We start from the raw sequence: 57419 nt of genomic DNA on the forward strand, positions 1-57419 counted from the left end.
CGGGGTGCGCGCCCTCCCTCATGGGAGAGCGCGCACCCCGCTTCTCGCGTGTGGGCCCCGAGCGGGGATCAGCCGAAGCGGACGAGCAGGCCGACGGCGATGATCGCGATCACCCAGAGGACCGCGACGACCACGGTGACCCGGTCGAGGTTGCGCTCGACGACGCTCGAGCCCGACAGGCTCGACTGGACACCGCCACCGAACAGCGAGGACAGGCCGCCGCCCTTGCCGCGGTGCAGCAGGATGAACAGCATCAGCAGCAGGCTGGTGATGATGAGGAAGATATCCAGGGCGAGCTTCATGTAGGGATCGTGCCTCACGTCAGGTCGGGCGGTCGGGTGCGACCGCTACAGACTACCCGGTCGGGCGTCCGCGGTTGATCCCGGCGTGCCGGGCCGGCGAGGGCCCGACCCGCCGGGGGCGGGAACGGATCAGGGCAGCGGGCCGCCGGCGGCGATCGCGCACAGCTGGGCGAACTCGTCGGGCTTGAGCGACGCCCCGCCCACCAGACCGCCGTCGACGTCGGACTGTTCGAGCAGCTCGCCGACGTTCGAGGCGTTGACGCTGCCGCCGTACAGCACGCGCATCGACTCGGCCGTCTCGGCGTCGGCGAGCTCGGCCAGCGCGGAGCGGATGGCCGCGCACACCTCCTGCGCGTCGGCGGCGGAGGCGGTCTTGCCGGTCCCGATCGCCCATACCGGCTCGTACGCGATGACCGTGGAGGCCAGCTGTGCGGTCGTCAGACCCTCCAGCGAACCCTTGAGCTGGTTCACGACGAAGTCCACGTGGTCACCGGCCTCGCGGACCTCGAGCTTCTCCCCCACGCAGACGATCGGGGTCAGGCCGTGACGGTGTCCGGCCGCGGCCTTGGCCGCCACGAGTTCGTCGGTCTCGGCGTGGTAGTCGCGGCGCTCGGAGTGGCCCACGACGACATAGGTGCAGCCGAGCTTCGCGAGCATGGAGGCCGAGATCTCGCCGGTGTAGGCGCCGGATTCGTGCACCGAGACGTCCTGGGCTCCGTAGGCGAAGCCCAGCTTGTCACCTTCGATGACGATCTGGACGCCTCGGATATTCGTGAACGGCGGGAGGAACGCGACGTCGACCTTCTCGAGGTACTTCTCCGGGAGGGAGAAGGCGACCTTTTGCACGAGTGCGATCGCCTCGAGGTGGTTGAGGTTCATCTTCCAGTTGCCGGCGATGAGCGGAGTGCGTGACATGTTCTCTCCTTGTAGTTCCTGGGTGTCCGGGTCAGTTGCCGCGCTCAAGGACGGTGACGCCGGGCAGTTCCTTACCCTCCAGGTACTCCAGCGAGGCGCCACCGCCGGTGGAGATGTGGGAGAAGTTCTCCTCGCCGAGCCCCAGGGTGCGCACGGCGGCCGCCGAGTCGCCGCCACCGACGACGGAAAACGCTCCGGCGGAGGTCGCGGTGATGATCGCCTCGGCGACGCCGCGGGTGCCCGCGGAGAAGGCCTCGAACTCGAACACGCCCATCGGCCCGTTCCAGAACACGGTCTTGGCCGAGGTGAGCTTCTCGGCGAAGGCGGCGACCGACTCGGGGCCGATGTCCAGGCCCATCGTGCCCTCGGGGATCGCGTCGGCGGGAACCGTGGTGTGGGGGGCGTCGGCGGCGAACCCGTCGGCGGCGACGACGTCCACGGGGAGCGTGATGACGTCGCCGTACCTGGCCAGCAGGTCCTTGCAGGTGTCGATCATCTCCTCCTGCAGCAGCGAGGAGCCCACACCGTGGCCCTGTGCGGCGAGGAAGGTGAAGCACATGCCGCCGCCGATGACGAGGGTGTCGACCTTCGGAGCCAGCGCCTCGATCACGGCGAGCTTGTCCGAGACCTTGGATCCACCGAGCACAACCGCGTAAGGACGCTTCGGGTCCCCGGTGAGGGCGGCGAGCACGTCGACCTCGCTCTGCACGAGGTCGCCGGCGTAGGCAGGCAGGAGCTTGGCGACGTCGTAGACGGAGGCCTGGGCGCGGTGGACAACGCCGAAGCCGTTGGAGACGAACGCGCCGTCCTCGCCCACCAGGCTCGCGAGTTCCGCGGCGAACGCGGCCCGCTCGGACTCGTCCTTGCTCGTCTCGCGGGGATCGAAGCGGACGTTCTCGACCAGCAGGACGTCGCCGTCGGTCAGGCCGTTGGCCCGCTCACGCGCGTCCGGCCCCACCACGTCACCGGCGAGCTGGACGTACCGCCCCAGCTCATCTCCCAGCTTCTCCGCCACGGGTGCGAGGGACAACTCGGGGTCGGCCTCGCCCTTGGGTCGGCCGAGATGGGCGGTGATCACGAGTGCCGCGCCCGCGTCGAGCAGCGCGTTGAGTGTGGGCAGCGAGGCGGTGATGCGACCGGCGTCGGTGATGGTCTTCCCGTCGAGCGGGACGTTGAGGTCGCAGCGGACGAGGATCTTGCGGCCCTCTACGCCGGCGTCGAGCAGGTCGGAGAGCGTGCTCACGGCCATGTGGTGGAACTCCTGTCGGAAGAACTGTGGGTGGGTCACCGGGTGGGTGGGCTGACCGTGCGGCGCCGGTCGATGTGCGCCGGGCCCGGCCGGGACGCTCGCGGCGTCCCCGGACCGGGCCCGGTGGTGGTACGGGGTCGTCAGGCCCGAAGGCTCTCAGAGCGACTTGCCGACCAGGCCGATGAGGTCGGCCAGGCGGTTGGAGTAGCCCCACTCGTTGTCGTACCAGGAGGCGATCTTGATCTGGCCGTCGATCGCCTTGGTCAGCGGCGCGTCGAAAATCGACGAGTGCGGATCGGTGACGATGTCAGAGGAGACGATCGGGTCCTCGGTGTACTTGAGGATGCCCTTCATCGGCCCCTCGGCGGCGGCCTTGACCGCGGCGTTGACCTCGTCGACCGAGGCCTTCTTCTCGAGCTCGACGGTGAGGTCGGTCAGGGAGCCGGTGGGCAGCGGGACGCGAACGGCGTAGCCGTCGAACTTGCCCTTGAGCTCGGGCAGCACGAGGGAGACGGCCTTGGCGGCACCGGTGGAGGTCGGGACCATGTTCAGCGCGGCGGCGCGGGCGCGACGCGGGTCCTTGTGGGGCGCGTCCTGCAGGTTCTGGTCCTGGGTGTACGCGTGGATCGTGGTCATGAGGCCCTTGACGATGCCGAACTCGTCGGACAGGACCTTGGCCACGGGCGCGAGGCAGTTGGTGGTGCAGGAGGCGTTCGAGATGATCGTCTGCGAGCCGTCGTACTTGTCGTCGTTGACACCCATCACGATGGTGATGTCCTCGTCCGACGCGGGGGCCGAGATGATGACCTTCTTGGCGCCGCCCTCGAGGTGGCCGCGGGCCTTCTCGGCCGAGGTGAAGATACCGGTGGACTCGACGACGACGTCGACGCCGTAGTCACCCCACGGAACGGAGGCGGGGCCCTCCTTGATGGCGAGCGCGCCGATCTTGGTCCCGCCGACCGTGATCGAGGTGTCGTCGTAGGTGACGTCCTTGCCGAGGCGACCGAGGATCGAGTCGTACTTGAGCAGGTGAGCGAGCATGTCGTTCGTGGTCAGGTCGTTGACGGCCACGATCTCGATGTCCGTCTTGCCCTCGGCCTTGAGAGCCTCCACCGCGCGGTAGAAGTTGCGGCCGATACGTCCGAATCCGTTGATGCCTACGCGCACGGTCACTTCGATGTCTCCTTATTGGTGGTGCGAGAACGCTGGACGTCACCAGAGCCGGGTGGGGCCCGGGGACGTGACCCAGACTACCCGCCGGTGCCCGGCCACGTGCAGGGTGTTCTGGGGGCCGATCAGGCGTCGTCGAGCATGTCCTCGGTGACCACGGACTCGGTGTCCGGGATCCCGAGCTCGGCGGCCTTGCGGTCCGCCATCGACAGCAGTCGCCGGATGCGTCCGGCGACCGCGTCCTTGGTCATGGGCGGGTCGGCGAGCTGTCCGAGTTCCTCCAACGAGGACTGGCGGTGTTGGACGCGGAGCTCGCCGGCCGCTAGAAGGTGGTCAGGGACGTCCTCGGCGAGGATTTCCAGCGCCCGCTGGACGCGGGCCGCGGCCGCGACGGCCGCGCGGGCGGACCGGCGGAGGTTGGCGTCGTCGAAGTTAGCCAACCGGTTGGCGGTGGCGCGGACCTCGCCACGCGAACGACGCTCCTCCCAGACGTCCCTGGTCGACGTGGCCCCGAGGCGGGCCAGTAGGACCCCGATCGCCTCCGCGTCGCGAATGACCACCCGGTCCCCTCCCCGCACTTCGCGGGCCTTGGCGGTGACGCCGAGTCGGCGCGCGGTACCCACGAGCGCCATCGCCGCCTCCGCTCCGGGGGCGGTCACCTCGAGGGCGGACGAGCGACCGGGCTTGGTGAGCGACCCGTGCGCGAGGAACGCCCCCCGCCACGCGGCCTCGGCCGCCGCGACGGACCCCCCGACCACGGCCGCGGGGAGCCCGCGGACGGCCCGACCGGCGTTGTCGATGAGCCCCAGCTGGCGGGCGAGGTCGGCGCCCCGGTCGATGACGCGGAGGACGAACTTGCGGGCCGGCCGGCCGCCCGAACCCCCGATCGGGTGGATCTCGCAGGTCACGGAGAAGAGGGCGTCGAGTTCGGCGGCGAGCCGATCGGCGATCTCGCCGGAGTCGACCTCCGCCTCGATGACGAGTCGGCCGGAGAGGACCTGGAGCGTTCCGGCGAACCTCAACAGCGCGGCGACCTCGGCCCTCCTGGTCTCGGTGTTCCCGACGGGGACCCTCACCAGTTCGGACTTGACCTGTGCGGTCAGCGACACGCCCTGCTCCTTCGTTCTCGGTCGTCACCCCGCGCCCCCTGGCAGCGAGGCGGCGAGTGCCGTCGCCAGCGAGGCGGGGTCGTGGACAGCCCTCATGGTCCCATCCGAGCCGGTCTCGGCTATCTCCGCGGTCACCACGCGGGCGCCCAGTCCTGCCGCCGCGCGCTCGAGGTGCTCGCGTTCGGTGGCGCTGAGCGGCATCCGCGGGTCCACGAGCAGGACGTCGACGTCTACCCGAGGCGCGTGCTGGCGCAGGACGTGCAGATGCTGCTCCGCGGAGAAGCCCGCCGTCTCCCCCGGCTGCGGGGCGAGGTTGAGAACGAGGGCCTTGGTGGCGGCGGTCCGCGTGAGGGCCGCCGCGATCTCCGGTACGAGGACGTTGGGGATGACGCTGGTGAACCACGAGCCGGGGCCGAGCACGACGAGGTCGGCCTGCTCGATCGCCTCGACCACCCCGTCCGCGGCGGGCGGGGCGTCGGGGATCAGCCGCACGCGTCGGACGCTGCCCGGCGTGGTCGCCACGGCCACCTGCCCGATGATGGTGCGCACGACCCTGGGGTCGGCCTCGAGACCGACGACCTCGGCCGCGATGTCGAGGGCCACCGGGGACATGGGCAGGACCCGTCCCGTGACGCCGAGGATCGAGCCGACCGCGTCGAGGGCCTCGATCGGGTCGCCGAGGAGTTCCCACAGTCCGGCGAAGACGAGGTTGCCGACGGCGTGCCCCGCCAGGGCCCCGGTACCGCCGTAGCGGTGCTGGAAGAGCCTCGTGAGGCGGGCGTGTTCGTCGTCCTCACCGGCGAGGGCGCACAGCGCCATGCGCAGGTCGCCGGGCGGGAGGATGCCGAGCTCGCGGCGCAGGCGGCCCGAGGAGCCCCCGTCGTCGGCGACGGTGACCACCGCGGTGACGTGGTCGGCGACGAGCCGACCGGCCTTCAGGGTCGCCGAGAGGCCGTGGCCGCCGCCGAGCGCGACGAGCGAGGGGATCCGCTTCGTGGGTTCCGTCATCGCCGGGTCACTCCCGTCCGAGGTCGCGGTGGCGGACGTGAACGTCGACCGCGTCCAGGCCGGTCAACCGGCCCGCGAGGGACTCGGAGATGGCCACGCTGCGGTGCTTGCCGCCGGTGCACCCCACGGCGATGGTCATGTACCGCTTGCCCTCGCGTCGGTAGCCGGTCATCGCGAGCCGGATCATCGTCACGGCGGCGCGCAGGTACTCCTCGATCGACTCGTCCGCCAGGACGTAGTCCTGCACCGGCTTGTCGCGCCCCGTGTGCGGTTGGAGTTCGGGGATCCAGTGCGGGTTGGGCAGGAAGCGCATGTCGAGGAGCATGTCGACGTCCACCGGGACCCCGTACTTGAAGCCGAACGACTCGACGGTGAGGTGGAAGTCGAACCCCAGGTCGCCGAACGGCGTCTCCAGACGGTGGCGCAGGTCGTGAACGCTGAGCGCGGTCGTGTCCACGACGACGTCTGCGCGTCCGCGCAGACCCTCGAGGGTCCTGCGTTCCCGGGTGATGCCGTCGATGAGCCCGCCGCCGGACTGCAGGGGGTGCGAGCGGCGCACATTGTTGAACCGGTTCACCAGCGCCTCGTCCGAGGCGTCCAGGAACAGGATGCGGGACCTCTGTCGGCCGGCGAACAGCTCGAGCAGCTCACCCAGGTGCTCGTCGAAGCCCAGGCTGCGCGTGTCGGCGACGATCGCGAGACGGCGGGGTTCGTCGGCCGAGTCGTCGAAGCGGCCGAGGAACTCCCCCACGAAGGACAGCGGAAGGTTGTCCACGACGTACCACCCGAACTCCTCGAGGACTTTCGAGGCGGTCCCCTTTCCGGCTCCCGACATACCGCTGATTAGGAGGAGCTCACGCCCCCGGTCCCTGTCGCCGTCGTCGTCCATCGTGTCACCTCGCGTCGTTCGTCGCGGCCGACTCCGGCCGCCCCGCCGAGTCTTCCACGTCGGTGCCGTCCGTGTCCCCGGGCTCGGAGTCGGCATCGGCCGACCCACCGCTTCCGAGCGTCGCGAGGATCGACGCCGCGACGCCGGGCCCGATGCCGGGGACCGTGCACAGGTCCTCGACGGAGGCCGCGCGCAGCGCGGAGACGGTGGGGAACTTCTCGACCAGCGCCGCGCGGCGGGCGGGGCCGAGCCCGGGCACGTCGTCGAGCACGGAGGCGGTCATCCGCTTGGAGCGCGCGCCCCGGTGCGCGCGGATGGCGAACCGGTGGGCCTCGTCGCGCAGGCGCTGGAGGAGGAACAGGCCCTCGCCGTGACGCGGGAAGATCACCGGGTACTCCTCGCCCGGCAGCCAGATCTCCTCGAGTCGCTTGGCGATGCCGATGACCGGGACGTCGGTCACGCCGAGCTCGGACAGCACCTCGGCGGCCGCCTCGACCTGCGGGCGCCCGCCGTCGACGACGAACAGCTGCGGCGGGTAGGCGAACCGGCGGGCGGGCGGGGCCGCCTCGGGGTCGCCCGGCTCGTCGTCGACCGGTCCGTCCGTCTCGTCCGGGGTGAGCGCCGGGTCCTCGTGATGACGACGGAAGCGTCGGCGGGTGACCTCGGCGATGCTGGCCACGTCGTCCGAGTGGCCGTCCCCCGCGGCGTCGCGGATGCGGTACAGGCGGTAGTCGCTCTTACGGGGGATGCCGTCCTCGAACACCACGAGGGACGCCATGACGTCCGTGCCCTGGGTGTGCGAGATGTCCACGCACTCGATGCGCAGGGGCGCGGAGTCCAGCTCGAGGTTCTCCTGGATCTCCTGCAGGGCGGCGGAGCGCGCGGTGAGGTCGCCGCTGCGGCGCAGCTTGTGCTGGGTCAGGGCCTCGACGGCGTTGCGGTGGACCGTCTCGGCCAGGGCACGCTTGTCCCCGCGTTGGGGAACCCGCAGGGAGACCCGGGAGCCGCGCAGGCCCGAGAGCCAGTCGGCGAGCTCGTCGGAGTCCTCGGGCAGGGCCGGTACCAGCACCTCGCGGGGCACGGCGGAGGCGATGTCGCCGGACTCGGCGGCCTCGGCCAGGTCGGCCTCCCCGCCGTAGAACTGCGCGAGGTAGTCCGAGACCACGCCGGGGATCGCCCGGGCCGCGTCGAACTCGCCGTCCTCGTCGATCCCGTGCGCGTGCTCGACCACCCAGCCGCGCTGGCCGCGGATACGTCCGCCGCGGACGTGGAAGACCTGGACCGACACCTGGAGTTCGTCGACCTCGACGCCCACGATGTCGGCGTCGGTACCGTCGCCCAGGACCACGGCCTGCTTCTCCATGGCCCGGCGCATCGCCCCGAGGTCGTCACGCAGCCGCGCGGCGCGCTCGAAGTCCAGGTCGGCGGAGGCCTCCATCATCTGCTTCTCGATGCGCCGCATGATGGCGTCGGTCCGCCCGGCGAGGAAGTCGATGAGTTCATTGACGATCAGCCGGTGCTCGTCCGGGGTGACCCGGCCGATGCACGGGGCCGCGCACTTGTCGATGTAGCCGAGCAGGCAGGGCCGCCCGAGCTGGGCCTGACGTTTGTACACGCCGGCCGAGCACGAGCGCACGGGGAACACCCGCTGCAGGGTGTCGAGGGTGTCGCGGATGGCCCACGCGTGGGAGTAGGGGCCGAAGTAGCGGGTGCCGGGCCGGCGGGGGCCGCGGTAGACGAACGCGCGCGGCACCTCCTCGCCGACGGTGACGGCGAGCATCGGGTAGGTCTTGTCGTCGCGGTAGCGGACGTTGAACCGCGGGTCGTACTTCTTGATCCACGTGTACTCGAGCTGCAGCGCCTCGACCTCGGTCGAGACGACGGTCCACTGCACGCCGGCGGCGGAGGTGACCATCTGCCGGGTGCGCGGGTGCAGCAGTGACAGATCGGCGAAGTACGAGCTGAGCCGACTGCGGAGGTTCTTGGCCTTGCCCACGTAGATGACGCGTCCGTGCTCGTCACGGAAGCGGTACACCCCCGGCTCGGTGGGTATCGAGCCGGGGGCCGGGCGGTAGGAACGCGGGTCGGCCACGGCGCGTCAGCGGTCGGCGACGGTCTCGGGGTCGGCGGCCGAGGGCTTGTGGGCGCGGATGACGTCGCGCAGTCGCGACATGGCCTCGACGCCGTCCCGGCCGTCGAAGGACTGGATCGCCCAGATCCCCGCGTGTTCATAGGCCGGCAGTTCCAGCCGGGGCCAGTAGCTCGAGCGGGGGAAGGTCACGCCCACGATGTCCTCCCAGCTCCACCCCCGGGTCCGGAGGGGGCCGCGCAGTTCGACGCCCTGCTCGCCGGCGCGGACGCGGATGCGCAGGAGGGTGAGCAGGACGCCGGCGAAGATGAGGCCGGTGACGACGAAGGCCAGCTGGTCGGCGACGCCGATCGTCACGCCGGTGTCCCCGCGGACGAGGATGACGGCCCACACGACGTGGATGATGACGATGAGCACCGCCAGCGCGATCACCGTGGTGCGCATCCGGCGCGGGGTGTGCTCGAACTCCCAGGTGCCGTTCATCGGATGGTCCTCAGTTCGCGCAGGGCGATGGCGGCGCCGAGCGCGGCGGCCACCGCCTCCCCGCCCTTGTCCTCCGCTGCGCCCTCGTGGCCGTCGCGGTCGCGGGCCTGGTCCTCGTCCTCGGTGGTGAGGACGCCGTGGGCGACGGGCGTGGCCTCGTCGAGGGCGATCCGGGTGAGGCCGTCGGTCACCGAGCGGCAGACGTAGTCGAAGTGGGGCGTGGCGCCCCGGATGACGACGCCGAGCGCGACCACGGCGTCGTGGGTGCGCGCGAGCTCCTGCGCCACGACGGGCAGTTCCACGGCCCCGGTGACGCGGGCGAGGGTGACGGCCGCTCTGGAGGCCTCGGCGACGGCCAGTGCCCGGTCCACGAGCTGGGTGCAGATCTCCTGGTGCCATGTCGAGGCCACCACGCCGAGCCGCAGCCCGCGGGCGTCGGGGACGACCGGTTCAGGCCTTCCGCTGCCGCTCATCGCTGATCCTCTCCGTTCACGTCGGCGCCCGCCGGGCCGGCCGGCCCTTCGTCGAGCCCCTCGAGCAGGTGGCCCATACGGTCCCGTTTCGTGCGCAGGTACCTCAGGTTCTCGGGGGTCACCGCGGTGGGCATGGGCACCCTGGCCACCACCTCCACCCCACCGGCGCGCAGGGCGTCGGCCTTGGCGGGGTTGTTGGTCATGAGCCGGACCCGGGTGACCCCGAGGTCGCGCAGCATCTGCGCGGCGAGACTGAAGTCACGGGCGTCGGCGGGCAGGCCCAGGTCGAGGTTGGCGTCGACGGTGTCGCGGCCCGAGTCCTGGAGCTGGTAGGCGCGGAGCTTCTGGACGAGGCCGATCCCCCGGCCCTCGTGGCCCCGCATGTAGAGGACGATCCCGCGTCCCTCCTCGCATACGGCGGCGACCGCGGCGTCGAGCTGCGGGCCGCAGTCGCACCGCAGGGAGTGGAAGACGTCACCGGTGAGGCACTCGGAGTGGATCCGGACCGAGACCGGCTCGTCGCCGGAGACGTCGCCGGCGACCATGGCCACGTGCTCGACGCCCTGGAGGGTGTCGCGGTAGCCGTGGGCGGTGAGGGTGCCGGCGGGGGTGGGCACGCGGGCCGCGGCCTCGTGGACCACCTGCACCTCGTGTGCACGCCGCCAGGCCTGCAGTGCCTCGATGGTCACCATCGCCAGGCCGTGCTCGTCGGCGAACCGCCGCAGCTCGGGGGTGCGGGCCATGGTCGTGGGATCGTCCTCGGAGACGATCTCGCAGATCACGCCGGCGGGACGCAGGCCGGCCAGTCGGGCGAGGTCGACCGCGGCCTCGGTGTGACCGGGCCGCGTGAGGACGCCGCCGGGCCGGGCGCGCAGGGGCACCACGTGGCCGGGGCGGGTGAAGTCCCCGGGCACGGTGTCGTCGGCGGCGAGCAGCCGCGCGGTGCGGGCGCGGTCGGCGGCGGAGATACCGGTGGACACGCCGGTGCGGGCGTCCACGGTCACGGTGTAGGCGGTGTCGTGGCGGTCCTCGTTGATGGCCCGCATCGGCGGCAGGTCCAGGCGGAGGCAGTCCTCGGGCTCGAGTGCGACGCACACGTACCCGGAGGAATACCGGACGAGGAAGCCCATGAGTTCGGGGGTGGCGAGCTCGGCGGCGAAGATCAGGTCGCCCTCGTTCTCGCGGTCCTCGCTGTCCACCACCACCACGGCCCGTCCCGCCGCGATGTCGGCGATGGCTCGCTCGATGCCGTCGAAGGTGGTCACTGGTGCGGGGTCTCCTCGTGTCTGACGAGCCCGGGCGGCGGCCGCGGGTCCGGGCTCAAGTATGGCGCATCCGGTCAGCGGGACCCGCCACCGCGTCCGTCCAGCAGCCGCTCGACGTACTTCGCCAGCACGTCCACCTCGAGGTTGACCGCGTCCCCGTGGGCCAGGCCACCGAGGATCGTGGCCTCGAGGGTGGTGGGGATGAGCGACACCTCGAACCAGGCGTCGGCCTCGCCGGGCGCGCTCACCGCCGAGACGGTGAGCGAGGTGCCGGAGACGGTGATGGAGCCCTTCTCCACGACGTAGCGGGCGAGGTCGCCGGGCAGGGAGATCCGTAGGACGTGCCAGTGCTCGTGCTCGACGCGGCTGACGACGCGGCCGGTGCCGTCGACGTGCCCCTGGACGATATGGCCGCCGAAGCGGGCGTCGGCGCGCATGGCGCGCTCCAGGTTGACGGGGTCACCGGGCGCGAGGGCGGCGAGCGCGGTGCGGTCGAGCGTCTCGGCCATGACGTCCACGTCGAAGTGGGCGCCGGGCTCCCACTCGGTGACGGTGAGGCAGACCCCGTTGACGGCGATCGAGTCGCCGTGGCCCGCGTCGGAGGTGGCCAGCGGGCCGCGGATCCGCAGCCGCGCGGAGTCTCCCCGCCGGTCGATCGATTCGAGGGTGCCGAGCTCCTCAACGATTCCGGTGAACATCAGCGGGGTCCTCTCGTCGGTGGGGTCGCGGGCGCCTGCGTGTCGGGCGCCGCGGGCGTGGGTCGGGTGGTCGGCGCCGTCATGCGCAGGTGGACGTCGGCGCCGAGGACGGTGATCTCGCGAACGGTGAAGCCGTGCGCGTCGGCGAGCGTGGCGACGCCGGCCCCCTCGACGGCCGAGCGTCCGCAGCCGAGGACGAGCGGGGCGATGTAGGCGTCGACCTCGTCGACCAGCCCGGCGGCGAGGAACGCCCCGGCCAGGCGAGGGCCGCCCTCGACGAGGACGTGACACACGTCGCCGAGCATCGCGAGCGCCTCCGCGGGGTCGCGGGTGGCGAGGTGACGGAACCGGCCGTCGTCCCCCCGGACGGCCGCGCCGGTCGGCACGGCGGACAGGCCCATCACCGCCCGGAGGGGCTGGCGTGGGGCGGGGCGTCCGTCCTCGAGGCGGGCGGTCAGGGCGGGGTCGTCGGCGGTGAGGGTCCCGGTGCCGACGACGAGGGCGTCGATCTCCTGCCGCCTCGCGTGTGCGTGGTGTCGCGAGACGGGCCCGGTGATCCACCTGCTCGACCCGTCTGCCGCGGCCACCCTGCCGTCCAGGCTGGCCGCGTACTTCCAGGTGACGAACGGTCGGCCGTGGGCCTGTCGGTGGAGCCACGCCCGGAGCGGGCCGTCCCCGGCGGCGCGGACCTCGTCGTCGTCGCCCCTGGACACGTCGACCCCCGCCCGCCGCAAGGTGTCGGCACCGCCGGCCGCCACGGGGTTCGGGTCGGACACGGCATACACCACGCGCGCGACGCCCGCGGCCAGGGCCCGCGCGGTGCAGGGGCCCGTGCGGCCGTGGTGATCGCACGGCTCCAGTGTCACGACGAGCGTGCCGCCCCGGGCCGGGTCGCCGGCCTCGTCCAGGGCGACCACCTCGGCGTGCCGGCCGCCCGGCGCCTCGGTGGCGCCGCGACCGACGACCGCACCGGCGGCGTCGAGCACCACCGCGCCGACCGGCGGGTTGGGCGTGCTCACCCCGAGCGCCGCCCGCGAGAGAGCGATCGCCTCGGCGAGGGCGGCCCGCTCCCGGCGGCGCGACGCCGACGCCTCCGGGGTCGACCCGGGGGGGACGGTCTCGTCGGGCACGGTCACGCCCGCGCGGCGAGCGCCCGGTCGCGCAGGGTCCCGATCATCGCGTCGGGGTCCGGCGCGCCGTAGACGGCCGAGCCGGCCACGAACACGTCACAGCCGGCGGCCGCGCACTCCCCGATCGTGTCGGCGTCGATCCCGCCGTCGATCTGGATGCGGACGTCCAGACCGCGGCGGTCGATCTCGGCACGCAGGGCGCGGACCTTGTCGAGCGACTCGGGCATGAACTTCTGACCGCCGAAGCCCGGCTCGACGCTCATCACGAGGACCAGGTCCACGTGGTCGAGCACCTCGAAGCACATCTCGGCGGGCGTGCCCGGCTTGATCGAGATCCCGGCACGGCTGCCCTTGACGTGCAGCAGGTCCGCCACCGCCACCGGGTCGTCGGCCGCCTCGAGGTGGAAGGTCACGTTCGCGGCGCCCGCGTCGACGTAGTCCCCGACCCAGCGCAGCGGGTTCTCGATCATGAGGTGGCAGTCCATGGGCTTGTCGGTCACCCGGCCGACCGCAGCGGCGACCGGCGCGCCGAACGACAGGTTGGGCACGAAGTGGCCGTCCATGACGTCCACGTGGATCCAGTCGGCGGACGGGATCCGCTCGATCTCGCGGTCGAGTCGGGCGAAGTCGGCGGACAGGATCGACGGCGCGATGAGCGGCTGGTACGACATGCCGCCCAGTCTAGGCGGGCCGCGTCAGCGGGTCCGCCGCAGCGCCGCCATGAACATCGCGTCGGTGCCGTGCCGGTGCGGCCACAGCTGCACCCACGGCCCCGCCCCCGACCCGTCGGGCGGGCCGCCGACCGCGCCGCCGATGTCCGCGAGGATCTCTCGCACGTCGAGCGTCTCCACGTCGTCCCGACGCGCGGCCTCGCGGACCACCGACACGGTCTCCGACAGATGCGGCGAGCACGTCGCGTACAGCACCACACCCCCCGGTCGGACCAGTCGCATCGCCGAGTCCAGCAGCTCGCGCTGCAGAGAGACCAGCGCGGGGATGTCCGCGGCCGTCTTGCGCCACCGCGCCTCGGGGCGCCGCCGCAACGCGCCCAGGCCCGAGCACGGCGCGTCGAGGAGGACGCGGTCGAAGCCGGGTTCGAGGCCGGGATCGCGGCCGTCGGCCGTGTGCACCGTCACCGGAAGGTCCCGGGTGGCCTCACGGACCAGGTCGGCGCGATGCGGCGACACCTCGACGCCGGTGAGGGTCCCGCCCTCGATCTCCGCGAGCGCGCCCAACATGACCGCCTTGCCGCCGGGGCCGGCGGCGAGATCGAGCCAGCGTCCGCCGTCCGGGCCGTCCAGCGGCGCGCGGGCGGCGGCCAGCGCGACCAGCTGGCTGCCCTCGTCCTGGACCGCGGCCAGCCCCTCCCGCACGGCGTCGAGCGTGCCCGGGTCCCCCGAGTCGAGGTGCACCGCGTACGGCGACAGCTCGCCCTCGCGGCCCCCCGTGACCAACGCGAGCTCCTCGGCGGAGATCGCGCCCGGCCGGGCGGCCAGGTGGACCCTGGGCCGCGCGTCGTCCGCGGCGAGCAGCTCGGGCAGCTCCCCGGCGGCCGCACCGAGCGAGTCGGCGAACGCCCGGGCGATCCACTCCGGGTGGGCGGTGCCGATGGCCATTCTCGCCACCGGGTCGGTCACGCCGTCGCGTAGCGCCTCGACCCACGCGTCCGCGTCGCGCGCCGAGATCTTGCGCAGGACGGCGTTGACGAACGCACCGGCGCGGCCGAGCCCCGCGGTGCGGGCCGCCTCCACGCTGGTGTCGACGGCCGCGTGCGCGCCGATGCGCGTGAACAGCAGCTGGTAGGCGCCCAGGCGGATCAGATCGAGCACCGGCGGGTCGATCTCCTCGACGGGGCGCGACGAGGCGAGGGTGATGATGCGGTCGAGGAGCCCCTGCGCGCGGAGCGTGCCGTAGGTCAGCTCGGTCGCCAGGGCGGCGTCGCGGGTGTCGAGCTTCGCCCGGCGCAGCTCGGCCGGCAGCGTGAGGTTGGCGTAGGCCGCGCGCTCGCGGACCGCCGCCATGACCGTCAGGGCCACGGACCTCGCGTCGGGCCGTCGCTGCGCTCGCTGCTGGTCGCCCGACCGCTGCCGGCCACCTTGCTGCTGCCGGTCACCAGACCGCTGCCGGGCTCCCGAACGCGGTCCCCCTGACCGTTGCTGGCCGCCCGACCGTGGGCGACCTGCGCCCGTGTCCCGGGGGCGACCTCCGCCGTCTCCGCGCTTCGGAGCGTCACCGCGGCGCCCGCTGCCGCCGCTTCCGGCGCCACGGCCCCGTTCGCTGCCGCCGTTTCCGGCGCCGCGACCCCGTCCGCCGTCGGCGCTCACTCGAAGGCCGCCTCGGCGTCGAGGCGCGCACCGCGGACCCAGTTGAGTGCGTCCATCATCCTCTTGCCCGGGGGTTGGATGGTCTCGAGCACCATGGGAGCGGAGGCCGTGCCCACGTGCACGGCCTTCTTGTCCCACGCGATACGGCCGGGCTCGAGGTCGGGGGCGGTCTCCTCGGCCGGGCGGGCCGAGCCGATCTTCACCCGCTCGCCGCCGAGTGTCGTCCACGCACCGGGCGCCGGGGTGACCGACCGGATGTGTCGATCGACCGCCAGGGCGGGGTCGGACCACCGCACCCGCGCGTCGTCGACGGTGAGCTTCCCCGCGTGGGAGACGCCATCGGTCGGTTGCGGTACCGGGCGCAACTCCCCCGCCTCGAGGCCGTCGAGCGTCGCGACCAGCAGACCGGCCCCGGACTCGGACAGTCGCCCGAGCAGGTCGCCGGCGGTGTCGCGTGGCCGGATCGTCTCGGTCATCGTTCCCAGCACGGGGCCGGTGTCCATCCCCTCGTCGAGCCGGAACGTCGTGGCGCCGGTGACCTCGTCACCGGCCGCGATGGCGGCGTTGACGGGGGCGGCCCCCCGCCACGCGGGCAGGAGGGAGAAGTGCAGGTTGATCCAACCGTGCGCCGGGATGTCCAGAACGGGCCGTGGGACGAGGTGTCCGTAGGCGACCACGGGGACGGCGTCGGGCGCCAGTTCACGCAGCCGCTCGGCGAACCCGGAATCGCGGGCGTTGGGCGGGGTGAGGACCTCGATTCCCGCCGCGTCGGCGGCGGCCGCGACGGGACTGCGGGACAGCCCGCGGCCACGTCCGGTGCGCGCGTCGGGTCGGGAGACCACGGCCACCACCTCGTGGCGGTCGCTGTCGAGGAGAGCCCGCAGGGACGGGACGGCGACGTCGGGGGTGCCGGCGAAGACGAGGCGCATCGGTCACCTCACCGCCATGGCGTCGGAGAGCTGGTCGTAGACGACCCCGGCGCTGACGGCGGCGCTGCCGAACCACGCTGACGAGCGGATCTCGGCCATCGCGGCGCGGCGACGTTCCGGGGTGAGCCGCTGGAGGAACAGCACCCCGTCGAGGTGGTCGATCTCATGCTGGACAGCGCGGGCGAGGATGCCCTCCGCCTCGAAGCTGACCGGGTCACCCTTCATGTCGAACCCGCGTGCGCGGACCCGGGCGAACCGCTCCGTGGGCATCGACACCCCCGGGATGGACAGACAGCCCTCGTTGACCTCGGTGGTCTCGTTCCCGATGGCTTCCCATTCCGGGTTGACCAGGTGGCCCCGACGTCCTCCACAGGTGTAGACGAACACGCGGGTGGACAGGCCGATCTGCGGGGCCGCGAGACCGGCGCCCTCCTCGTGCGCGACCGTGTCCATGAGGTCCGTCACCGTCCGCGCCAGCCGGTCGTCGAAGGAGGTGACGGGATCAGCGGCGGTCCTCAGGACGGGATCGCCGAAGAGCCGGACGGGGTGGACGGGCATGCGTATCGGGTCTCCTCGGGGCGACGGTGATGAACAGCCATTCTAGGCGCTGCGTCAGTCATCCGATGTTCACGGGATCCAGGCGGACGCGCAGCGGATGGGTGGATCGTCTGCCCGCCCGCCGGACGATGAGGGCGCGCAGCTCCGCGGCGACGTCGTTCAGCATCGCCGGGGGGACCCGCAGGAGGACCCGCTCGGGATCCTCCACCTCGTCATGGCCGGGCAGCTCCTCGCCAGGGGGGAGGTCCACCGGGCCGAGCACCTCGACGCTGTCGGCGAACCGGAAGTCCTCGAGGAACTCCGCCAGCGCCGCCGCGGGGCCGTCGACCGCCATCATGTGGACCGCCGGGGGGAACCCGACCTCGGCGCGGTCGGCGAGCTCGCGCTCCGCCCAGCCCTGTGGGTCCCACCGGACCAACGCCTGGGCGACCGCGGACCCGGAGTCCGCCGACAGGAACACCCTGCCACCCTCGTCGGCCGGGCGGACGAGCCCGGCGGCGCCGATCCACAGCCGGAGCGCGTTCTGCACAGCCCTCAGGTCGGGCCGGCCGAGCAGCGCCCACGAGTCCAACAGCAGCGCGGCGCCGTAACCGCCGTCGGCGACGGGCTCCGCGCCGGGGGTGGACACGATGATCGCGGGACTCGCGGGCACGGAGTCGAGGATCTCCCCTCCCCCGCTCGTGCGGATCCGCACCCCGGGGAACATCCGGCCCAACTCCTCGGCGGTGCGCCCCGCGCCCACGACCCCGGCGCGCAACGCACGCGATCCGCAGGCCACGCACCGGAACCCCGGCTCGGGCGCCCCGCACCACCCGCACGCCAGCTCGACCGGCCCGTAGACCTCGTCCATGCGGCCGGCGCGCAGGGGGCCGTTGCAGCGACGACACCGGGCGGGCGTCCGGCAGGAACCGCACAGCAGAGTGGGGATGTACCCCTTCCGGGGAACCTGGACCAGGACCGGCGCGTCGACGTCGATCGACTCGCGGGCCATCGTCAACGCGACGGCCGGCAGGCGCGTGCGGCCGCCCGCGACGTCGCGTGCCTGGAGCGGGTCGGCGTCCGTCACGGCCACCACGCGCGGGGCCAGCTCGCGGACCAGGCCGGCGCGGGGCCGGATCTCGTGTGCCCAGCCGGTCCTCACGTACTCCGCGACTTCCGGCGTCCGGTCCACCGACGTCAGCAGGAGCGGGGTGCCCTCCAGCGCGGAACGCTGGGCGGCGACATCACGCGTGTGCGGATACGGAGCGCGGGGTTCGACGAAGGAGTCGTCACCGTCGTCGTGCAGCACGATGAGGCCCGGTTCGGGGAGCGGGGCGAAGACGGAGCTGCGTGTGCCCACGACGATCCGTGCATGCCCGCGGACCGCGCGCAGCCAGCGTCGGTACCTGGCGGAGGGGCCCACTCCCGCGGACAGGTCGGCGACGAGGTCCCGGCCGGCCGCTCCGCCCCCGACCACCTCGCGGCACGCCCCGGCGAGGCGGTCGACGTCACGTTGGTCCGGGACGATGAGCAGCACCTGCAGACCCCGTCGTCGGACGGAGTCGGCGAGTGCGGCCAACGACCGCGCCCAGTCCCGGCCGGGCGGCACCGTCCACACCCCCCGGGCCGGCACACCGCCGGTGACCGCCTCGAGGAACCTGGCGACCATCGGGTGGTCCTCCCAGCCCGCCGGTAGTTCGACCGGGCCGATCGACACCCCCTCGGGCGCGCCGGGCTCGGGCACGGACTTCTCCGCCGCCGCGTGCCGGGGCGGGATGGCCAGTCGGAGCACGTCGGACCGCGTGCCCACCCACCGGCGCGCGACGAGGTCCACCAGGCGCAACAGCGCCGGGGTGAGGACGGGTTCCGGGGAGACCACGCGTTCGAGCCAGGCGAGCTCGCCCTGGTGGTCGGTGTGGGCCGCGCGTTCGACGAGGAAACCGTCGACAAGTCGGCCGGCGAAACGCACCCGCACGCGTACGCCGGGGCGAGCCTCGGCCGACATCGACTCGGGCACCCGGTAGTCGAACTCGCGGTCGAGGTGGGGTACCCCGAGCAACGGCAGAACCCGGGCCACGGGGCGCTCGGCCGCCGCGACCCGGGTCGCCGGGCGCGTTGTCGTCACGTCGGAAATCCTCGCACCCCGCTACGACACCCAGGTGCGACGGCTCTACAGTCCGGCGGCCGTCCTGAGGTCCTCGACGCGGTCGGTGCGCTCCCAGGGCAGGTCGACGTCGGTGCGTCCGAAGTGGCCGTAGGCCGCGGTGGGGGCGTAGATGGGCCGCTTGAGGTCCAGGTCGCGGATGATGGCGCCCGGGCGCAGGTCGAACACCTCGGTCACGGCCTGCTGCAGACGGTCGATCTCGACCTTCTCGGTGCCGAAGGCCTCGACGAACAGGCCGACGGGGGCGGCCTTGCCGATGGCGTAGGCGACCTGGACCTCGACGCGCTCGGCCAGCCCGGCGGCGACGATGTTCTTGGCGACCCAGCGCATTGCGTACGCGGCGGAGCGGTCGACCTTGGACGGGTCCTTGCCCGAGAAGGCGCCGCCGCCGTGACGGGCCATGCCGCCATAGGTGTCGACGATGATCTTGCGTCCGGTCAGACCGGCGTCGCCCATCGGGCCACCGAGCACGAACCGGCCCGTGGGGTTGACCAACAGGCGGAAGTCGGAGGTGTCGATGTCACCGGCCGCATCGGCCAGGACCGGGTCGATCACGTGGGCGGTGAGGTCGTCACGCAGCGTGGTCTCGAGGTCGATGCCGTCGGCGTGCTGGGTGGAGATGACGATGGTGTCCAGACGCACCGCGCGGTCGCCGTCGTACTCGATGGTGACCTGGGTCTTGCCGTCCGGGCGCAGGTAGTCCAGGGTGCTGTCTTTGCGCACCTCGGTCAGCCGCCGGGACAGGCGGTGCGCCAGCGCGATCGGCAGCGGCATGAGCTCGGGGGTGTCCGAGCAGGCGTAGCCGAACATCAGGCCCTGGTCGCCGGCGCCCTGGCGGGCGATGGCGTCCTCGACCGACTCGGTGGAGGTGCGTGCCTCGTGGGAGGTGTCGACTCCCTGGGCGATCTCCGGGGACTGCTGGCCGATAGAGATGGACACGCCGCAGGAGACCCCGTCGAAGCCCTTGTCGGAGGAGTCGTAGCCGATCTCGACGATCTTGTCGCGGATGAGCTGCGGGATCTCCACGTAACCAGTGGTCTTGACCTCGCCGGCCACGTGGACCTGGCCGGTGGTGACCATTGTCTCCACGGCCACGCGGGCCGCCGGGTCCTGTTCCAGCATCGCGTCCAGGATCGAATCTGAGATGGCGTCACAGATCTTGTCCGGATGCCCCTCGGTCACGGACTCGCTGGTGAACAGCCGACGTGCCTGCGTCACAGTGCTTCTCTCTTCCATGGTGGGATCGCGTGTGATCGGTGCCGATCGCGTGAGAACGACACTAGTCGGTGCGGTCTGTGTCACTCCGGCGGGTCCGGCGGAGGCTGACCGCTGCGACCGCGTCGAGCAGCCGGTCGGCCAGGAGGTCCTTGCTCGCCCGGTCCAGCGTGGTCTCGGCGCCGTCGACGTCGAGGATCCAGCCCCCGTTGTCGTCCCGGCCGAAGGTGGTGTCCCGCCCGACCTCGTTGACGACGAGGAGGTCGCATCCCTTCCTCGCGAGCTTCGCCCGGCCGTGCTCGAGGACCGATCCGGAGGAGTCGCCGGTCTCGGCCGCGAAACCGACCAGGACGCAGCTGGCGGGGACGTCGCCGGCGGAGCGGGCCGCGACGAGGTCGGCCAGGATGTCCGGGTTGCGCTGCAGCCTGATCTCGGCCGGCTCGGAATCGCTGCCCTTCTTGAGTTTGGACTCGGAGACGTCCGCCGGCCGGAAGTCGGCGACGGCCGCGGCCTTGACGACGACATCGGCGTGGGCGGCGGCGCGCAGGGTCTCCTCCCGCAACTGCAGTGCGGACTCGATGTGCACGGCCTCGACGGCCGCGGGCACCGGGAGGTCCGAGGACGTCACCAACGTGACCCGGGCGCCACGGGCCGCGGCCACCGCGGCGATCGCGTGTCCCTGCTTGCCGGAGCTCCGGTTGCCGAGGAACCGGACCGGGTCGATCTCCTCGCGGGTACCGCCGGAGGTCACCACGACGCGCCGACCCGCCAGATCCCACGGCAGGGTCCCGCCGTCGAGGAAAAGCCAGGCCAGCCGGGCGATGTCCGACGGCTCGGGTAGGCGCCCGGCGCCGGTGTCGGCGCCGGTGAGGCGTCCGGAGGCCGGTGGCATGACGTGCACCCCGTCCCCGCGGAGGGTGTCGACGTTCCGCCGGGTGGCGGGGTGCTCCCACATCTCGGTGTGCATGGCCGGGGCGAGCAGGACCGGGCAGCGTGCGGTGAGCAGCGTGGAGGTGAGGAGGTCGTCCGCCCGGCCGCTCGCCGCGCGGGCGAGCAGGTCGGCGGTGGCGGGGGCGACGACGACGAGGTCCGCCCGCTGCCCGAGGGCGACGTGGCGGACGGACGGCACGTCCGAGAACACCCCGGTCGACACCGGATTTCCGGACAAAGCCTCGAAGGTGGCGGACCCGACGAAGCGCAGGGCCGCCTCGGTGGGGACGACGTCGACGTGGCATCCGGACTCGGTGAGGAGCCGGATCAGGCCGCAGGCCTTGTACGCGGCGATCCCGCCGCCCACGCCGACGACGACACGCTTGCCGCGCATGTCGTCCCCGGTGGGGCTCACTCTCCCTCGGCGCAGTCGAGCAGATCGGAGTGCAGCTCGCGCAGCGCGATGGTCAGCGGCTTCTCGTGCAGCCCCGGGTCGACCAGCGGACCGACGTACTCGAGGATGCCCTCCTCGATCTGGTTGTAGTACGAGTTGATCTGCCGCGCGCGCTTGGCGGCGAAGATTACGAGCGCGTACTTGGAGGACGCCCGCTCGAGCAGCTCGTCGATCGGGGGGTTGGTGATACCGATCGGGGTGTCGTACAGCGGGGTGGCCGCTGCGGCTTCGGTGGTGGCCACTATGGGATCTCCTCTGGGTACTGCGGGCGGTGTCTCGTGACACCCGGGTGACGCTGGGACCGGCGCTAGTCGCGGCCGACCAGCAATGATACCAACTCGTCGACGGCGGCCTCGAGTTCGTCGTTGACGATGACCACGTCGAACTCGTCGCGGGCCTCCATCTCGACCTTCGCGGTCTCGAGTCGACGGGCGACCACGTCGTGGGGTTCGGTACCCCTACCACGCAGGCGGACCTCGAGTTCTTCCCATGACGGAGGTGCCAGGAAGACGGTCGTGCCCTCGGGTAGGGACTCGCGGATCTGACGGACCCCGGCCAGATCGACCTCGATGAGGACCGGCCGACCCTCGTCCAGGGCGCGGCGGACCGGCTCGGCGGGGGTACCGGAGAGCTGGAGGCCCCGGTGGATCTCGGCCCACTCCAGCATGCGGCCCCCCGCGACCGCGTCGCGGAACTCCTCCGTGGTGACGAAGTGATAGTCGCGACCGTCGACCTCGCCGGGGCGGGGATCGCGGGTGGTCATGGAGACGCTGAAGTAGAGATCGGACAGGCGCTCGCGCAGGCGGGCGACGACGGTTGACTTGCCGACAGCGGAGGGGCCGGCCAAGACGATCAGCCGGCCCCTCTTCGCCGTCGCCTCCGGGGCGGCCCCGGACGACGGTGTGTTCATTCGCCGATCAGTCGACCGTGAAGTCGAACCGCTCGAGCAGTGCGCGACGCTGGCGGTCACCGAGACCACGCAGACGGCGCGTCGGCGCGATCTCCAGCTCGGTCATGATCTCCTGAGCCTTGACCTTGCCCACCTTCGGCAGGGCCTCGAGCAGCGCCGAGACCTTCATCTTGCCGAGGATCTCGTCGCTCTCGGCGTCCTTGAGCACCTGCTTGAGGTCGGTGCCGCCGCGCTTCAGGCGCTCCTTGAGCTCAGCCCGGGCGCGACGGGCGGCAGCCGCCTTCTCCAGAGCAGCAGCGCGCTGCTCATCGGTCAACTGGGGAAGGGCCACAATTCCTCCGTCTCGTTCGTGTGTGTCTCATGACTCACGCGGGTGTCCACCGTAGGACACCCCCGCCTGGTGTGCGGTGACCGTCCCCGGCGCGTCCGCGGGCTGCGGAACGCCTCCGGGAGCGGGCGCTCCCTCGTGCTCACCGTACCCGGGCGGTTCCGACTTCCCCGAGGGGATGTCGACTGTTCCGGGCCTGATGACCTCAGCAACAGTACGCGGCCGAGGGACCCCGTACCAGCGCGGGGCCCCGTAGCGGTACCCCGTCTGAACTGCGCATTGGCGTGGTGAGGTTGTACAGAAGACTAGCGGCGCGCCTCGGCCACCGCGAGTCGAACCACCCGAATGCCGCCGATCCGGTTCCCGCCGGGCACACCGGTGACGTGTCCCCATGTGACGTCGGTGAACCGGAGGGGACGGCGGTGACTCAGGAGTCGCCACCGAACCTGTACTGTGCCGCCAGATCGCGCACGACGGTCCGCATCGCGTCGACGTCCGGGCCCGCCCGGAGGACGTGCCGCGAGACGTTGACCAGGGTGTGCGGCAGCGCGGGCCCGGCGATCCTCCTGACGTCCTCGAGCGTGCCGCCCTGCTCCCCCACGCCCGGCATGAGGACGGGCCCGTGCAGCGCGTCCAGCCGCGGCGGATCGGCGACCGTGGCCCCCACGACCACACCGAAGGGGCCGGGTGCCCCCGGGGTGGCCGTGCCGTTGCGGCGGCCCACCTCGTCGACCACCGCCTGCGCGACCGATCCCGCGGACCCGAGCGAGCGCTGCAACGGACCCGCTTCGGGGTTGGAGGTGCGGGCGAGGACGAACAGCCCTCGCCCGGTGTCCGAGGCCGCCTCGAACGCGGCGTCCAGTGATCCGACGCCGAGGTACGGCGAGACGGTGAGCGCATCACACGCGAGCGGAGAGGAATCGCGCAGCCACGCCCGGGCGTACCCGGCCATGGTCGAGCCGATGTCGCCGCGCTTGGCATCCGCGACGGACAGCGCGCCGGCCTCGCCGATCCGGTCGAGGACCTGCTCGAGGACGCCGATGCCGGCCGAGCCGTGTTCCTCGAAGAACGCGACCTGGGGTTTGACCGCCGGGACGAGGTCCGCGAACGCCTCGAGCGACCGGCGTGCGAACTCGGCGAGCCCGTCGGCGTCCGCCCCGAGTCCCCACGCCTCGAGCAGTGCGGGGTGTGGATCGATCCCCACGCACAGGTTGCCGCGGGCGGAGACCGCCGAGCGTAACCGCTCGCCGAAGGGGGCCCGGGGGGCGGAGACGGTCATCAGGAGGCGAACCCCGAGTGCAGGTCCTGCAGCGGGCTGACGGTGACGTCGCCGCGGCGTGTCGCCTCGATGCCGTGGACGGCGGCCGTGGCGCCCTGGACGGTCGTGACGCACGGGACGCGACGCGAGATGGCGGCGGAGCGGATCTCGTGTCCGTCCGCCCGGGTCCCGCCCGTCGAGGAGGCGATGTTGAGGATGAGATCCACCTCGTCGGCGTTGATGCGGTCGACGATCGTCCGGACCGCGTTGCCCTCGGCGTCCACGGGACCCGAGCCCGACTCGGAGAGCTTCGCCACGGTCTCGCACGCGATCCCGTACCGCCGCAGCATCAGAGCGGTCCCCTCGGTGGCCAGAACGGTGAACCCGAGCGCGGCGAGGCGCTGCGCGGGGAACACCATCGAGCGCTTGTCCCGGTTCGCGACCGAGACGAACACGGTGCCCGACGTGGGGAGCACCCCCTCGGCGGCGAGCTGACCCTTGGCGAAGGCGACGGCGAAGTCGGGGCCGATGCCCATGACCTCGCCGGTCGACTTCATCTCCGGGCTCAGCAGGGAGTCGACGGTGTCGCCTTCCGGGGTGCGGAAGCGGTTGAACGGGAGGACCGCCTCCTTGACCGCGACGGGCGCGTCCGCGGGCAGGGAGCCGCCGTCCCGGTCCGAGGGCAGGAGTCCCTCCTCGCGCAGCGCTGCGATGGACTCGCCCATCATGATCCGGGCGCAGGCCTTGGCCAGGTGGACGCCGGTCGCCTTGGACACGAACGGCACGGTGCGGCTGGCGCGCGGGTTGGCCTCGAGGACGTAGAGGACGTCGTCCTTGATGGCGTACTGGACGTTCATCAGGCCCTTGACGCCGATGCCGAAGGCGAGTGCCTCGCTCGAACGGCGGACACGGTCGATGTCGTCCTGGCCGAGGGTGATCGGCGGGAGTGCGCAGGCGGAGTCGCCGGAGTGGATGCCGGCCTCCTCGATGTGCTCCATCACGCCACCGAGGTAGACCTCGGTGCCGTCACACAGGATGTCGACGTCGATCTCGACGGCGTCGTCGAGGAAGCGGTCCACCAGGACCGGACGGTCCGGGCTGATCTCGGTCGCCCGGTCGATGTAGGAGCGAAGTGAGGCCTCGTCGTAGACGATCTCCATACCCCGGCCGCCCAGCACGTAGGACGGGCGCACGAGAACGGGGTAGCCGATGTCCGCGGCGATGGTCGTGGCCTCCTCCGCGTTGATCGCGGTGCCGAACGCGGGGGCGGGCAGGCCGGCGCGGACCAGCACCTCGCCGAACTCGCGGCGGTCCTCGGCCAGGTCGATGGCGGACGGGCTGGTGCCGACGATCGGCACCCCGGCCTCCTCGAGCTGGGCGGCCAGGCCGAGCGGGGTCTGCCCGCCGAGCTGGACGAGGACGCCCGCGACCGTTCCCGACTCGGACTCGGCGTGGTAGACCTCCATGACGTCCTCGAACGTGAGCGGCTCGAAGTAGAGGCGGTCCGCCGTGTCGTAGTCGGTCGAGACGGTCTCCGGGTTGCAGTTGACCATGACGGTCTCGTAGCCGGCCTCGGACAGGGTCAGGGCGGCGTGCACGCACGAGTAGTCGAACTCGATGCCCTGGCCGATCCGGTTGGGACCGGAGCCCAGGATGATGACCTTCTCCCGCTCCGTCTGCGGCGTGACCTCCGACTCGGCGGCGGGGTCGAGCTCGTAGGTGGAGTAGTGGTACGGGGTCTTGGCCTCGAACTCGGCCGCGCAGGTGTCGACGGTCTTGTAGACGGGGCGCACCCCCAGGCGGTGCCGAAGGCGCTGCACGCCCTCGGCCCCGGCGAACTCGGGGCGCAGCGCCGCGATCTGGGCGTCGGACAGCCCGTTGTGCTTGGCGCGACGCAGCAGGGGCTCGTCGACGACCGGGGCGTCGATGATCTCCTGACGCAGCTCGACCAGCGCGGCGACCTCGTCGACGAACCACGGGTCGATGCCCGAGGCCTCGTGCACCTGCTCGACCGTGGCGCCCAGGCGCAGCGCGAGCTCGACGTCGTACATGCGTCCCTCGGTCGGGCGACGCAGATCGTCGAGGACCGCCGTGACGTCGGTCGAACGCCCCGGGGCGATGACCTCGTCGGGCAGGGTCCAGAAGCCGGCGGCCTTGGTCTCGAGCGAGCGCATGACCTTGCCGAGCGCCTCGCGGTAGTTGCGGCCGAGGCTCATGGCCTCGCCCACCGACTTCATCGTGGTGGTGAGGGTGTCGTCGGCACCCGGGAACTTCTCGAACGCGAAACGCGGGGCCTTGACGACGACGTAGTCGAGGGTCGGCTCGAAGCACGCCGGGGTCTCCCCCGTGATGTCGTTGGTGATCTCGTCGAGCGAGTAGCCGATCGCGAGGCGGGCCGCGATCTTGGCGATCGGGAAGCCGGTGGCCTTGGAGGCCAGCGCCGACGAGCGTGACACGCGGGGGTTCATCTCGATCACGACGATGCGGCCGTCGACCGGGTTGACGGCGAACTGGATGTTGCAGCCGCCGGTGTCGACGCCGACCTCGCGGATGATGGCGATGCCGAGGTCGCGCATGTTCTGGAACTCGCGGTCGGTCAGCGTCATCGACGGCGCGACCGTCACGGAGTCGCCGGTGTGCACGCCGAGGGCGTCCACGTTCTCGATCGAGCACACGACGACGACGTTGTCCTTGTTGTCGCGCATGAGCTCGAGCTCGAACTCCTTCCACCCGAGGATGGACTCCTCGATGAGGACGTTCGCGGTGGGCGAGGCCGACAGTCCGCCACCGGCGATCCGCTCGAGGTCCTCGGTGGTGAAGGCGAGGCCGGAACCGAGGCCGCCCATGGTGAACGACGGGCGGACGACGACGGGCAGGCCGAGCTCGGCGACCGTCGCGTGGACCTCCTCCATCGTGTGGCACACGGCGCTGCGCGCGGACTCGCCGCCCACACTGGCGACGATGTCCTTGAAGGTCTGCCGGTCCTCGCCGCGGTTGATCGCGGGGATGTCGGCGCCGATGAGCTCCACACCGTGCTTGGTGAGGATCCCCTGGGCGTCGAGCTGCATGGCGGCGTTGAGCGCGGTCTGCCCGCCCAGCGTCGCGAGGACCGCGTCGACGGGATGGCCCTGCTCGGCCTCGCGGACGAAGATCTTGTCGATGTACTCGGGAGTGATCGGTTCGACGTAGGTCGCGTCGGCGAACTCGGGGTCGGTCATGATCGTGGCCGGATTGGAGTTGACCAGCGTGACGCGCAGCCCCTCCGACTTGAGCACACGGCACGCCTGGGTCCCGGAGTAGTCGAACTCACTGGCCTGGCCGATGACGATCGGGCCGGAGCCGATGACGAGGACGTGGTTGATGTCTGTGCGCCGGGGCATCAGTTCGAGCCCTTTCTGGAGTCTGCGGAGCCGGTGTCGGAGGAGGCGAGCAGGCTGACGAAGCGGTCGAACAGGTCCGCCGCGTCGCGGGGGCCCGCGGCCGCCTCGGGGTGGTACTGGACGGAGAACGCGCTGCCGTCGGTGAGGGCGACGCCCTCGACGGTGCCGTCGTTGGCGCACACGTGGGTGACCGTCGCGGTCCCCCACGGGGTCTCCCAGGTGTCGTTCTCGGGGGCGCGGAGGGCGAACCCGTGGTTCTGCGAGGTGATGGCCACGGAGCCGGTGGCCTTCTCGATCACCGGGATGTTGGTGCCGCGGTGACCGAACCGCATCTTGTACGTGTCCAGACCCAGGGCGCGCCCGAGGATCTGGTTGCCGAAGCAGATGCCGAAGAACGGGATGCCCTGGCCGAGGACCTCCTTGGTGAGGTGCACGGCGGAGTCGGCGGTCGCCGGGTCGCCGGGCCCGTTGGACAGGAAGACGCCGTCGACGTCGAGGTCGAGGACGTCCTGGAGGGTCGAGCCGGCGGGGATCACGTGGACCCGGACGCCCCGCGCCGCGAGCATCCGCGGCGTGTTGGACTTGATGCCCAGGTCGAGGGCGGCGACCGAGAATCGGGCCTCGCCCTCCGGCTCGACCACGTACGGCGCGGAGGTGGTGACCTCCTCGGACAGCGACGCGCCGGCCATGGACTCCTGGGCGCGGACCGCGGCGAGCATGGTCTCGTCGTCGGAGAGATCCGCGCCGGAGAAGATGCCGGCCTTCATCGCACCTCGCTCGCGGATGTGGCGGACGACCGCGCGGGTGTCGATCCCCGCGATGCCGACGACGCCCTGGGCGACCATCTCCTCTTCGAGCGTGCGCGTGGAGCGATGGTTGGAGGCGCGGCGCGACAGGTCGCGGATGACCAGGCCCGCGACCCAGATGCGGCCGCCGCCGACCTCGCCGTCGAGCAGCGACTCGCCGTCCTCGTCGTTCCAGCCGGTGTTGCCGATCTGGGGCGCGGTGGTCACGACGATCTGTCGACAGTAGGACGGATCGGTGAGGGTCTCCTGGTACCCGGACATACCGGTGGTGAACACCGCCTCACCGAGCGTGGTGCCGGTGGCGCCGAAGGCCTGCCCCCGGTGGATACGCCCGTCCTCGAGGACGAGTGCGACGGGCTCGCCGACCCCCTGTCGCGCGGGCGTGGTGCTGTGCGATGTCACTGCTTCTCCTCGGTGGTGGAGTCGGTATCGGGGGTGGGGGCGGCGTCACCGCGCAGTGCCTCCCAGCGGGGGTAGCCGTCCTTGTCGTCGGCCCGGAAGCCCGAGTCGACGAGGGTGCGGCCGTCCGCGCCGGTGACCTGCCAGCGGGCGACGAGGATGCCGCCGCCGGGCACGGTCTTGTTGGCCAGTGCCGAGGCGCGGCGCACGTCGACGAGGTCGTGGCGCGGGATCCAGATGGTGGCGTCGGCGAGGTCGAGTCGCAGGCCGTCGGCGTGGGCGGTGAGGGTGCCGGCCGAGCGGTGCCCGAGCGGCGGGCGGGCGATCCTGGCCTGCCAGTCGCCCGCGATGGTGCTGCCGATGTACACGCCGGACAGCGGACCCAACACGATCTCGCCCGGGTCGGCGGGCGGTGCCGGCAGGTCGTCGAACAGACCCGCCTGGGATCGGCTCCGGTTCCGCCAGCCGACCGTCATCAGGCCGATCAGTCCGAGCAGCACGGCGATGACGACGATGACGGTCCAGGTGTCCTGGGTCATGCGAGTACCTCTCCGTCGCGGGTGGTCAGTCGGCCCCGGTACACGGTGCCGACGACCCTCGCCGCGAACGTCATTCCCTCGTAGGGGGTGTTGGCGGACAGACTTGCGAGCTCCTCGCCGACGACGGTCCACGGGGAGTCGGGGTCGACGACGGCGAGGTTGGCCGGCTCCCCCACCGCGATCGGCCGCCCCTGGTCCGACAGGCCGGCGATCTCGGCGGGCCGGGTGCTCATGACGCGGGCGAGGTCCCGCCAGGTCATGTCCCCGGTCTCGACCAGCAGTGCGGCGACGATGGGCAGGGCGGTCTCGAGGCCGAGCATGCCGGGACGGGCGGCGGCGAACTCGCAGCACTTCTCCTGGGCCGCGTGCGGGGCGTGGTCGGTGGCGACGCAGTCGATCACCCCGGAGATCAGGGCCTCGCGCAGTGCCGCTGCGTCGTGCGCCTCGCGCAGCGGCGGGTTGACGCGGTACACGCCGTCGTACGACTCGAGTCGCGAGTCGTCCAACAGCAGGTGGTGCGGCGTGACCTCGGCGGTGATCGAGATGCCCTGCGCCTTGGCCCACCGCAGCAGCTCGACGGTGCCGGTGGTGGAGGCGTGGCAGATGTGCACGCGGGCACCGGCGTCGCGGGCGAGGATCGCGTCGCGGGCGACGATCGACTCCTCGGCCGAGCGCGGCCAGCCGGTGAGCCCGAGGCGCGCCGCGGTGGGTCCATCGTGGGCCACGGCCCCACGGGTCAGTCGCGGCTCCTCCGCGTGCTGCGCGATGAGCACGCCGAGACCGGCCGAGTACTCGAGGGCACGGCGCATCACCAGCGGGTCGTACACGCACATGCCGTCGTCGGAGAAGACCCGTACGCGGGCCGCCCCCGAGGCCATCTGCCCCATCTCGGTGAGCTGCTCCCCGGCGAGCCCGACGGTGACCGCGCCGACGGGGTGCACGTCGCACAGACCGACCTCGCGGCCGATCCTGAAGACCGAGTCGGTGACGGTCTGGTTGTCCTGCGGGGGCTGGGTGTTGGCCATCGCGAACACCGCGGTATAGCCGCCGCGGGCGGCGGCGGCCGACCCGGTCGCGATGGTCTCGGTGTCCTCGCGGCCGGGCTCGCGCAGATGGGTGTGCAGATCGACGAACCCGGGCAGCAGGACAGCACCGTCGAAGTCGAGGACCTCGACGGCCTCCCCACCGTCCGTGGCATCGGCGGTACCGGCCCCGACGTGGGCGCCGGCGTCGTCACCGATCGCCGCGATCCGGCCGTCCCGGACGAGGACGTCCACCGGGTCGCCCTCCCCGTAGGGGCGTACCCGACGAAGCAGCAGGGTAGGCGCAGTATGGGCGCTCACTCGGGGTTTCCTTCCGTTCCGACCAGGGCGTGCAGCAGGACCGACATGCGGACGTGCACCCCGTTGGTGACCTGCTGGAGGATCGCGGACGACGGCGCGTCGGCGGTGTCGAAGCCGATCTCCATGCCGCGGACCATCGGACCCGGGTGCAGGACGACGACGTCCTCCCCGAGCCGGGCCGCGCGGGCGGGTCCGAGTCCGTAGCGCACCGCGTACTCGCGGGCGGACGGGAAGAACCCGCCGTTCATCCGCTCGGCCTGGACGCGCAGCATCATGACGGCGTCCGCGCCGTCCAGCTCGGCGTCGAGATCGGTGGAGGCGCGGACCGGCCAGGACTCCACGCCCACCGGCAACAGCGTGGGCGGGGCGACGAGGACGACCTCCGCGCCCAGCGTCGACAACAGCAGAGCGTTGGACCGGGCGACCCGCGAGTGCAGGATGTCGCCGACGATCACCACGCGGCGTCCCTCGACGCCCCCCAGCCGCTCGCGCAGGGTCATGGCGTCGAGCAGTGCCTGGGTGGGGTGCTCGTGCATGCCGTCACCGGCGTTGATGACCGACGGGCCCGCCCCTCCGGGGGCGACCCAGCCGGCGATCTGCTGCGCCGCACCCGAGGCGGGGTGGCGGACGATAAGGGCATCGGCACCGATGGCGGTGAGGGTCAACGCGGTGTCGCGGAGCGACTCGCCCTTCTGGACGGAGGACGCGCTCGCCGAGACGTTGATGACGTCAGCGCTCATCCATTTGCCGGCGGTCTCGAAGGACACGCGGGTCCGGGTGGAGTTCTCATAGAACACCGTCAGCACCGTCTTGCCGCGCAGCGTCGGCAACTTGCGGACCTCGCGACCGAGGAGTGCCTCCTTCAGTCGCGCCGCCTCGTCGAGAATCGACAGCGCCGCGTCCCGGTCGAGGTCGGCCGCCGAGAGCAGGTGCTTCATCGCGTCCTCTCCGGGTCGGGCCGCCGCAGGAACACGGCGTCGGTGCCGTCGATCTCGGTGAGCCGCACCGACACGCCCTCCTCCCGGGAGGTCGGGACGTTCTTGCCCACGTAGTCGGCGCGGATGGGCAGCTCGCGGTGACCGCGGTCGACGAGGACCGCGAGCTGCACGCGCGCGGGCCGCCCGAGATCACGGAGCGCGTCGAACGCGGCCCGGATGGTGCGGCCCGAGAACAGTACGTCGTCGACGAGGATGACCGTGGCCCCGTCGATCCCCTGCCCCGGGACCTTGGTGGGGCCCAGGGGCCGGTGCGGACCGCCCGCGAGATCGTCACGGTAGAGCGTGACGTCGAGTGACCCGGCGTGGACCTCGGCCCCGCTGAACTCGCGGATCCGCTCGGCGAGGCGAGCGGCCAGCGGCACGCCCCGGGTCGGGATGCCGAGCAGCACCACGGGGCCCGAGCCGGGCGCGTCCGCAGCGGTGCGTTCGATGATCTGATGTGCCAGGCGGGACACCGTCCTGGCGACGTCGTCGGACGTGAAGAGTGACACCGAGTTCGTCTCCGAACCGTCAGCGCTCACCGATCACCACCTCCTTGTCCGCCTCGCTGGACGGCTCGTTAAAGGGATAGCTTTCGGACCTGAACTCTATCAGCCGGCCGCGCCCGTCCCCGGATCGTCGGACGTGGCCTGCGACACGTCGGGCCCACCGGTGTCGCCGACGTCCGGTCCGTCGGGGCCGTCCAGACTCGACACGGCCCGCTCGGCGGCCCGGATGTGCTGGGCCAGCCCGGCCACCCGGTCGAGGACCGCGTTGACGTACGGCACCGACTTCTCCGCGGACAGGTCCGACACCAACAGGACCGCCTGGTCGATCACCACCGCCGCGTCCACCTCGTCGGAGCCGAAGAGCAGCTCCCACGCGGCCGCACGGAGCACCGCGCGGTCGACGGCGGGCAGCCGCTCGAGCGTCCACTCCCGCAGGTGCTCGGAGATCGTCGAGTCCAGCCGGTCGAGCCGCTCGGCGACGCCGGTGACGATCTCCATGGTGTACGGCGCGACGTCGTGGAACTCCTGGGACTCCTCCCCCATCCGGCGGCGCTCCTCGGCGAGCTGCACGACGTCGGCGTCCCGCAGTTCGGCCTCGAAGAGCAGGGAGACGGCACGCCTGCGCGCCCGGTACCGAGCTCCTCGGCGCCGGTGGTCGACCTCGTCCGCCATGATCAGTCGTTCACCCGGCTGAGGTAGTGGCCGTCACGGGTGTCGATGCGCAGCTTGTCGCCGGTGTTGATGAACAGCGGGACCTGCACCTCGGCGCCGGTCTCGAGGGTGGCGGGCTTGGTGCCACCGGTGGAGCGGTCACCCTGGAGGCCGGGATCGGTGTGCTGCACGATCAGGTCCACGGCGACCGGCATCTCGGCGAACAGCGGGACGCCCTCGTTGAACGAGACCTGGACGGTGGTGTTCTCGAGCAGGAAACGCGCGCCGTCGCCCATGACGGCCGGGCTGACGTTGATCTGCTCGTAGTCCTGCTCGTCCATGAGGACGTAGTCCTCACCGTCGCGGTACAGGAACGTCATGTCGCGGCGGTCGACCGTCGCGATCTCGACCTTGACGCCGGCGCTGAACGTCTTGTCGACGTTCTTCCCGGTGACGACGTTCTTCAGCTTCGTCCGCACGAACGCCGGGCCCTTACCGGGCTTGACGTGCTGGAATTCGACGATCTGCCACAGCTGCCCCTCCTCTTTGAGGACGAGGCCGTTCTTGAAGTCGGCGGTGGACGCCATAGTCGGTACTCCTTCGGGAAAGTCGTCGGGCGGGACGCCGGTGGGGGCGCCGCGCACGTGGTCGTGGGCAGACCACTCGGGGCGTGCTGGTGGTCAGAGCGCCCTGAGAGCCTTCGACGTGGTGGTCAGGGACCTCCCGCCACCTCCGGTGACGGCCACGGTGTCCTCGATCCGGATCCCGCCGAGACCCGGGAGGTAGATCCCCGGCTCGATGGTGATCACATCGCCGTCGGACAGTGTACTCGTGGACCTCGTCGACACCGCGGGCGCTTCGTGCACGTCCAGGCCCACCCCGTGGCCCAGCGAGTGGCCGAAGTGGTCGCCGAACCCGGCGTCGTCGATGATGCCCCGGCTCACCGCGTCGAGGTCCGCGCACCCCATCCCCTCGCGCACCGCCCCCACGCCGGCCAGCTGCGCACGCAGGACGACGTCGTAGGCGTCCAGCAGCCGATCCGGGGCGGTGCCCAGCGCGACCGTGCGGGTGCAGTCCGACGCGTAGCCGGAGACGGTGGCGCCGAAGTCGACCACCACGAGGTCGCCGTCGGCGAGCGCCCGGTCGCCCGGCACGTGGTGCGGGTGCGCTCCGTTGGGGCCGGAGGCGACGATCGTCTCGAACGCCACTCCGTCCGATCCCGCCCGCCGCATCGCGTGTTCGAGGTCGGCCGCGACCTCCCGCTCGGTGCGGCCCACGGCGATGGCACCGGCGTTCACCAGGTGTGTCCACGCCTCGTCGACCACGCCGCAGGCGCGCTCGATGAGCGCCAGCTCCTCGGGGTCCTTGGCGCGGCGCACCTGCTCCACGAGGCCGCTGGTCTCGACGATGCGGGTGGCCGCTCCCCCGGTGTCCGCGAGCGCGCGGCGGAGGGCGGACGCCGCCGACAGCGTCATGTGCTCGGCCTCCACGGCGAGCGGGGCGTCCGCGGGGCCGCGGCGACGCCCGAGCACGCCGGAGACGTACTCCCGCGAGATCACGTGCCCCACGTCCGGGGCCTGCTCGACCACCTGGAGTTCGTACCGCGAATCCGTGCAGAGCACCGCCTCGCCGTCGTCGTCCACCAACGCGACGCCACCGGACCCGCGGAACCCGGTCAGGTAGGCGATGTTGCGCGGATCGGTGACCAACAGGCCCTGCGCGCCGACGTCCGCGAGGGCGACGGCCAGGGCCTTCCGGCGGCGGGCGAGTCGCTCGATCACAGGAGGATCCCCCCACCGCTGGGGGCACGGCCCTCGGAGATGGTGGCGTAGGCGGCCGTCATCAGCGACGGGTCCGGGGCCTCCATCCGGGAGGGGCGCGCGAGCCCGTCCAGCACCACCAGCCGCAGGAAGCCGGAGTGGTTCTTCTTATCCCCGGCCATGAGCTCGAGCAGGCGCGGGAACGCGTCCGGGTCGTACCCGGTCGGCAGGCCGAGCGAGGCCAGGACCGAGGAATGGCGATCGGCCGTCGCGTCGTCGAGGCGACCGGCGAGCCTCGCGAGCTCCGCGACGAAGCACATGCCCACGCTGATCGCGGCGCCGTGACGCCAGCGGTACTGCTCGCGACGCTCGACCGCGTGGCCGAGGGTGTGCCCGTAGTTGAGGATCTCCCTCAGGCCCGACTCCTTGAGGTCCTGCCCCACGACGTCGGCCTTGACCTGCACGCTGCGGCGGATCAGCTCGACGATCGTGTCCCCGGACGGGTCCAGCGCCGCCTCCGGGTCGGCCTCGATGAGGTCGAGGATCACGGGGTCGGCGATGAAGCCGCACTTGACCACCTCGGCCATGCCCGAGACCAACTCGTTGCGGGGAACGGACTCCAGGGTGGCCGTATCGATGAACACCGCCGCCGGCTCGTGGAAGCTGCCCACCAGGTTCTTGCCCGCGTCCGTGTTGATGCCGGTCTTGCCGCCGACGGCCGCGTCGACCATCGCCAGCAGCGTCGTGGGGATGTGCACCACCCGCACGCCCCGCATCCACGTGGCGGCGACGAAGCCGGCGAGGTCGGTGGCGGCCCCGCCGCCCAGGCTGACGATCGTGTCCTTGCGGTTGAGCCCGATCTGCCCGAGGACGTCCCAGCAGAACCCGGCCACGGCGAGGTCCTTCCCCGCCTCGGCGTCGGGGATCTCGATCCGGTGGGCGTCCACCCCCGCCTCGGCGAGCTTCTCGCGCAGCGTCTCGGCCGTCTGCGCCAACGGCGGCTGGTAGAAGATCGCGACGGTCCGCGAGGACGAGCACTCCTCGAGGATCTCCGGCAGCAGCCCGCGGCCGATCACCACGGGATACGGGTCCGCGGCGCGCACCTCCACGACGACGGGGTCGCTGGTGTTCGGATCCTGGTTCATCTGTCGCTCCCGCTCATCGATCGTCTCCGCACGCGTGTGCGCGTCCTCACCATCATCTCGTCCGGCCGCCGGCGCCCCGCGGATGCGGGTCGCCGGAGTCGAGCCTGTCGACGATGTCCGACACCACCTTGCCCGAACTGCGTCGCTCGGTGCTCACGGTCGTCCAGGCCACCTCCCGGTACAGGGGTGCCCGCTCGGTGAGCAGTGCCTGGTACCGCGCGGTGACGTCACCGCCGGACAGCAGTGGGCGACCCGGTCCCTGGGAACGGCGCACGCCCTCGGCGACGCCGATCGTGAGGTGGACGACCCGGTGCCCGCGCAGCCGCTCCCGTGTCACCGGGGATAACACCGCGCCCCCGCCGAGGGAGAGCACCCCGCCGAAGGTGGTGAGAGCCTCGCCGATGATCCGCTCCTCGATCTCGCGGAAGGCGGGCTCACCGTCGGAGGCGAAGATCTCGGGGATACTCCGGCCCTCGGCCTCCTCGATCAGGTGATCGGCGTCCAGGAACGGCAGCTCGAGACGTCGGGCGAGTTTGCGGCCGATGGTGGTCTTCCCGGCGCCGGGCGGGCCCACGAGCACCGCGACCGGACGTGCCGGGCCGCTCATACCTCGTCCGTCGCCCAGTCCAGACGCTCGGCGACCGCGTCGAGGTACCCCTCGGCGTTGCGGCGGGTCTCCGCCAGCGAGTCGCCACCGAACTTCTGCAGTACCGCACGGGCCAGCACGAGCGCGACCATCGACTCCGCGACGACGCCCGCCGCGGGGACGGCGCACACGTCCGAGCGCTGATGGATCGCCGTGGCCGCCGACCCGTCCTCCATGTCGACCGTCGCGAGGGCACGTGGAACGGTCGAGATGGGCTTCATCGCCGCCCGCACCCGCAGGGGCTGGCCGTTGGTCATGCCGCCCTCGAGTCCGCCCGCGCGGTTACTGCGGCGCTCGACGCCGTCCGCACCCCGGACCATCTCGTCATGGGCGACGCTGCCGCGCCGGCGGGCCGTCTCGAACCCGTCACCGACCTCGACGCCCTTGATGGCCTGGATCCCCATGAGGGCGCCGGCGAGCTGGGCGTCGAGACGCTCCTCGCCCGACACGTGCGACCCGAGTCCGATCGGGAGCCCGTGGACGACGACCTCGACCACGCCCCCGAGGGTGTCACCGGCCTTCTTGGCGGCCTCGATCTCGGCGATCATCGAGTCCGCGGCGGCGGCGTCGAACGCGCGCACCGGGCTGGCGTCGATCGCCTGGAGATCGGCGAACGTCGGCTCGGGGCCCACGTAGGGCTCCGAGGCGCCGATGGAGATGACGTGGGACAGCACCTCCACGCCGAGGACGTCGCGGAGCACACCGCGGGCGACCGTCCCCGCCGCGACGCGGGCGGCGGTCTCACGCGCGCTGGCCCGCTCGAGGACCATCCGGGCGTCGTCGAAGTCGTACTTGAGCATCCCGGAGAAGTCCGCGTGACCGGGCCGCGGGCGGGTCAGGCGGGCGGCGCGGGCCTTGTCGTCGATCTCCTCGGGGTTTACGGGGTCCGCCGACATGATCTGTTCCCACTTGGGCCACTCGGTGTTACCGACCTCGATCGCCACCGGCGATCCCATGGTGCGACCGTGCCGGACGCCGCCCAGCACGCGCACGGCGTCGGCCTCGAACTTCATGCGCGCACCGCGGCCGTAGCCGAGGCGGCGGCGGGCGAGTTGCGCGGCGATCTGCTCGCTCGTCACCTCGACGCCCGCGATGACGCCCTCGACGATCGTCACGAGGGCCTGGCCGTGCGATTCTCCGGCAGTGGTCCACTTCAGCACGTCGCCGATCATCCCACGACCGGGTGGGCGGGGGCACATCAGGCCCGTCGAGGCGCCGCGTCGACGAGCACCGGGTGCCCCTCGCCGCGCGCGCCGGCGCTACCGCCCGAGGGCCCGCGCGAGTGCCGCGGCCATCTCGGCCCGCGGCGCGGGCCTGCCCGTGAACAACTCGACCTGACCGAAGGCCTGGTTGAGCAGCATGACGTCACCGCCCACCACCGGTACCCCCGCGGCGGAGGCGGCCGCCCCGGCCACGGTCGGCCAGGGGTCGTAGAGCACGTCGAAGAGCCGGCGGGCGCGGGACACGAGGTCGGTGAGGTCCCGGATCCCGGGCTCGGGGACGGTGTTGACCAGCACGTCCGCGGCCTCGATCTCGCCGGGCAGCGACGCGTCGGTCAGCAGCACCGTGCTGATGTCCAGTCCGAGGGCGCGTCCGCATTCCGCGGCCGGGCCGGCGTTGTCGCGGCGGGAGGCCAGGACGACCCGGGTCGCGCCGGCCGCGGCCAGGCCCGCCAGGACGGGCCGGGCGGTGCCGCCCACGCCGAGGAGGACCGCCGTCGGCGCGGCGGGCAGGTCGCCGAACTCGGCCAGGGCCCCGGTGACCCCGTCGACGTCCGTGCAGTCGGCGTACCAACCGCCGCTGCGCCGCACGAGGGTGTTGGCGCTGCCGACGATGCGGGCGCGGTCGCTGACCTCGCTGGCGTGCGCGAGGGCGGCGAACTTCCCGGGCATCGTGACCGAGTATCCGATCCGGTGGGCCGGCGAGGAGTCGACCAGGGACGGCAGGCGGTCGGCGTCGCAGTCGATGCGCTCGTAGGTCCAGTCGTCCAGCCCGAGGGCGCGGTAGGCGGCGCCGTGCAGGACCGGGGAGAGAGAGTGGTCCACCGGGTGCCCGAGTACGGCCGCCGACCGCGGCCCGGCGCCGGCGGACAAGGGATCAGCGTCCACTTGCCAGGACCCCGTTGGCGATCGCCTCGCTCTGGTTGCGCTCGTGTTCGGGGTACTCGTCGGCGAAGCGGGTGGTCCCCTGCATGTCCACCGTGACGAAGTACTTCCACTGCCCGTCGGCCGGGTTCTCCATGGCGCGGAGCGCCTCGAGTCCGGGTGAGCCGATGGGCCCATAGGGGAGGCCGTCCATGGCGTAGGTGTTCCACGGGGTCCGGGCGGCCCGGTCGGCGTCAGTGGTGGCGATCTCCTGATCGGCGAGAGCGTAGTTCACGGTGGAGTCGAACTGCAGCCGCATGGGTTCGGCGAGGCGGTTGAGGATGACCCGGGCGACCTTGTCGAAGTCCTGCGGCAGACCTTCCTTCTCCACCAGCGAGGCCGCGGTGACCACCTGGTACGGGGTCAGGCCGATCCGCTGGGCCGCCGGGACCAGACCGGTCTCGTCATAGGCGGCGGTGGAGGTCTCGATGAGGTGCCGCAGGATGTCGACGGGCTCGGAGCGGGGGTCGATGGTGTGGACGCCCGGCCGGATGAGGCCCTCGAGTCGGCGCACCGGGTCCGGGGCGGCCCGGACCTCGTTGATCGCCCAGTCGGGGACGCCCAGCACCGCGGGGTCGGCCTGGGCGGCGGCGTCCACGATCTCCTGGGGCTGTCGACACGCCGGGGCCTCGTCCGGCGCGTCGAGGTCGCGCAGGCAGGTGGCGTCGGCGATCAGGGTGAAGATCCCCTTCTCGGTGCCGCCGCCCACGACGACCGTGTCCAGGAGCCGGCCGCCGGGCTTGACGTCGACCATCCCGACGCGGTTCCGCGGGTCCGACAGCGCCTCGACGGCGGCGGCCGCGCTCATCTCCTGACGCACCTGGTAGTAGCCGGGCTGGATGCCCTCGACGGGCGTGCCGGCCGCGGCGCCGGTGAAGGCCCGGGTACTGGCGACCGTGCCGATCTCGTAGAGGCGGTCCCCCACGACGCCCAGGGTGTCGCCCGGCTCGACGTGCAGGAGAGCGTTGCCGCTGCCCTCTCCCTCGTGGTCGGGAGCGGCGGCGACCTCGGTGTTGAGATTGCGGTAGACCATGAAGCCGAAGGCGAGGACCACCCCGATCACGGCCGCCAGGAGGAGGAACCTGGTGGTGCCGCTCGTGCGTGAGCGTCCTCGTGCCGCAGACATGGTGCTCCTCGGTCAGGGTTGAAGGGGAGCTGCCCGTCGGACAGCATCGTGCTCGGCCGCAGTTTAGCCATCACCGCCGGTCGGCGCGCCGTTCATCAGCGGGCGTGCCGCGAGTCGATCCAGGCCTGGAGGAGGACGACGGCGGCGGCCTGGTCGATCACGTCGCGCTGCTTACGTGTGTTGCGACCGGCCCCGTGGAGGGCCGCGCCGGCGGTGACGGTGGTCAGCCTCTCGTCGACGAGTTCCACCGGCACTTCCGGGGAAGCGGTGGTCAGCGCGTCGGCGAACGACCGGGCCATGGCGGTCGAGGCGGTCTCGCGCCCCTTGAGGGAGGTGGGTAGCCCCACGACCACGCCGACGGCGTCGTACTCGGCGATCAGCTCGCCGAGCCGCCGGAGCTCGGCGGCCCACCCGGGGTCGCCGTCGACCACGCGGATGGTCTCGACCGGGGTGGCCAGGATCCCGTCTGGGTCGCAGGAGGCCACGCCGATGCGGGCGGTGCCCACGTCCAGGCCGAGCCGGCGCCCGCGGGTCCAGGCCGCGCCGGTGGCCGCGGGCGCGCCGGGGTCGGTCATCCCGCGTCCCGGACGGCGTCGCGCAGGGCTGAGACCGCGGCGTCGATGCCGCCGGGCTCGGTGCCCGCGCCCTGGGCCATGTCCGCCTTGCCGCCGCCGCGGGCGCCGAGTGCCGGGGAGATCGCCTTGACGAGGTCGCCGGCCCGGAGGCCGCGCTCCTGGGCGGCCGGGGTGACGGCGATGACGAACGGCACCTTGTCCTGGCCGGGTGCGGTGAGGAGGACGACGCCCGCGTCGGAGCCGAGGCGGCCCTTGAGGTCGGACGCGAGGGTGCGCAGGTCGCCGGCGGCACCGCCGGGGGCGCTGTGGGCGAGGAACCGGACACCGTCGAGGTCCTCGGCCGAGGCGAGCAGGTCGCCGGCCTGGGAGGCCAGCTGGGCCGCGCGCAGCGACTCGAGGGCCTTCTCGGTCTCGCGCAGCTTGGCGGTCAGCGCGGCGATGCGGTCGGGCAGCTCGTCGGCGGGTGCCTTGAGCGAGGTGGCGAGGCCGGACACGAGGGCACGCTCGCGGGCCTGGTGGCGGTAGGCGTCCATGCCGACGTAGGCCTCGACACGCCGGATGCCGGACCCGACGGACGCCTCGCCGAGCAGGCTGACGGGGCCGATCTGCGCGGAGCTGCTGACGTGGGTGCCGCCGCACAGTTCCATGGAGAACGGGCCGCCGATCTCCACCACACGGACCGTGGACCCGTAGTTCTCGCCGAACAGGGCCATGGCGCCCATGCGCTTGGCCTCGTCGAGGGTGGTCTCGATGGTGTTGACGCCGTAGTCGGCGTCGACGGCGGAGTTGGTGACCTCCTCGATCTGGGCGAGGACGTCGGCGGGGATCGAGCCGGACCAGTTGAAGTCGAACCGCATGTAGCCGGGCTTGTTGAGCGAACCGGCCTGGACGGCCTCGGGCCCGAGGATCTGGCGCAGTGCCGCGTGGACGAGGTGGGTGGCCGAGTGGCCCTGGGTGGCGCCCTTGCGCCACTCGGGGTCGACGGCGGCCGTGACGATTTGCCCGGCCTCGACCTCGCCCCCGGTGAGGACACCCTTGTGGATCCAGAGCTTCTTGCCGATCTTCTGGACGTCGTCGACGCGCATCTGGAAGCCGGCGGTGGAGATCATGCCGCGGTCGCCCAGCTGGCCGCCGGACTCGGCGTAGAACGGGGTGCGGTCGAGCACGAACTCCACCTCGTCGCCCTCGCGGGCCACCGCGACGGCCCGGCCGCCGGAGACGATGCCCAGCAGGCGCGACTCGTCGGTGAGGTCGGTGAAGCCGGTGAAGACGGTCTCGCCGGCGTCGAGGAAGTCGCGGTAGACGGACAGGTCGGCGTGGGCGTGCTTCTTCGCCTGGGAGTCGGCCTTGGCGCGGGCGCGCTGCTCGGACATGAGCGAGCGAAAGCCCTCCTCGTCGACCTGCAGCCCGGCCTCGGAGGCCATCTCGAGGGTGAGATCGATCGGGAACCCGTGGGTGTCGTGGAGGGCGAACGCCTGCTGGCCGGAGAGCACCGCGGCGCCGGACCGGCGGGCGGACTCGGCGGCGCGCTCGAAGAGTTGGGTGCCGGACTCGAGGGTCTTGAGGAAGGCGGCCTCCTCGGCCACGGCGATCCGTTCGATCCGCTCGTAGCCGGAGACGGTCTCGGGGAACGAGGGACCGATCGCGTCCCGGACGGTGGCCATGAACTCGGCCATGGTCTCCCCCGTCGCGCCGAGGAGGCGCACGGAGCGGACGATGCGCCGCAGGAGGCGACGGAGGATGTAGCCGCGGCCCTCGTTGCCGGGGGTCACGCCGTCGGAGATGAGCATGTAGGCGGTCCGGGCGTGATCGGCGATCACGCGGAACCGCACGTCCGAGGCGCTGTCAGCGCCGTACTTCGCGCCGGACAGGCGCTCGGCGGTGTCGATGACCGGGCGCAGCAGGTCGGTCTCGTAGACGTTCTCGACGCCCTGGAGCAGGAAGGCCACGCGCTCGACGCCCATGCCGGTGTCGATGTTCTGCTTGGGCAGCGGGCCGAGGATCTCGAAGGAGTCCTTGCCGGAGCCATCGCCGCGCTCGTTCTGCATGAACACGAGGTTCCAGATCTCGATGTAGCGGTCCTCGTCGGCCTCCGGCCCGCCGTCGACGCCGTAGGCCGGTCCGCGGTCGTAGAAGATCTCCGAGCACGGTCCACAGGGTCCGGGCACGCCCATGGACCAGTAGTTGTCGGCCATGCCGCGCCGCTGGATGCGCTCTTCGGGCACGCCGATCACGTCGCGCCAGATGCCGTACGCCTCGTCGTCGTCGAGGTAGACGGTCACCCACAGCAGCGCGGGGTCGATGCCGAAGCCCCCGTCGTCGAGTGAGGACGTCAGCAGCGACCACGCGTGGCGGATGGCCCCTTCCTTGAAGTAGTCGCCGAAGGAGAAGTTGCCGGCCATCTGGAAGAAGGTGTTGTGGCGGGTGGTGATGCCCACCTCCTCGATGTCGAGGGTGCGCACGCACTTCTGGATGGATGTCGCGGTGGCGTACGGCGGCGTCTCCTGGCCGAGGAAGTAGGGCTTGAACGGGACCATGCCGGCGTTGACGAACAGCAGGTTGGGATCGTCCAGGACCAGTGACGCGCTGGGGACCTCGGTGTGTCCGGCGCGGACGAAGTGGTCGAGGAAGCGGCGCCGGATCTCATGGGTCTGCACAGGGGGCCTCACTGGTCGTCTACGGGTGGTGTCGGGCGAGAGTCAAGACTACCGCCGCGCGGGTCGGCGCCCGGGAACGAGGTGGGGCGGGCCGGGATGCGCTGCGGGCGGGGTGAGGGGCCGCCGGGCTGGGGACGTGGTCCCGACGACGACGACGAGGGGCCGCCACCCGGAAGGGACGCGGGCGCCCGCTCCACCGGTCCGGCGGAGGGGCGCCCGGGCTGGCCGTGTGCGGCGAGAGGGTCGGTCAGCGCGGCATCGGGGGCAGGATGATGCCGAAGTTGGCGGCGGTGATGAAGGCCTCCTGCGGCAGCAGGCCGAGGCTGTGCGCCCCGGTGCCCCAGACGCCGACCGAGGTGGCGACGCCGACGAGCGTCGAGAAGATGCTGGCGAGACCGGTGAACATGAGAACCTCCGAATGCTGATGTGGACACAACATCCTGCCTGCTCAGGCAGGAAATATGACTTTCACACAGTTCTCAGGATTTGGCCAGGCTTTGCCGCGGGGGTCCCCTGGAGCCCGTCCCGGCGTGGCCCCCGGGCGCGCCTCAGTCCCGGATGATCCGGCGGAGTTTGTCGACCCGGGCGGACAGCTCGCGCTCGTGGCCGTGCGGCCCGGGCTCGTAGTAGTCCCGCCCCACCAGCTCGTCGGGCGGGTACTGCTGCGCCACGACCCCCGGCGCCGCGTTGTGCGGGTACCGGTAGCCCACCCCGTTGCCGAGCCCCTTGGCCCCGGCGTAGTGGCCGTCCCGCAGGTGCTTGGGCACCTCGCCGACGCCACCGGCGCGGACGTCGGACATGGCGGCGTCGATGGCCGCGATCACCGCCTTGGACTTGGGGGCGGTCGCGAGGTGGATGGTGGCCTGGGCCAGCGCGAGCCGGCACTCCGGCATGCCGACCTTCTGGACGATCTCCGCCGCCGCGCTCGCGGACAGCAGCGCGGTCGGGTCGGCCATGCCGATGTCCTCACTCGCGTGCACCATGAGCCGCCGGGCGATGAACCGGGGGTCCTCCCCCGCGACCAGCATGCGTGCCAGGTAGTGCAGCGCGGCGTCCACGTCGGACCCGCGGATGGACTTGATGAACGCGCTCGTGACGTCGTAGTGCTGGTCGCCGTCACGGTCGTAGCGCACGGGGGCCGCGTCCAGGCTGAGCTCGACGATCTCCGGCGTCACCACGCCGTCCGCCGCGGCCCCGGCCGCGGCCTCCAGGATCGTCAGGCTGCGCCGCGCGTCCCCTCCCGAGAGCCGGACGATGTCCTCCGCCGCCGCGTCGGTGAGCTCGACCCGCCCCGCCAGCCCCCGTTCGTCGGAGACCGCGCGCCGCAGCACGGCGGCCACCCCGGCGTCGTCCAGGCCCTGCAGTTCGGCGATGAGCGACCGGCTCAACAGCGGCGCGATGACCGAGAAGTGCGGGTTCTCCGTGGTCGCGGCCACGAGCAGGACGATGCCGTTCTCCACCGCCGCCAGCAGGGCGTCCTGCTGGCTCTTGGAGAACCGGTGCACCTCGTCGATGAACAGGACCGTGCGCTGACCGTGGACCTGCCGGGTGCGGGCGTCGTCGATCACCGCGCGGACGTCCTTGACCCCGGCGCTGAGCGCCGACAGGGCGACGAAGTGTCGACCCGACGTGCTGGCCACCAGATTGGCGAGCGTCGTCTTCCCGGTCCCCGGAGGGCCGTAGAGGATCACCGACGAGCCCCCGCGCCCCTCCACCAGCCGCCGCAGCGGCGAATTGGGGCGCAGCAGGTGCTCCTGGCCGATCACCTCGTCCAGCGTCCGCGGCCGCATCCGGACCGCCAACGGGGCGCCCGGGTCCACGGACGCCGACGCCGGAGGAACGGGCCCGGCGCCGCCCGCGTCCCCGGCGGCGAACAGCCCAGCGTCTTCGGTCACGCCCCCAGGCTACCGGCGGGCCCCGACAGCGAACCCCGGGTGAACATCCGGCGACGGATCCGCGGAAGTGACCGCGGCCTTCGTCGTCGTCGGGTTGTCTGGAACTCAGGTCTGCCACCTCCCCGGCGGGGGCACGCCGCCGCCACCCGGGCCACTACCTCAGGCCGCCACCCCACGACACCACCCCACGACACCACCCCGTGCCACGACCCCCGGAGGTCCCACCCGATGTGCCGCGACGACCACCCCACCCACGGACCCACCCTCACCCGTCGTGAGGCGCTCGCCGGCGCCGGCATGGTCGCCGCAGCGGGCGCCGTCGGGGTGACCCTGCTCGCTGAACCCGCCCCCGTGTGGGCGAACCCGGTACGGCCGGTCGCCGACGACCTCGACGTCTACGTGATCGTCACCGACGGCATGCGACCGGACGAACTGAACGCCGCGCAGGCGCCGACACTGCACCGCTGGGCAGCCGAGGGCACGCGGTTCACCGATGCGTCGTCGATCATGATCGCCGAGACCCTGCCCAACCACGCCGCGATGGTCACCGGCGTCCTCCCCCACCGCAACGGGGTGCCCGCCAACGCCATCTGGGACCACGCGATCGGGGACGAGCGGACCCTCGACCGGCCCGACGACCTGCGGGCCGCCACGGTCCTGGACCGCATTCGGACCGAGGCCGGCCTCACCACCGCGAGCGTGCTGAGCAAGGACTACCTCCACGGCCTGTTCGGCGGCCGAGCCAGCGTGCAGTGGGCGCCGTTCCCGCTCGTGCCGATCACCGACCACTCGCTCGACTGGTTCACCGTCGAGGCCCTCAAGCGGACCATCACCGACCACGCCCCGAGGATGACGTTCGTCAACCTCGGGGACATGGACCGCTTCGGCCACATGGACCTGTCGGGGACCTCGCTCCGACTAGCCCGCAACCAGGCGGTGTTCAACTCGGACCACAAGCTCTGGGACCTCGAGCAGTTCCTCCGCGCCACCGGGCGCTGGGAACGTTCCGTGCTCATCGTCCTGGCCGACCACGGGATGGACTGGTCGGAGCCCCTGCGCCTCATCAGCGCGGCCGGGGCGATCGACGCCGACCCGGCGCTGCGGGGCCGGTTCGGGATCGCCCAGAACGGGGGGGCCGACACGTTCGCCTACCTCGGCCCCGCCGGTGAACGCGACGCGGCACTGGCGCGCCTGCGGGAGGTGGTCGGCGCGCTCCCCGGCGTCAACCGCCTCTACGACCCGGCCGAGCTCGACCTCGGCGAGCGCGGCGGCGACCTCGTGGCCACGTGTCACCCGGGATGGCGGTTCTCCGACCCCACCCCGTTCTCCAACCCGATCCCGGGGAACCACGGGCACGAGGTCACGCTCGGCATCCCGTTCTTCATTGGCGGTGGGCACCGGATCGTCCGCCGCGGGCAGGTCGTCGACCGGCCTGTCCGGACCCTCGACGTGGCCCCGACGGTGTCCCGGCTGTTCGGGCTCGGCCACTCCGGGATGGACGGGCGGCCCGCGCTCGAGGCGTTCCACCTCTGAGACCCCGATATGACGGAAATCCGCTACTCCCCCGTCACATTCGCTACCGTTTTCCGTTCTTTTCCGGGTAGCGCGGCGAATCGCGCAGGAGAGTAGCGGATTCGGGGGCGGGGCAGGGCGGGGTGGGGCCGACTACTCGGCTGCGGCCCCGGACGGGGCGGCCTGGCCGCGCTGCACCGGCTTGGCGTCGATGCCGGACTCCTTGCGCTGCTGCGCCGTGATCGGCGCCGGCGCATCGGTCAGCGGGTCGACGCCGCCGCCGGACTTGGGGAACGCGATGACGTCGCGGATCGACTCGGTCCCGGCCAGCAGGGCGCAGATGCGATCCCAGCCGAACGCGATGCCGCCGTGCGGCGGGGAGCCGTAGGAGAAGGCGTCGAGCAGGAAGCCGAACTTCTCCTGCGCCTCGTCGGCCGAGATGCCCATGACGCCGAACACCCGCTCCTGGACGTCCTTGCGGTGGATACGGATCGAGCCGCCGCCGATCTCGTTGCCGTTGCACACGATGTCGTACGCGTAGGCGAGCGCCGAGCCCGGATCGGTGTCGAACGTGTCCAGGTGCTCGGGCTTGGGCGAGGTGAACGCATGGTGCACCGCGGTCCAGGCACCCGACCCCACGGCCACGTCACCGGCGGCCGTGGCGTCGTCGGCCGGCTCGAACATCGGGGCGTCGACGACCCAGGTGAACGCCCACTTGGTGGGGTCGATGAGGCCGAGCTTGGCGGCGATCTCACCGCGGGCCGCGCCGAGCAGGGCCCGCGTGGACTTCACCGCGCCGGCGCCGAAGAAGATGCAGTCACCCGGCTCCGCGCCGACGTGGGCGGCGATGCCCGCCCGCTCGGAGTCCGACAGGTTCTTGGCGACCGGGCCGCCGAGCTCGCCGTCGGAACCGACGAGGACGTACGCGAGTCCCTTGGCGCCGCGCTGCTTGGCCCACTCCTGCCAGGCGTCGAGCTGACGACGCGGCTGTGACGCCCCGCCCTTCATGACGACCGCGCCGACGTACGGCGCCTTGAACACCCGGAACGGGGTGTCGGCGAAGAACTCCGTGCACTCGACGAGCTCGATGTCGAACCGCAGGTCCGGCTTGTCGGAGCCGAACCGGCGCATCGCCTCCTCGTACGTCATCCGCGGGATCGGCGTGGTGATCTCGTAACCGGCGGTGGCCCACACCTCGGTGAGGATCTCCTCCGCCACGCCGATCACGTCGTCCTGGTCGACGAAGCTCATCTCCAGGTCGAGCTGCGTGAACTCCGGCTGCCGGTCGGCGCGGAAGTCCTCGTCGCGGTAGCAGCGGGCCAGCTGGTAGTACTTCTCCATCCCGGCCACCATGAGCAACTGCTTGAACAACTGCGGCGACTGCGGGAGGGCGTAGAACGTACCCGGCTGCAGGCGGGCCGGCACGAGGAAGTCGCGCGCACCCTCCGGGGTCGAGCGGGTGAGGGTGGGGGTCTCGATCTCCACGAAGTCGTGACGGGCCAGGACTCCGCGGGCCGCGGCGTTGACCTTCGACCGCAGCCGCAGCGCCGCGCCCGGACCCTCGCGGCGCAGGTCGAGGTACCGGTGACGCAGACGTGCCTCCTCCCCCACCTCGTCGTCGAGCTGGAACGGCAGCGCCGCCGCCTCACCCAGGACCTCGAACGACGTGACGTCGATCTCGATCTCGCCCGAGGCGAGGTTAGGGTTCTCCGATCCCTCCGGACGACGGTCGACGACGCCGGTGACCGCCACGCAGTACTCGTTGCGCAGGCGGTGGGCGCGCTCGGCCACGTCCTCGGAACGGAAGACCACCTGGCACACGCCCGAGGCGTCGCGCAGATCGACGAAGATGACACCGCCGTGATCCCGGCGGCGTGCCACCCAGCCGGCCAGGGTGACGGTGTCACCGGCGTCGGCGGCTCGGAGCTGGCCGGCGGAATGGGTGCGCAGCACTGCGGTGGTCCTCTCGTCGGGGAAAGTGTGGTGTGATCGCCTGAGCGTGAGCACCGACGGGACGACCCCACGGCCCGCCACGGGCTCGGACGGGGAACAGTCTACGTCCACGACAGACCGGGCGACGCACCACCCGGAAGGCGGAGATCATGACGTTTCGGCAAGGCGGAAGGCTCGACACCAGCGGAGTCTCCGGCGGAGGCAGGGGAGGTCGCCGGGGGATCGCGGTCGGCGGAGGGGTCGGCGGCCTCGCCGTCGTCCTCATCGCCCTGTTCCTCGGTGTCGACCCGGGCCAGCTCGGCCTGGACACCGGTCCCACCGGCGCGCAGGAACAGGGTTCCGACTCCGCGCAGCAGTTCCAGGCCCACATCGACCAGTGCGACCTGCAACAGGCCAACTCCGACACGATCTGCCGCATCGTCGCCACCACCGAGAGCCTCGAGGACGTCTGGACAATCCAGCTGCCGGATCAGGTGGGGATGAGCTGGGTCCAGCCCCGGACCACCGTCTTCAGCGGCGCCGTCGACACCGGCTGTGGTGCCGCCTCCTCCGACATCGGCCCCTTCTACTGCCCCGCCGGGCAGACCGTCTACATCGACCCCTCGTTCTTCGACAGCGTCCTCGTGGGGCAGCTCGGCGGACCGCCCTCCGGCGCGGCGCAGATGTACGTCGTCGCGCACGAGTTCGGCCACCACCTGCAGACCATGCTCGGCGACATCCGACGCTCGCAGCAGGACCCGCAGGGCCCGTCCTCCGGAGCGGTCCGCGTCGAGCTCCAGGCCGACTGCTACGCGGGGCTCTGGGCCCACTACGCGACCTCCACACCGGCGCCCGACGGCGGCCCGCCGCTACTGGAGAGCCTGACCCCGCAGGACGTGGATGCGATCGTCCGGACCGCGGAGGCCATCGGCGACGACCACATCCAGCGCACCGGAGGCGGGCGCGTCGACCCCCGCTCGTGGACCCACGGCTCGTCCGAGATGCGCAGGCAGTGGTTCCTCACCGGCTACGAGCAGGGCTCCGTGCAGGCCTGCGACACCTTCCGCGCGCAGCTCTGACGCGCGGGAGGAGTCAGCGCCCGACGGCCCGGGTGACGTGCCCGAGAATCGCCTCGAGCGGAACCGGCTCCTGCTCGCCGGTGGACATCGTCTTGACCACCGCGGTGCCGGTCTCGAGCTCGTTCTCGCCGATGACGACCGTGACCGCCGCGCCCGACCGGTCCGCCGCCTTGAACGCGCCCTTCATCCCCCGGTCGCCGTACGCCATGTCGGCCCGCAGCCCGTTGCGGCGGAACTCCGCCAGGACCGGAACCATCGCCGCCTTGGCCGCCGCCCCCAGCGCGACGCCGTACACGTCGACCCGCCCCTGCGCCGCCGGATCGATCCCCTCGGCCTGCAGCGCCAGCACCGTGCGGTCGACACCGATCCCGAAGCCGATGCCCGACAGGGCCTGACCGCCGAGCTGCTCCATCAACCCGTCGTAGCGCCCTCCGCCGCCGATCCCGGACTGCGCACCGAGGCCGTCGTGAACGAACTCGAAGGTCGTCTTGGTGTAGTAGTCCAGGCCGCGGACCATGCGGGGGTTGACCGTGTACGGCACGCCGAGCGCGTCCAGGTGCGCCCGCACGGTCGCGAAGTGCTCGGCGCTGGCGTCCGAGAGGTGATCGATCATCAGCGGCGCGTCCTCGAGCTGCTCACGCACCTCGGGGCGCTTGTCGTCGAGCACGCGCAGCGGGTTGATCCGCGCGCGCTCACGCGTCGCCTCGTCGAGATCCAAGCCGGCGAGGAACGCCTGCAGCCGCTCGCGGTACTGCGGGCGGCACGTCTCGTCGCCGAGCGAGGTGAGCTCGAGGCGGAAGCCGGTCAGGCCGAGCGACCGGAACGCCTCGTCGGCCACGGCGATCACCTCGGCGTCGAGGGCGGGGTCGTCCACCCCGATGGCCTCGATCCCGACCTGCTGGAGCTGCCGGTAGCGGCCGGCCTGCGGACGCTCGTACCGGAAGAACGGCCCGGCGTAACAGAGCTTGACCGGCAGCTGTCCGCGGTCCAGCCCGTGCTCGATCACCGCACGCATGACCCCCGCCGTGCCCTCGGGCCGCAGCGTGACGCTGCGGCCGCCCCTGTCCTCGAACGAGTACATCTCCTTGGAGACCACGTCCGTGGACTCGCCCACCCCGCGGGCGAACAGCGCCGTGTCCTCGAAGATCGGCAGCTCGATGTGGCCGTAGCCGGCGCGCCGGGCGGCGGTGGTGATCGCGTCGCGGACGGCGACGAACCCGGCCGACGCCGGGGGGACGTAGTCGGGCACGCCCTTGGGGGCCTTGAGGGCGGTCTTCTTCTCGGTGCCGGTCACAGGGAAAGTCCTCGGGTCAGATAGGGGGCGGGGGCGCCGGTCGGTCTAGAGGTCGCGCAGGAAGGGGTTGGACCGGCGCTCGCGACCGATCGTGGTGGACGGGCCGTGTCCGGGCAGGACCACCGCGTCGTCATCCAGGACGAGGAACTTCTTGGCGATCGACTGCATGAGCACCTCGGTGTCCCCCGCCGGCAGGTCGGTACGGCCGACCCCGTCCTGGAACAGTACGTCGCCACCGAGGACCACCATCCGCGGTCCCTCTTCGGTCTGCACGGTGATCCGGAAGGACACCGAACCGGGGCTGTGGCCGGGGGCGTGGTCCACGTCGAAGGTCATCGACCCGAACCGCAGGGTGTCGCCGTCGAAAACCTCGACGACCTCGGCGGGCTCGGTGAACGTCATGTCCTTGAGCATGGCCGACAGGTCGAGCGACAGGCCCTTGCCGGGATCAGACAGCATCGGGCGGTCGTCGGGGTGGATGTAGGCGGGGACGCGGTAGTGGTCCGCGACCTGCCGGGCGTTCCAGATGTGGTCGAGGTGACCGTGGGTGAGCAGCACCGCACGCGGCCGCAGGCCCGCCTCCGAGACCTGGCGGCGCACCTGCTCCTCGGCGTCCTGGCCCGGGTCCACGATCACGCAGTCCCCCGCGTCGTCGGACACGATGTAGCAGTTGGTCTGGAACATCCCGGCGGGGAAACCGACGATCTGCACGTCCCGTACTCCCTTTCTTCGACAATCCACGGCGCCTGGCGCGCGGCGTCGGGTCAACGCGGTCCGACACCGGAGTGGTGTGCGATCGACGTTGCCCGACCTGGTAGACAAGGACCCTGGGCCGGACCGTCCCCGGGGCCTCCGTGAGGAGACCCGGCGAGTCGATCCGGCCGACCGTTCCAGCCTAGTCCAGGTCCCCAGGAGGGTCAGTGTCCACCAACCAGGAACGCCGAGCCGAGGCGCGCCAGCGCCTGCGCGAGCAGATGGAGGCCCAGGCTCGCCGCGAGAAGCAGCTCAAGATCGCCGGCGCCGCTGTCGTCGTGGTGGTCCTGCTGGGGATCGTCGGGGTCGTGGTCTGGAACAAGACCGAGCAGGCGCGCGCCGAGGAGTACGCGGCCAACTGGGTCACCTGCGAGTACCCGGCGGAGACCCCCATGGAGAAGGTCGATCCCGCGCAGTTCGAGGACCAGGGCCCCGAGGTGGTCGAAGAGGCCGAGCGCTTCAACGAGCAGATCGACGAGATCGAGGAGACCAGGCGCGAGGTGGAGCCGCCGAGCGGCGACCAGCCCCGCCGGGGTACCGCACAGATCACCATCGCGACCAACGCCGGGGACATCCCGCTCGAGCTGGACCGGGCCGGGGCCCCCTGCAACGTCGAGAGCTTCGTCCATCTGGCCGAGCAGTCCTACTTCGACGACACCGAGTGCCACCGCCTGACCATCGGTGAGGAGGGCGCCGAGCTCTCCGTGCTGCAGTGCGGGGATCCGACCGGCACCGGCCTCTCGGGTCCCGGCTACTCCATCGTCGACGAGCCGCCCACCGATCTCCCCGTGGCGGAGGACGGCTCCGGGATGTCGGTCTACCCGCGCGGCACGGTCGCCATGGCCAAGTCCCAGGCGCCGAACAGTGCGGGCAGCCAGTTCTTCCTCGTCTACGAGGACTCCATGCTCCCGCCCGAGTACTCGGTCATGGGCACCATCGGTGAGTCGGGGCTCGAGGTCCTGGACCGGATCGCCGAGGGCGGGATCAAGAGCAACGATCCGATGAGCGAGGACTACCAGGCGCCCAAGCGTCCGGTCCAGATCGAGAAGGTCACGGTCGACGCGCAGGAGGGTCTGCCCGAGGAGTGACCCGGCCCGGGCCCGCCCGGATCGCGACCTGGACGACACCGCCCCGGCCATCCGGCCGGGGCGAAGTCGTTCGTGCGGCTCCGGCGCTCGCCGGGCCTAGGAGTTGGACGTCATCCGGTAGGCGTCGAAGACGCCCTCGACCCGACGGACCGCGTTGAGGACGTGGCCCAGATGCTTGGGGTCGGCCATCTCGAATGTGAACCGGGAGATCGCGACCCGGTCGTCACCTGCGGTCTGCACCGACGCGGACAGGATGTTGACCTTTTCGTCAGCCAGCACCTTGGTGACGTCGGACAGGAGCCGGTGCCGGTCCAGCGCCTCGACCTGGATGGCCACGAGGAACAGCGACCCCGGCTGTGGCGTCCACTCGACCTTGACCAACCGCTCGGGTTCGCGATGGAGGTCCGTGGCGTTGGTGCAGTCCGTCCGGTGGACGCTCACCGTGCCGCCGCGGGTGATGAAGCCCAGGACCTCGTCGCCGGGCACCGGTGTGCAGCAGCGGGCGAGCTTGGCGTGGACGTCCTCCACGCCTCCGACGAGGACGCCGGCGCCCGCGGGCGTGGGGCGGTGCGGGGTGATGGTCTTGTCCCGCGACCGGTCCGCGAGCTCCTCGGTGACCTCGTCGACGCCGCCGTGGGCCGCGACGAGACGCCCGACCACCGTCTTGGCGGAGACGTGGTTCTCGCCGATCGCCGTGTACAGGGCGGTGACATCGGTGAAGCCGAGTTCGCGGGCGACGCCGGCGATCGACTCGTTGGAGAACACCCGGTGGACGGGGACGCCACCGCGACGGACCTCGCGGGTGATGAGGTCCTTCCCGCGCTCGAGAGCCTCCTCGCGGCGCTCCTTGGCGAACCACTGCCGGATCGAGCTCTTGGCGCGGCCGGAGACCACGAACTTCTGCCAGTCCAGGCTCGGTCCCGCGTTGGGGTCCTTGGAGGTGAAGACCTCCACCACCTCGCCGTTCTCGAGCGGGCGCTCGAGGGCGACGAGCTTGCCGTTGACCCGGGCGCCGATGCAGCGGTGGCCGACCTCGGTGTGGACGGCGTAGGCGAAGTCCACGGGGGTCGCGCCGACCGGCAGGTTGATCACGTCGCCCTTGGGGGTGAAGACGAAGATCTCCTTGCTGGTCATCTCGAAACGGAGGGAATCGAGGAACTCCCCCGGGTCGGCGGCCTCGCGCTGCCAGCTCAGGAGCTGGCGCATCCACGCCATCTCGTCGACCTCGGCGGGGTCGCCGTTGTGTTTGCCGCGGGTCTCCTTGTACCGCCAGTGCGCGGCGATGCCGTACTCGGCGTTGCGGTGCATCTCGTGCGTGCGGATCTGGATCTCCAGAGGTTTCCCGTCCGGCCCGATCACGGTCGTGTGCAGGGAGCGGTAGACGCCGAAGCGTGGCTGGGCGATGTAGTCCTTGAACCGGCCCGGCATGGGTTTCCAGGTTGAGTGGACGACACCGATCGCCGCGTAACAGTCCCGCACGTCGTCGCACAGGACGCGGATGCCGACGAGGTCGTGGATCTCGTCGAACTCGCGACCGCGGACGATCATCTTCTGATAGATCGACCAGTAGTGCTTCGGCCGTCCCTCGACGCGGGCCTGGATGTTGGCCTTCTCCAGGTCGGCCTTGACCCGGTTGATCACGGTGTTGAGGTAGACGTCACGGCTGGGTGCGCGGTCGGCCACCAGCCGGACGATCTCTTGGTACTTCTTCGGTTCGAGGATCGCGAAGGCCAGGTCCTCGAGTTCCCACTTCACGGTGGCCATTCCGAGCCGGTGCGCGAGCGGGGCGATCACCTCGAGGGTCTCGCGGGCCTTCTTGACCTGCTTCTCCGGTGGCAGGAAGCGCATGGTCCGCATGTTGTGCAGGCGGTCGGCCACCTTGATGACCAGGACGCGGGGATCGTGCGCCATGGCGATGATCATCTTGCGGATGGTCTCTGCCTCGGCGGCCTCGCCGAAGTCGACCTTGTCCAGCTTGGTGACGCCGTCCACCAGGTGGGCGACCTCTCCCCCGTAGTCCGCCTCGAGCTGTTCGAGCGAGTAGTCGGTGTCCTCGACCGTGTCGTGCAGGAGGGCGGCGACGAGCGTGGTGGTGTCCATGCCCATCTCCGCGCAGATGGTGGCCACCGCCAGCGGGTGGGTGATGTAGGGGTCGCCGGACTTGCGGTACACGCCCTCGTGCTGGCGCTCGGCGAGAGTGTAGGCGCGCGCCAGGAGCCCCACATCCGCCTTGGCGTGGTGGATGCGGTGGACGCGGACGAGCGGTTCGAGGACCGCGGGGGTGGAGGTGACCGTGAGACCGGAGGTGAGTCGACGCGCCCACCGCGCCCGGACCCGGCGTCCGGCGGACGGCCGGGAGCCGGGGATCACCGGCAGCGGCTGGGTGGTGGGCTGCGGCGTGGCCTTCTTACCCGTGGGGCCGCCCCCGTCGGGGTTGCCGGCGGGGTTCTGGTGCTGCGTCATCTCCGGCTCCTCCCTGCAGTGTCGGGCCGTCAGGAGCGGCCGGGGGTCACGCGACCGTGAGGCAGGTCAGCGGTGTGCCGGCCAGTCTATCCCGGCCGCCGAGGCCGGGGATCTCGAGAACGACGGACAGTCCGGCGACGACGGCGCCACAGTCCTCCAGCAGGCCGACCGCCGCGGTGAGGGTGCCACCGGTGGCGAGGACGTCGTCGACGACGAGGACCCGCTTGCCGCGCAGGTCGAGCCCGTCTGCGGGCAGTTCGAGCGTGGCGGCGCCGTACTCGAGCTCGTAGGAGCGCGAGTGCACGGGCGGCGGTAGCTTGCCCGCTTTCCGGACGGCCAGGACGCCGGTGTGGAGGCGCACGGCGACGGCTCCGGCGAGCAGGAAGCCGCGCGCGTCGAGGCCGGCGACGTAGTCGACGGTGCCGATCTCGTGACCGGCGATGAGCCCGCGGACGACGGCGTCGAAGCCGTCGGGGTCGGCGAGCACGGGCGTGAGGTCGCAGAACTGGACGCCCGCGGACGGGAAGTCCTCGACGCGGCGCATCAGACGCTCGACGGAGGAGCTGATGGTCGGTGAGACGTGGGTGACGGATGAGTCGGTCATGCGATGGCCTCGGCCTTCTCGCGTCGGGCCAGGACCTTGGCGGTCTGGCGTCGGATGTCGGGGTCACGGTTCTTCAACGACACCAGCAGTGGCGTCGCGAGGAAGACGGAGGAGAAGGTGCCGGTGACGATGCCGACCATCTGGACCAGGGCGAGATCCAGCAGCGTACCCACGCCGAGGATCCACACGGCGATCACGACCAGCGCCAGCAGCGGCAGGACACCGATGATGGTGGTGTGGATGGACCGCATGAGAGTCTGGTTGACGCCGAGGTTGGCCTCCTCGGCGTAGGTCCGTGTGGCGGTGTGTCTGATGCCCCGCGTGTTCTCCTCGACCTTGTCGAACACGATCACCGTGTCGTACAGAGAGAAACCGAGGATCGTCAGCAGGCCGATGACCGTGGCGGGAGTGACCTCGAAGCCGATGATCGAGTAGACCCCGGCGGTGGTCACCACGTCGAACAGCAGCGCGACGATCGCGGCCGTTGCCATCTGCCATTCGAAGCGGAAGGCGATGTAGCCGAAGACGATCACGAGGAACACGCCGAGGGCGATCAGCGCGTTCTTGGTGACCTGACCACCCCAGCTCTCGCTGCGGGCGGAGTCGCCGATCGCCTCGACCGAGGCGACCCCGTCCGAGGTGACGGGCTGGAACTCCTCGAACATCGCGTTCTTGGCGGCGCGGATCTCGTCACTGGTGAGGAACCGGGTCTCGACCTCGACGATCCGCGCGGCCCCCGCGCCGACGACCTGGACCGTCTGGGGCTCCTCGCCGATGGCCTCCTCGACGACCGCGGCTACGCGGTCCTGGTCGTGATTGCCCGCGGGCATGGAGAGCTTGGTACCGCCGGTGAAGTCGATGCCGAAGCTGAAGCCGCGGAAGATGATGCTGGCGAGGCAGATGGCGACGATGACCACGGTCAGCACGTAGAACTTGCGTCGGTTCGCGACGATGCCGAACGCGCCGGTACCGGTGTAGAGCCGGGTGAACAGACTGCCGGTCGGCGCGCCGGCCGGGGCGCCGCTCTCGGTCGCGGTGCTGGTGGGAGTGCTCATCGGCCCTCCTCCTCGTCGGTGGCGGGTCGGTCGGTCCGGGGTTCGGTGAGCGTGTCGCCGCCCGGGCCGCGGATGGTCGCCGTGACCCCGCGATCCGCGGTCTCCTCGGTCTCCTTCTCGGCCTGTCGGTCGAGCCGGCGCTGCTCGGCGGCGGCCGCCTGGAGGTTCTCCATCCGGCCCATCCCGTTGGCCGACGGCTTGGCGAACAGGGGCCGGGTCGAGGCCAGGTAGACGAGCGGCCAGGTCACGGTGAAGGCCACGAACACGTCCATGACGGTCGTGAGGCCGAGAGTGAAGGCGAAGCCGCGTACCTCTCCGCTGGCGAGCAGGTAGAGCACGACGGCGCCGATGAGGCTGACCATGTTGCCGGTGACGATGGTGCGGCCGGCGCTCTTCCAGGCCCGGGGCACGGCGGATCTGAACCGGTGCCCGTCGCGCAACTCGTCCTTGATCCGCTCGAAGAACACGACGTAGGAGTCGGCCGTCATACCGATGCCGATCACCAGGCCGGCGATCCCGGCCAGGTCGAGGCTGTAGTCGACCGTGTAGCCGAGGAAGACCAGGACGACATAGGTGAGCAGGAAGGACAGCAGCAGCGAGACGAACGCGAGGACGCCGAGCAGGCGGTAGAAGAACGCGGAGTAGGCCAGCACTAGCAGGAAGCCGATCGCGCCGGCGAGTAGTCCCGCCTCGAGGGAGGCGAGCCCGAGGGAGGCCGGGACGTTGTCGACGTTGGGGTCCTCGAAGGAGATGGGCAGCGCGCCGTAGCGCAGGTTTGCGGCGAGTGAGGCCGCCTCGTCGATCGTGAAGTCACCGGTGATGGAGGTCGCGGACCCGACCGGCGTGACGCCCTGCACGACGGGGGCGCTGATCACCTCGCCGTCGAGGAGGATCGCGATCTGACGCTGGAGGTTCTCCTGCGTCAGGCGCGACCAGGTGGCGCTGCCCTGTTCGCCGGGACCGGCGTTGAAACGGAACGAGACCTCGTTCTTGCCGGCCTGCTGGTTGAAACCGTGGCTCACGGAGTCCTTGACGATCTGCTGACCGTCGAGTCGCTGCCCGTCCTCGGGCTCACCGACGAGCAGCGGCACCGGACCGAGGACGTACTTGGCTCCCTCCCCGCAGGCGATGAGAGCCTGCGCCGGGTCGTCGAAGCCCGCGAGCACGTCCCGCTCGGGGCACCGGAAGGTGGGTAGCTTCTGGATGAGCTCGGCGGGCTCGCCCTGACGTTCCGCGCGCGCCTCCTCGACGGCGGCGG

At 71.7% G+C, this 57419-nt stretch carries 52 protein-coding genes (1 of these 52 running past the window's edge); 3 read left to right on the plus strand and 49 right to left on the minus strand.

Annotated features, from left to right (window positions below; all coding sequences use genetic code 11):
* Positions 1 to 68: 68 nt before the first annotated feature.
* The 42 genes from secG to DCI01S_RS07670 form a co-directional block, all read right to left on the minus strand.
* Complete coding sequence (gene secG, locus DCI01S_RS07470; protein WP_007628575.1) at positions 69 to 302, minus strand: preprotein translocase subunit SecG; 234 nt, start codon at positions 300 to 302, stop codon at positions 69 to 71.
* Positions 303 to 431: 129 nt separating this feature from the next.
* On the minus strand, positions 432 to 1217 hold the full coding sequence (gene tpiA, locus DCI01S_RS07475; protein ID WP_061228641.1) for a triose-phosphate isomerase: 786 nt from the start codon (positions 1215 to 1217) through the stop codon (positions 432 to 434).
* Positions 1218 to 1248: 31 nt separating this feature from the next.
* On the minus strand, positions 1249 to 2466 hold the full coding sequence (locus DCI01S_RS07480; RefSeq protein WP_061228642.1) for a phosphoglycerate kinase: 1218 nt from the start codon (positions 2464 to 2466) through the stop codon (positions 1249 to 1251).
* 156 nt (positions 2467 to 2622) lie between these two features.
* Positions 2623 to 3639: a type I glyceraldehyde-3-phosphate dehydrogenase gene (gap, locus tag DCI01S_RS07485; protein ID WP_061228643.1), complete on the minus strand. Its 1017-nt coding sequence runs from the start codon at positions 3637 to 3639 to the stop codon at positions 2623 to 2625.
* Between the two features lie 122 nt (positions 3640 to 3761).
* The gene (whiA, locus tag DCI01S_RS07490) at positions 3762 to 4745 is read right to left on the minus strand and encodes a DNA-binding protein WhiA (protein ID WP_061228644.1); all 984 of its coding nucleotides are present in this window, start codon (positions 4743 to 4745) and stop codon (positions 3762 to 3764) included.
* 24 nt (positions 4746 to 4769) lie between these two features.
* On the minus strand, positions 4770 to 5753 hold the full coding sequence (locus tag DCI01S_RS07495; RefSeq protein ID WP_061228645.1) for a gluconeogenesis factor YvcK family protein: 984 nt from the start codon (positions 5751 to 5753) through the stop codon (positions 4770 to 4772).
* A gap of 7 nt (positions 5754 to 5760) precedes the next feature.
* The gene (gene rapZ / locus DCI01S_RS07500) at positions 5761 to 6642 is read right to left on the minus strand and encodes an RNase adapter RapZ (protein WP_061228646.1); all 882 of its coding nucleotides are present in this window, start codon (positions 6640 to 6642) and stop codon (positions 5761 to 5763) included.
* A 4-nt stretch (positions 6643 to 6646) separates the two neighbouring features.
* Positions 6647 to 8734: an excinuclease ABC subunit UvrC gene (gene uvrC, locus DCI01S_RS07505; protein WP_061228647.1), complete on the minus strand. Its 2088-nt coding sequence runs from the start codon at positions 8732 to 8734 to the stop codon at positions 6647 to 6649.
* A 6-nt stretch (positions 8735 to 8740) separates the two neighbouring features.
* Positions 8741 to 9214, minus strand: coding sequence for a PH domain-containing protein (locus DCI01S_RS07510; protein WP_061228648.1), 474 nt, complete (start codon positions 9212 to 9214; stop codon positions 8741 to 8743).
* Positions 9211 to 9687: a 6,7-dimethyl-8-ribityllumazine synthase gene (gene ribH / locus DCI01S_RS07515; protein ID WP_061228649.1), complete on the minus strand. Its 477-nt coding sequence runs from the start codon at positions 9685 to 9687 to the stop codon at positions 9211 to 9213. Before ribH ends, DCI01S_RS07510 begins: the two co-directional genes overlap by 4 nt.
* Positions 9684 to 10952 (minus strand): bifunctional 3,4-dihydroxy-2-butanone-4-phosphate synthase/GTP cyclohydrolase II, encoded by a 1269-nt coding sequence (locus DCI01S_RS07520; RefSeq protein ID WP_061228650.1) that lies wholly within the window; start codon positions 10950 to 10952, stop codon positions 9684 to 9686. Before DCI01S_RS07520 ends, ribH begins: the two co-directional genes overlap by 4 nt.
* Before the next feature lie 74 nt (positions 10953 to 11026).
* Positions 11027 to 11650 carry a riboflavin synthase gene (locus DCI01S_RS07525; RefSeq protein ID WP_061228651.1) on the minus strand — a complete coding sequence of 208 codons (624 nt, stop codon included), beginning with the start codon at positions 11648 to 11650 and terminating at the stop codon, positions 11027 to 11029.
* Complete coding sequence (ribD, locus tag DCI01S_RS07530) at positions 11650 to 12780, minus strand: bifunctional diaminohydroxyphosphoribosylaminopyrimidine deaminase/5-amino-6-(5-phosphoribosylamino)uracil reductase RibD (protein WP_156482554.1); 1131 nt, start codon at positions 12778 to 12780, stop codon at positions 11650 to 11652. The genes DCI01S_RS07525 and ribD overlap by 1 nt, the downstream gene beginning before the upstream one ends.
* 2 nt (positions 12781 to 12782) lie before the next feature.
* A complete protein-coding gene (rpe, locus tag DCI01S_RS07535) occupies positions 12783 to 13451 on the minus strand; it encodes a ribulose-phosphate 3-epimerase (protein ID WP_061228652.1) in 669 nt (222 codons plus the stop codon).
* Between the two features lie 24 nt (positions 13452 to 13475).
* A complete protein-coding gene (locus tag DCI01S_RS07540) occupies positions 13476 to 14816 on the minus strand; it encodes an RsmB/NOP family class I SAM-dependent RNA methyltransferase (protein WP_082767689.1) in 1341 nt (446 codons plus the stop codon).
* 284 nt (positions 14817 to 15100) lie between these two features.
* On the minus strand, positions 15101 to 16033 hold the full coding sequence (fmt, locus tag DCI01S_RS07545) for a methionyl-tRNA formyltransferase (RefSeq protein ID WP_061228653.1): 933 nt from the start codon (positions 16031 to 16033) through the stop codon (positions 15101 to 15103).
* Positions 16034 to 16036: 3 nt separating this feature from the next.
* Positions 16037 to 16591: a peptide deformylase gene (def, locus tag DCI01S_RS07550; protein WP_007631910.1), complete on the minus strand. Its 555-nt coding sequence runs from the start codon at positions 16589 to 16591 to the stop codon at positions 16037 to 16039.
* Positions 16592 to 16649: 58 nt separating this feature from the next.
* Positions 16650 to 18695: a primosomal protein N' gene (locus DCI01S_RS07555; protein ID WP_007631912.1), complete on the minus strand. Its 2046-nt coding sequence runs from the start codon at positions 18693 to 18695 to the stop codon at positions 16650 to 16652.
* 45 nt (positions 18696 to 18740) lie between these two features.
* On the minus strand, positions 18741 to 19952 hold the full coding sequence (metK, locus tag DCI01S_RS07560) for a methionine adenosyltransferase (protein WP_174521537.1): 1212 nt from the start codon (positions 19950 to 19952) through the stop codon (positions 18741 to 18743).
* Positions 19953 to 20013: 61 nt separating this feature from the next.
* On the minus strand, positions 20014 to 21294 hold the full coding sequence (gene coaBC, locus DCI01S_RS07565) for a bifunctional phosphopantothenoylcysteine decarboxylase/phosphopantothenate--cysteine ligase CoaBC (protein ID WP_174521538.1): 1281 nt from the start codon (positions 21292 to 21294) through the stop codon (positions 20014 to 20016).
* The gene (gene rpoZ / locus DCI01S_RS07570; RefSeq protein ID WP_061228655.1) at positions 21291 to 21575 is read right to left on the minus strand and encodes a DNA-directed RNA polymerase subunit omega; all 285 of its coding nucleotides are present in this window, start codon (positions 21573 to 21575) and stop codon (positions 21291 to 21293) included. The genes coaBC and rpoZ overlap by 4 nt, the downstream gene beginning before the upstream one ends.
* A 65-nt stretch (positions 21576 to 21640) precedes the next feature.
* Entirely contained in the window at positions 21641 to 22243 is a 603-nt protein-coding gene (gene gmk, locus DCI01S_RS07575) for a guanylate kinase (protein ID WP_061228656.1), read from the minus strand.
* Between the two features lie 7 nt (positions 22244 to 22250).
* Positions 22251 to 22574 (minus strand): integration host factor, actinobacterial type, encoded by a 324-nt coding sequence (gene mihF, locus DCI01S_RS07580; protein WP_007631925.1) that lies wholly within the window; start codon positions 22572 to 22574, stop codon positions 22251 to 22253.
* 424 nt (positions 22575 to 22998) lie between these two features.
* A complete protein-coding gene (gene pyrF / locus DCI01S_RS07585) occupies positions 22999 to 23850 on the minus strand; it encodes an orotidine-5'-phosphate decarboxylase (protein WP_061228657.1) in 852 nt (283 codons plus the stop codon).
* On the minus strand, positions 23850 to 27209 hold the full coding sequence (gene carB / locus DCI01S_RS07590) for a carbamoyl-phosphate synthase large subunit (protein WP_061228658.1): 3360 nt from the start codon (positions 27207 to 27209) through the stop codon (positions 23850 to 23852). The genes pyrF and carB overlap by 1 nt, the downstream gene beginning before the upstream one ends.
* Entirely contained in the window at positions 27209 to 28417 is a 1209-nt protein-coding gene (carA, locus tag DCI01S_RS07595; protein ID WP_061228659.1) for a glutamine-hydrolyzing carbamoyl-phosphate synthase small subunit, read from the minus strand. The genes carB and carA overlap by 1 nt, the downstream gene beginning before the upstream one ends.
* The gene (locus DCI01S_RS07600; protein ID WP_061228660.1) at positions 28414 to 28953 is read right to left on the minus strand and encodes a PH-like domain-containing protein; all 540 of its coding nucleotides are present in this window, start codon (positions 28951 to 28953) and stop codon (positions 28414 to 28416) included. The genes carA and DCI01S_RS07600 overlap by 4 nt, the downstream gene beginning before the upstream one ends.
* Complete coding sequence (locus DCI01S_RS07605) at positions 28950 to 30296, minus strand: dihydroorotase (protein ID WP_061228661.1); 1347 nt, start codon at positions 30294 to 30296, stop codon at positions 28950 to 28952. The genes DCI01S_RS07600 and DCI01S_RS07605 overlap by 4 nt, the downstream gene beginning before the upstream one ends.
* Complete coding sequence (locus tag DCI01S_RS07610) at positions 30293 to 31234, minus strand: aspartate carbamoyltransferase catalytic subunit (RefSeq protein ID WP_061228662.1); 942 nt, start codon at positions 31232 to 31234, stop codon at positions 30293 to 30295. Before DCI01S_RS07610 ends, DCI01S_RS07605 begins: the two co-directional genes overlap by 4 nt.
* Entirely contained in the window at positions 31231 to 31815 is a 585-nt protein-coding gene (gene pyrR, locus DCI01S_RS07615) for a bifunctional pyr operon transcriptional regulator/uracil phosphoribosyltransferase PyrR (RefSeq protein ID WP_061228663.1), read from the minus strand. Before pyrR ends, DCI01S_RS07610 begins: the two co-directional genes overlap by 4 nt.
* Positions 31816 to 31884: 69 nt before the next feature.
* Entirely contained in the window at positions 31885 to 32454 is a 570-nt protein-coding gene (gene nusB / locus DCI01S_RS07620) for a transcription antitermination factor NusB (RefSeq protein WP_061228664.1), read from the minus strand.
* Between the two features lie 2 nt (positions 32455 to 32456).
* Positions 32457 to 33020, minus strand: coding sequence for an elongation factor P (gene efp / locus DCI01S_RS07625; protein ID WP_007631945.1), 564 nt, complete (start codon positions 33018 to 33020; stop codon positions 32457 to 32459).
* 93 nt (positions 33021 to 33113) lie between these two features.
* Entirely contained in the window at positions 33114 to 34214 is a 1101-nt protein-coding gene (locus DCI01S_RS07630) for a M24 family metallopeptidase (protein ID WP_061228665.1), read from the minus strand.
* Positions 34211 to 35338 (minus strand): 3-dehydroquinate synthase, encoded by a 1128-nt coding sequence (gene aroB, locus DCI01S_RS07635; RefSeq protein WP_061228666.1) that lies wholly within the window; start codon positions 35336 to 35338, stop codon positions 34211 to 34213. Before aroB ends, DCI01S_RS07630 begins: the two co-directional genes overlap by 4 nt.
* Before the next feature lie 52 nt (positions 35339 to 35390).
* Positions 35391 to 35945 (minus strand): shikimate kinase, encoded by a 555-nt coding sequence (locus tag DCI01S_RS07640; RefSeq protein WP_061228667.1) that lies wholly within the window; start codon positions 35943 to 35945, stop codon positions 35391 to 35393.
* Entirely contained in the window at positions 35942 to 37156 is a 1215-nt protein-coding gene (gene aroC, locus DCI01S_RS07645) for a chorismate synthase (protein WP_061228668.1), read from the minus strand. The genes DCI01S_RS07640 and aroC overlap by 4 nt, the downstream gene beginning before the upstream one ends.
* Before the next feature lie 87 nt (positions 37157 to 37243).
* Positions 37244 to 38092, minus strand: a complete 849-nt coding sequence (locus tag DCI01S_RS07650) for a shikimate dehydrogenase (RefSeq protein WP_061228669.1) — start codon at positions 38090 to 38092, stop codon at positions 37244 to 37246.
* On the minus strand, positions 38082 to 39254 hold the full coding sequence (locus DCI01S_RS07655) for an endolytic transglycosylase MltG (RefSeq protein WP_061228670.1): 1173 nt from the start codon (positions 39252 to 39254) through the stop codon (positions 38082 to 38084). The genes DCI01S_RS07650 and DCI01S_RS07655 overlap by 11 nt, the downstream gene beginning before the upstream one ends.
* Before the next feature lie 95 nt (positions 39255 to 39349).
* Entirely contained in the window at positions 39350 to 39829 is a 480-nt protein-coding gene (gene ruvX, locus DCI01S_RS07660) for a Holliday junction resolvase RuvX (RefSeq protein WP_061228671.1), read from the minus strand.
* Positions 39826 to 42486, minus strand: a complete 2661-nt coding sequence (gene alaS, locus DCI01S_RS07665) for an alanine--tRNA ligase (protein WP_061228672.1) — start codon at positions 42484 to 42486, stop codon at positions 39826 to 39828. The genes ruvX and alaS overlap by 4 nt, the downstream gene beginning before the upstream one ends.
* Before the next feature lie 247 nt (positions 42487 to 42733).
* Positions 42734 to 42892 (minus strand): hypothetical protein, encoded by a 159-nt coding sequence (locus DCI01S_RS17550; protein WP_007626311.1) that lies wholly within the window; start codon positions 42890 to 42892, stop codon positions 42734 to 42736.
* A 142-nt stretch (positions 42893 to 43034) separates the two neighbouring features.
* Positions 43035 to 44381, minus strand: coding sequence for a replication-associated recombination protein A (locus tag DCI01S_RS07670; protein ID WP_371441656.1), 1347 nt, complete (start codon positions 44379 to 44381; stop codon positions 43035 to 43037).
* 228 nt (positions 44382 to 44609) lie between these two features.
* Between DCI01S_RS07670 and DCI01S_RS07675 the strand changes: the two genes are divergently transcribed.
* Positions 44610 to 45914, plus strand: a complete 1305-nt coding sequence (locus DCI01S_RS07675; RefSeq protein WP_061228673.1) for an alkaline phosphatase family protein — start codon at positions 44610 to 44612, stop codon at positions 45912 to 45914.
* A gap of 132 nt (positions 45915 to 46046) precedes the next feature.
* Here DCI01S_RS07675 and aspS read toward each other — a convergent pair whose 3' ends face one another.
* On the minus strand, positions 46047 to 47846 hold the full coding sequence (aspS, locus tag DCI01S_RS07680) for an aspartate--tRNA ligase (protein WP_061228674.1): 1800 nt from the start codon (positions 47844 to 47846) through the stop codon (positions 46047 to 46049).
* 149 nt (positions 47847 to 47995) lie between these two features.
* Between aspS and ypfJ the strand changes: the two genes are divergently transcribed.
* Positions 47996 to 48904 (plus strand): KPN_02809 family neutral zinc metallopeptidase, encoded by a 909-nt coding sequence (gene ypfJ / locus DCI01S_RS07685; RefSeq protein ID WP_061228675.1) that lies wholly within the window; start codon positions 47996 to 47998, stop codon positions 48902 to 48904.
* A gap of 13 nt (positions 48905 to 48917) precedes the next feature.
* On the opposite strand, the gene hisS is transcribed toward ypfJ, so the two are convergent.
* Positions 48918 to 50198, minus strand: a complete 1281-nt coding sequence (gene hisS, locus DCI01S_RS07690) for a histidine--tRNA ligase (protein ID WP_061228676.1) — start codon at positions 50196 to 50198, stop codon at positions 48918 to 48920.
* Between the two features lie 45 nt (positions 50199 to 50243).
* Positions 50244 to 50909, minus strand: coding sequence for an MBL fold metallo-hydrolase (locus DCI01S_RS07695; RefSeq protein ID WP_061228677.1), 666 nt, complete (start codon positions 50907 to 50909; stop codon positions 50244 to 50246).
* Positions 50910 to 51118: 209 nt separating this feature from the next.
* Here DCI01S_RS07695 and DCI01S_RS07700 point away from each other — a divergent pair, with 209 nt between their 5' ends.
* Positions 51119 to 52039, plus strand: a complete 921-nt coding sequence (locus DCI01S_RS07700) for a peptidylprolyl isomerase (protein WP_061228678.1) — start codon at positions 51119 to 51121, stop codon at positions 52037 to 52039.
* Between the two features lie 96 nt (positions 52040 to 52135).
* Here the strand turns inward: DCI01S_RS07700 and DCI01S_RS07705 are convergent, their stop codons facing one another.
* The 4 genes in view from DCI01S_RS07705 to secD are tightly spaced (at most 46 nt apart) and all read right to left on the minus strand, a layout consistent with a single transcriptional unit that may run on beyond the window.
* The gene (locus DCI01S_RS07705) at positions 52136 to 54502 is read right to left on the minus strand and encodes a RelA/SpoT family protein (protein WP_061228679.1); all 2367 of its coding nucleotides are present in this window, start codon (positions 54500 to 54502) and stop codon (positions 52136 to 52138) included.
* Between the two features lie 46 nt (positions 54503 to 54548).
* On the minus strand, positions 54549 to 55106 hold the full coding sequence (locus tag DCI01S_RS07710; protein ID WP_007626297.1) for an adenine phosphoribosyltransferase: 558 nt from the start codon (positions 55104 to 55106) through the stop codon (positions 54549 to 54551).
* The gene (secF, locus tag DCI01S_RS07715) at positions 55103 to 56161 is read right to left on the minus strand and encodes a protein translocase subunit SecF (protein ID WP_061228680.1); all 1059 of its coding nucleotides are present in this window, start codon (positions 56159 to 56161) and stop codon (positions 55103 to 55105) included. Before secF ends, DCI01S_RS07710 begins: the two co-directional genes overlap by 4 nt.
* On the minus strand, positions 56158 to 57419 hold the 3' portion of the coding sequence (gene secD / locus DCI01S_RS07720; protein ID WP_061228681.1) for a protein translocase subunit SecD. It continues 367 nt past the right edge of the window; 1262 of the gene's 1629 nt are visible here — the last part of the coding sequence; its start codon lies beyond the right edge, outside the window; its stop codon occupies positions 56158 to 56160. The genes secF and secD overlap by 4 nt, the downstream gene beginning before the upstream one ends.

The sequence above is a fragment of the Dietzia cinnamea NBRC 102147 genome (assembly GCF_001571065.1).
GTDB lineage: Bacteria > Actinomycetota > Actinomycetes > Mycobacteriales > Mycobacteriaceae > Dietzia > Dietzia cinnamea.

What these genes read in the sequence shown, in the direction of transcription:
- secG (WP_007628575.1), bottom strand. Translation starts at nt 302, where the DNA reads ATGAAGCTCGCCCTGGATATCTTCCTCATCATCACCAGCCTGCTGCTG.
- tpiA (WP_061228641.1), bottom strand. Translation starts at nt 1,217, where the DNA reads ATGTCACGCACTCCGCTCATCGCCGGCAACTGGAAGATGAACCTCAAC.
- DCI01S_RS07480 (WP_061228642.1), bottom strand. Translation starts at nt 2,466, where the DNA reads ATGGCCGTGAGCACGCTCTCCGACCTGCTCGACGCCGGCGTAGAGGGC.
- DCI01S_RS07495 (WP_061228645.1), bottom strand. Translation starts at nt 5,753, where the DNA reads ATGACGGAACCCACGAAGCGGATCCCCTCGCTCGTCGCGCTCGGCGGC.
- rapZ (WP_061228646.1), bottom strand. Translation starts at nt 6,642, where the DNA reads ATGGACGACGACGGCGACAGGGACCGGGGGCGTGAGCTCCTCCTAATC.
- DCI01S_RS07510 (WP_061228648.1), bottom strand. Translation starts at nt 9,214, where the DNA reads ATGAACGGCACCTGGGAGTTCGAGCACACCCCGCGCCGGATGCGCACC.
- ribH (WP_061228649.1), bottom strand. Translation starts at nt 9,687, where the DNA reads ATGAGCGGCAGCGGAAGGCCTGAACCGGTCGTCCCCGACGCCCGCGGG.
- DCI01S_RS07525 (WP_061228651.1), bottom strand. Translation starts at nt 11,650, where the DNA reads ATGTTCACCGGAATCGTTGAGGAGCTCGGCACCCTCGAATCGATCGAC.
- rpe (WP_061228652.1), bottom strand. Translation starts at nt 13,451, where the DNA reads ATGTCGTACCAGCCGCTCATCGCGCCGTCGATCCTGTCCGCCGACTTC.
- fmt (WP_061228653.1), bottom strand. Translation starts at nt 16,033, where the DNA reads ATGCGCCTCGTCTTCGCCGGCACCCCCGACGTCGCCGTCCCGTCCCTG.
- def (WP_007631910.1), bottom strand. Translation starts at nt 16,591, where the DNA reads ATGCCCGTCCACCCCGTCCGGCTCTTCGGCGATCCCGTCCTGAGGACC.
- gmk (WP_061228656.1), bottom strand. Translation starts at nt 22,243, where the DNA reads ATGAACACACCGTCGTCCGGGGCCGCCCCGGAGGCGACGGCGAAGAGG.
- pyrF (WP_061228657.1), bottom strand. Translation starts at nt 23,850, where the DNA reads ATGACCGTCTCCGCCCCCCGGGCCCCCTTCGGCGAGCGGTTACGCTCG.
- carB (WP_061228658.1), bottom strand. Translation starts at nt 27,209, where the DNA reads ATGCCCCGGCGCACAGACATCAACCACGTCCTCGTCATCGGCTCCGGC.
- DCI01S_RS07600 (WP_061228660.1), bottom strand. Translation starts at nt 28,953, where the DNA reads ATGACCCAGGACACCTGGACCGTCATCGTCGTCATCGCCGTGCTGCTC.
- DCI01S_RS07610 (WP_061228662.1), bottom strand. Translation starts at nt 31,234, where the DNA reads ATGAAGCACCTGCTCTCGGCGGCCGACCTCGACCGGGACGCGGCGCTG.
- nusB (WP_061228664.1), bottom strand. Translation starts at nt 32,454, where the DNA reads ATGGCGGACGAGGTCGACCACCGGCGCCGAGGAGCTCGGTACCGGGCG.
- efp (WP_007631945.1), bottom strand. Translation starts at nt 33,020, where the DNA reads ATGGCGTCCACCGCCGACTTCAAGAACGGCCTCGTCCTCAAAGAGGAG.
- aroB (WP_061228666.1), bottom strand. Translation starts at nt 35,338, where the DNA reads ATGAACCAGGATCCGAACACCAGCGACCCCGTCGTCGTGGAGGTGCGC.
- DCI01S_RS07640 (WP_061228667.1), bottom strand. Translation starts at nt 35,945, where the DNA reads ATGAGCGGCCCGGCACGTCCGGTCGCGGTGCTCGTGGGCCCGCCCGGC.
- aroC (WP_061228668.1), bottom strand. Translation starts at nt 37,156, where the DNA reads ATGATCGGCGACGTGCTGAAGTGGACCACTGCCGGAGAATCGCACGGC.
- DCI01S_RS07655 (WP_061228670.1), bottom strand. Translation starts at nt 39,254, where the DNA reads ATGTCTGCGGCACGAGGACGCTCACGCACGAGCGGCACCACCAGGTTC.
- ruvX (WP_061228671.1), bottom strand. Translation starts at nt 39,829, where the DNA reads ATGACCGACCCCGGCGCGCCCGCGGCCACCGGCGCGGCCTGGACCCGC.
- DCI01S_RS17550 (WP_007626311.1), bottom strand. Translation starts at nt 42,892, where the DNA reads ATGTTCACCGGTCTCGCCAGCATCTTCTCGACGCTCGTCGGCGTCGCC.
- DCI01S_RS07675 (WP_061228673.1), top strand. Translation starts at nt 44,610, where the DNA reads ATGTGCCGCGACGACCACCCCACCCACGGACCCACCCTCACCCGTCGT.
- ypfJ (WP_061228675.1), top strand. Translation starts at nt 47,996, where the DNA reads ATGACGTTTCGGCAAGGCGGAAGGCTCGACACCAGCGGAGTCTCCGGC.
- DCI01S_RS07705 (WP_061228679.1), bottom strand. Translation starts at nt 54,502, where the DNA reads ATGACGCAGCACCAGAACCCCGCCGGCAACCCCGACGGGGGCGGCCCC.
- DCI01S_RS07710 (WP_007626297.1), bottom strand. Translation starts at nt 55,106, where the DNA reads ATGACCGACTCATCCGTCACCCACGTCTCACCGACCATCAGCTCCTCC.
- secF (WP_061228680.1), bottom strand. Translation starts at nt 56,161, where the DNA reads ATGAGCACTCCCACCAGCACCGCGACCGAGAGCGGCGCCCCGGCCGGC.